The 55,079-nt window shown below is 72.4% G+C and carries 52 protein-coding genes and 1 pseudogene (1 of these 53 running past the window's edge); 24 read left to right on the forward strand and 29 right to left on the reverse strand.

What is annotated here, in order from left to right; genetic code table 11:
* Nucleotides 1-227 precede the first annotated feature (227 nt).
* Nucleotides 228-1,151 carry a patatin family protein gene (locus ACFUJ1_RS26325; RefSeq protein ID WP_378649740.1) on the forward strand — a complete coding sequence of 308 codons (924 nt, stop codon included), beginning with the start codon at nucleotides 228-230 and terminating at the stop codon, nucleotides 1,149-1,151.
* Here ACFUJ1_RS26325 and ACFUJ1_RS26330 read toward each other — a convergent pair whose 3' ends face one another.
* Nucleotides 1,152-3,194, reverse strand: a complete 2,043-nt coding sequence (locus ACFUJ1_RS26330) for a protein kinase (RefSeq protein WP_378649742.1) — start codon at nucleotides 3,192-3,194, stop codon at nucleotides 1,152-1,154.
* 222 nt (nucleotides 3,195-3,416) lie between these two features.
* Between ACFUJ1_RS26330 and ACFUJ1_RS26335 the strand changes: the two genes are divergently transcribed.
* Nucleotides 3,417-3,755 (forward strand): hypothetical protein, encoded by a 339-nt coding sequence (locus tag ACFUJ1_RS26335; protein WP_378649744.1) that lies wholly within the window; start codon nucleotides 3,417-3,419, stop codon nucleotides 3,753-3,755.
* A 101-nt stretch (nucleotides 3,756-3,856) separates the two neighbouring features.
* Here the strand turns inward: ACFUJ1_RS26335 and lat are convergent, their stop codons facing one another.
* A complete protein-coding gene (gene lat, locus ACFUJ1_RS26340; protein WP_378649746.1) occupies nucleotides 3,857-5,170 on the reverse strand; it encodes an L-lysine 6-transaminase in 1,314 nt (437 codons plus the stop codon).
* 64 nt (nucleotides 5,171-5,234) lie between these two features.
* Entirely contained in the window at nucleotides 5,235-5,687 is a 453-nt protein-coding gene (locus ACFUJ1_RS26345; protein ID WP_233016208.1) for an Lrp/AsnC family transcriptional regulator, read from the reverse strand.
* A 126-nt stretch (nucleotides 5,688-5,813) separates the two neighbouring features.
* Between ACFUJ1_RS26345 and ACFUJ1_RS26350 the strand changes: the two genes are divergently transcribed.
* Entirely contained in the window at nucleotides 5,814-7,334 is a 1,521-nt protein-coding gene (locus tag ACFUJ1_RS26350; RefSeq protein ID WP_378649748.1) for an aldehyde dehydrogenase family protein, read from the forward strand.
* Between the two features lie 4 nt (nucleotides 7,335-7,338).
* Here the strand turns inward: ACFUJ1_RS26350 and ACFUJ1_RS26355 are convergent, their stop codons facing one another.
* A complete protein-coding gene (locus ACFUJ1_RS26355) occupies nucleotides 7,339-7,875 on the reverse strand; it encodes a histidine phosphatase family protein (protein WP_378649750.1) in 537 nt (178 codons plus the stop codon).
* Nucleotides 7,876-7,922: 47 nt separating this feature from the next.
* Here ACFUJ1_RS26355 and ACFUJ1_RS26360 point away from each other — a divergent pair, with 47 nt between their 5' ends.
* The 3 genes and pseudogenes from ACFUJ1_RS26360 to hpnE form a co-directional block, all read left to right on the forward strand.
* Nucleotides 7,923-12,512 (forward strand): ATP-dependent helicase, encoded by a 4,590-nt coding sequence (locus tag ACFUJ1_RS26360; RefSeq protein WP_378649751.1) that lies wholly within the window; start codon nucleotides 7,923-7,925, stop codon nucleotides 12,510-12,512.
* A gap of 171 nt (nucleotides 12,513-12,683) precedes the next feature.
* Nucleotides 12,684-13,457 carry a DNA-formamidopyrimidine glycosylase family protein gene (locus tag ACFUJ1_RS26365; RefSeq protein ID WP_378649752.1) on the forward strand — a complete coding sequence of 258 codons (774 nt, stop codon included), beginning with the start codon at nucleotides 12,684-12,686 and terminating at the stop codon, nucleotides 13,455-13,457.
* Between the two features lie 22 nt (nucleotides 13,458-13,479).
* A pseudogene (gene hpnE / locus ACFUJ1_RS26370) lies at nucleotides 13,480-14,877 on the forward strand (hydroxysqualene dehydroxylase HpnE); the annotation flags it as partial.
* A 1-nt stretch (nucleotide 14,878) separates the two neighbouring features.
* Here the strand turns inward: hpnE and ACFUJ1_RS26375 are convergent.
* Nucleotides 14,879-16,612, reverse strand: a complete 1,734-nt coding sequence (locus ACFUJ1_RS26375) for a glycerol-3-phosphate dehydrogenase/oxidase (protein ID WP_378649753.1) — start codon at nucleotides 16,610-16,612, stop codon at nucleotides 14,879-14,881.
* Between the two features lie 330 nt (nucleotides 16,613-16,942).
* Between ACFUJ1_RS26375 and glpK the strand changes: the two genes are divergently transcribed.
* A complete protein-coding gene (glpK, locus tag ACFUJ1_RS26380) occupies nucleotides 16,943-18,442 on the forward strand; it encodes a glycerol kinase GlpK (RefSeq protein ID WP_378649754.1) in 1,500 nt (499 codons plus the stop codon).
* Here the strand turns inward: glpK and ACFUJ1_RS26385 are convergent.
* The 4 genes from ACFUJ1_RS26385 to ACFUJ1_RS26400 all read right to left on the reverse strand — a co-directional run bounded on the left by ACFUJ1_RS26385 (nucleotide 18,424) and on the right by ACFUJ1_RS26400 (nucleotide 23,588).
* A complete protein-coding gene (locus ACFUJ1_RS26385) occupies nucleotides 18,424-19,611 on the reverse strand; it encodes a PLP-dependent aminotransferase family protein (protein ID WP_378649755.1) in 1,188 nt (395 codons plus the stop codon). The two genes, glpK and ACFUJ1_RS26385, sit on opposite strands and share 19 nt — an antisense overlap.
* 77 nt (nucleotides 19,612-19,688) lie before the next feature.
* Nucleotides 19,689-20,768 carry a hypothetical protein gene (locus tag ACFUJ1_RS26390; protein WP_378649756.1) on the reverse strand — a complete coding sequence of 360 codons (1,080 nt, stop codon included), beginning with the start codon at nucleotides 20,766-20,768 and terminating at the stop codon, nucleotides 19,689-19,691.
* A 111-nt stretch (nucleotides 20,769-20,879) separates the two neighbouring features.
* Nucleotides 20,880-21,932: a hypothetical protein gene (locus ACFUJ1_RS26395; RefSeq protein ID WP_378649757.1), complete on the reverse strand. Its 1,053-nt coding sequence runs from the start codon at nucleotides 21,930-21,932 to the stop codon at nucleotides 20,880-20,882.
* A gap of 255 nt (nucleotides 21,933-22,187) precedes the next feature.
* The gene (locus tag ACFUJ1_RS26400; protein ID WP_378649758.1) at nucleotides 22,188-23,588 is read right to left on the reverse strand and encodes an NAD(P)H-quinone dehydrogenase; all 1,401 of its coding nucleotides are present in this window, start codon (nucleotides 23,586-23,588) and stop codon (nucleotides 22,188-22,190) included.
* Between the two features lie 172 nt (nucleotides 23,589-23,760).
* On the opposite strand from ACFUJ1_RS26400, the gene ACFUJ1_RS26405 reads away from it, so the two are divergent.
* Complete coding sequence (locus ACFUJ1_RS26405; protein WP_378649759.1) at nucleotides 23,761-24,240, forward strand: gamma-glutamylcyclotransferase; 480 nt, start codon at nucleotides 23,761-23,763, stop codon at nucleotides 24,238-24,240.
* Here the strand turns inward: ACFUJ1_RS26405 and ACFUJ1_RS26410 are convergent.
* The 3 genes from ACFUJ1_RS26410 to ACFUJ1_RS26420 all read right to left on the reverse strand — a co-directional run bounded on the left by ACFUJ1_RS26410 (nucleotide 24,237) and on the right by ACFUJ1_RS26420 (nucleotide 27,486).
* On the reverse strand, nucleotides 24,237-25,382 hold the full coding sequence (locus ACFUJ1_RS26410; protein ID WP_378649760.1) for a M20 family metallopeptidase: 1,146 nt from the start codon (nucleotides 25,380-25,382) through the stop codon (nucleotides 24,237-24,239). The genes ACFUJ1_RS26405 and ACFUJ1_RS26410 overlap by 4 nt on opposite strands.
* A gap of 35 nt (nucleotides 25,383-25,417) precedes the next feature.
* A complete protein-coding gene (locus ACFUJ1_RS26415; protein WP_378649761.1) occupies nucleotides 25,418-26,623 on the reverse strand; it encodes a M20 family metallopeptidase in 1,206 nt (401 codons plus the stop codon).
* A 155-nt stretch (nucleotides 26,624-26,778) separates the two neighbouring features.
* Nucleotides 26,779-27,486 carry an enoyl-CoA hydratase-related protein gene (locus tag ACFUJ1_RS26420; protein ID WP_378649762.1) on the reverse strand — a complete coding sequence of 236 codons (708 nt, stop codon included), beginning with the start codon at nucleotides 27,484-27,486 and terminating at the stop codon, nucleotides 26,779-26,781.
* A gap of 106 nt (nucleotides 27,487-27,592) precedes the next feature.
* On the opposite strand from ACFUJ1_RS26420, the gene ACFUJ1_RS26425 reads away from it, so the two are divergent.
* Nucleotides 27,593-28,372: a purine-nucleoside phosphorylase gene (locus tag ACFUJ1_RS26425; RefSeq protein ID WP_378649763.1), complete on the forward strand. Its 780-nt coding sequence runs from the start codon at nucleotides 27,593-27,595 to the stop codon at nucleotides 28,370-28,372.
* Nucleotides 28,373-29,875: a phospho-sugar mutase gene (locus ACFUJ1_RS26430; protein WP_378649764.1), complete on the forward strand. Its 1,503-nt coding sequence runs from the start codon at nucleotides 28,373-28,375 to the stop codon at nucleotides 29,873-29,875.
* A 6-nt stretch (nucleotides 29,876-29,881) separates the two neighbouring features.
* Here ACFUJ1_RS26430 and upp read toward each other — a convergent pair whose 3' ends face one another.
* Nucleotides 29,882-30,505 (reverse strand): uracil phosphoribosyltransferase, encoded by a 624-nt coding sequence (upp, locus tag ACFUJ1_RS26435; RefSeq protein ID WP_378649765.1) that lies wholly within the window; start codon nucleotides 30,503-30,505, stop codon nucleotides 29,882-29,884.
* A gap of 120 nt (nucleotides 30,506-30,625) precedes the next feature.
* Here upp and ACFUJ1_RS26440 point away from each other — a divergent pair, with 120 nt between their 5' ends.
* The 5 genes from ACFUJ1_RS26440 to ACFUJ1_RS26460 are packed head-to-tail and all read left to right on the forward strand — an operon-like array spanning nucleotide 30,626 to nucleotide 34,041.
* Nucleotides 30,626-30,943, forward strand: coding sequence for a hypothetical protein (locus ACFUJ1_RS26440; RefSeq protein WP_378649767.1), 318 nt, complete (start codon nucleotides 30,626-30,628; stop codon nucleotides 30,941-30,943).
* A 4-nt stretch (nucleotides 30,944-30,947) separates the two neighbouring features.
* Nucleotides 30,948-32,060: a C40 family peptidase gene (locus tag ACFUJ1_RS26445; RefSeq protein ID WP_378649769.1), complete on the forward strand. Its 1,113-nt coding sequence runs from the start codon at nucleotides 30,948-30,950 to the stop codon at nucleotides 32,058-32,060.
* Complete coding sequence (locus ACFUJ1_RS26450; RefSeq protein WP_378649771.1) at nucleotides 32,057-32,407, forward strand: hypothetical protein; 351 nt, start codon at nucleotides 32,057-32,059, stop codon at nucleotides 32,405-32,407. The genes ACFUJ1_RS26445 and ACFUJ1_RS26450 overlap by 4 nt, the downstream gene beginning before the upstream one ends.
* Nucleotides 32,404-32,745 carry a YbaB/EbfC family nucleoid-associated protein gene (locus ACFUJ1_RS26455; protein ID WP_378649773.1) on the forward strand — a complete coding sequence of 114 codons (342 nt, stop codon included), beginning with the start codon at nucleotides 32,404-32,406 and terminating at the stop codon, nucleotides 32,743-32,745. The genes ACFUJ1_RS26450 and ACFUJ1_RS26455 overlap by 4 nt, the downstream gene beginning before the upstream one ends.
* 33 nt (nucleotides 32,746-32,778) lie before the next feature.
* The gene (locus ACFUJ1_RS26460; protein ID WP_378649775.1) at nucleotides 32,779-34,041 is read left to right on the forward strand and encodes a primosomal protein; all 1,263 of its coding nucleotides are present in this window, start codon (nucleotides 32,779-32,781) and stop codon (nucleotides 34,039-34,041) included.
* Nucleotides 34,042-34,045: 4 nt separating this feature from the next.
* On the opposite strand, the gene ACFUJ1_RS26465 is transcribed toward ACFUJ1_RS26460, so the two are convergent.
* From ACFUJ1_RS26465 to ACFUJ1_RS26475, 3 genes are all read right to left on the reverse strand, one after another.
* Nucleotides 34,046-35,143, reverse strand: coding sequence for an adenosine deaminase (locus ACFUJ1_RS26465; RefSeq protein ID WP_378649777.1), 1,098 nt, complete (start codon nucleotides 35,141-35,143; stop codon nucleotides 34,046-34,048).
* 157 nt (nucleotides 35,144-35,300) lie between these two features.
* The gene (locus ACFUJ1_RS26470; RefSeq protein ID WP_378649779.1) at nucleotides 35,301-36,590 is read right to left on the reverse strand and encodes a thymidine phosphorylase; all 1,290 of its coding nucleotides are present in this window, start codon (nucleotides 36,588-36,590) and stop codon (nucleotides 35,301-35,303) included.
* A gap of 101 nt (nucleotides 36,591-36,691) precedes the next feature.
* A complete protein-coding gene (locus ACFUJ1_RS26475; RefSeq protein WP_378649781.1) occupies nucleotides 36,692-37,093 on the reverse strand; it encodes a cytidine deaminase in 402 nt (133 codons plus the stop codon).
* Nucleotides 37,094-37,585: 492 nt separating this feature from the next.
* On the opposite strand from ACFUJ1_RS26475, the gene sdhC reads away from it, so the two are divergent.
* From sdhC to ACFUJ1_RS26495, 4 genes are read left to right on the forward strand one after another with little or no spacing between them, the layout of a single operon-like run.
* Entirely contained in the window at nucleotides 37,586-37,984 is a 399-nt protein-coding gene (gene sdhC / locus ACFUJ1_RS26480; RefSeq protein ID WP_233016182.1) for a succinate dehydrogenase, cytochrome b556 subunit, read from the forward strand.
* 1 nt (nucleotide 37,985) lies between these two features.
* Nucleotides 37,986-38,417 carry a succinate dehydrogenase hydrophobic membrane anchor subunit gene (locus ACFUJ1_RS26485; RefSeq protein ID WP_378649783.1) on the forward strand — a complete coding sequence of 144 codons (432 nt, stop codon included), beginning with the start codon at nucleotides 37,986-37,988 and terminating at the stop codon, nucleotides 38,415-38,417.
* Between the two features lie 15 nt (nucleotides 38,418-38,432).
* Nucleotides 38,433-40,202, forward strand: coding sequence for a succinate dehydrogenase flavoprotein subunit (gene sdhA, locus ACFUJ1_RS26490; protein WP_378649784.1), 1,770 nt, complete (start codon nucleotides 38,433-38,435; stop codon nucleotides 40,200-40,202).
* The gene (locus tag ACFUJ1_RS26495; protein WP_378649785.1) at nucleotides 40,202-40,975 is read left to right on the forward strand and encodes a succinate dehydrogenase iron-sulfur subunit; all 774 of its coding nucleotides are present in this window, start codon (nucleotides 40,202-40,204) and stop codon (nucleotides 40,973-40,975) included. The genes sdhA and ACFUJ1_RS26495 overlap by 1 nt, the downstream gene beginning before the upstream one ends.
* 59 nt (nucleotides 40,976-41,034) lie before the next feature.
* Here ACFUJ1_RS26495 and ACFUJ1_RS26500 read toward each other — a convergent pair whose 3' ends face one another.
* Entirely contained in the window at nucleotides 41,035-41,712 is a 678-nt protein-coding gene (locus ACFUJ1_RS26500; RefSeq protein WP_378649786.1) for a RadC family protein, read from the reverse strand.
* Nucleotides 41,713-41,772: 60 nt separating this feature from the next.
* Nucleotides 41,773-41,976 (reverse strand): type II toxin-antitoxin system VapB family antitoxin, encoded by a 204-nt coding sequence (locus tag ACFUJ1_RS26505; RefSeq protein WP_378649787.1) that lies wholly within the window; start codon nucleotides 41,974-41,976, stop codon nucleotides 41,773-41,775.
* A 156-nt stretch (nucleotides 41,977-42,132) separates the two neighbouring features.
* Here ACFUJ1_RS26505 and ACFUJ1_RS26510 point away from each other — a divergent pair, with 156 nt between their 5' ends.
* On the forward strand, nucleotides 42,133-43,029 hold the full coding sequence (locus ACFUJ1_RS26510) for a phenylalanine 4-monooxygenase (RefSeq protein WP_378649788.1): 897 nt from the start codon (nucleotides 42,133-42,135) through the stop codon (nucleotides 43,027-43,029).
* On the opposite strand, the gene ACFUJ1_RS26515 is transcribed toward ACFUJ1_RS26510, so the two are convergent.
* Both ACFUJ1_RS26515 and ACFUJ1_RS26520 read right to left on the reverse strand, forming a co-directional pair.
* On the reverse strand, nucleotides 43,018-43,614 hold the full coding sequence (locus ACFUJ1_RS26515) for a TetR family transcriptional regulator (RefSeq protein ID WP_378649789.1): 597 nt from the start codon (nucleotides 43,612-43,614) through the stop codon (nucleotides 43,018-43,020). The two genes, ACFUJ1_RS26510 and ACFUJ1_RS26515, sit on opposite strands and share 12 nt — an antisense overlap.
* Nucleotides 43,604-45,112: a DHA2 family efflux MFS transporter permease subunit gene (locus ACFUJ1_RS26520; RefSeq protein ID WP_378649790.1), complete on the reverse strand. Its 1,509-nt coding sequence runs from the start codon at nucleotides 45,110-45,112 to the stop codon at nucleotides 43,604-43,606. Before ACFUJ1_RS26520 ends, ACFUJ1_RS26515 begins: the two co-directional genes overlap by 11 nt.
* Before the next feature lie 86 nt (nucleotides 45,113-45,198).
* Between ACFUJ1_RS26520 and ACFUJ1_RS26525 the strand changes: the two genes are divergently transcribed.
* Nucleotides 45,199-46,485, forward strand: a complete 1,287-nt coding sequence (locus ACFUJ1_RS26525) for a D-alanyl-D-alanine carboxypeptidase family protein (protein WP_378649791.1) — start codon at nucleotides 45,199-45,201, stop codon at nucleotides 46,483-46,485.
* Between the two features lie 6 nt (nucleotides 46,486-46,491).
* Here the strand turns inward: ACFUJ1_RS26525 and yhjD are convergent, their stop codons facing one another.
* Genes yhjD through ACFUJ1_RS26540 form a run of 3 tightly spaced genes read right to left on the reverse strand, consistent with a single transcriptional unit; the run spans nucleotide 46,492 to nucleotide 49,507 of the window.
* Nucleotides 46,492-47,511 carry an inner membrane protein YhjD gene (yhjD, locus tag ACFUJ1_RS26530; protein ID WP_378649792.1) on the reverse strand — a complete coding sequence of 340 codons (1,020 nt, stop codon included), beginning with the start codon at nucleotides 47,509-47,511 and terminating at the stop codon, nucleotides 46,492-46,494.
* Nucleotides 47,512-47,544: 33 nt separating this feature from the next.
* On the reverse strand, nucleotides 47,545-48,570 hold the full coding sequence (gene trpS, locus ACFUJ1_RS26535; protein WP_378649793.1) for a tryptophan--tRNA ligase: 1,026 nt from the start codon (nucleotides 48,568-48,570) through the stop codon (nucleotides 47,545-47,547).
* Nucleotides 48,571-48,592: 22 nt separating this feature from the next.
* A complete protein-coding gene (locus ACFUJ1_RS26540; protein ID WP_378649794.1) occupies nucleotides 48,593-49,507 on the reverse strand; it encodes an oxygenase MpaB family protein in 915 nt (304 codons plus the stop codon).
* 105 nt (nucleotides 49,508-49,612) lie between these two features.
* On the opposite strand from ACFUJ1_RS26540, the gene ACFUJ1_RS26545 reads away from it, so the two are divergent.
* Entirely contained in the window at nucleotides 49,613-50,251 is a 639-nt protein-coding gene (locus ACFUJ1_RS26545; protein WP_378649795.1) for a TetR/AcrR family transcriptional regulator, read from the forward strand.
* On the opposite strand, the gene ACFUJ1_RS26550 is transcribed toward ACFUJ1_RS26545, so the two are convergent.
* The 5 genes from ACFUJ1_RS26550 to ACFUJ1_RS26570 are packed head-to-tail and all read right to left on the reverse strand — an operon-like array spanning nucleotide 50,241 to nucleotide 53,323.
* Nucleotides 50,241-50,693, reverse strand: coding sequence for a barstar family protein (locus ACFUJ1_RS26550; RefSeq protein ID WP_378649796.1), 453 nt, complete (start codon nucleotides 50,691-50,693; stop codon nucleotides 50,241-50,243). The two genes, ACFUJ1_RS26545 and ACFUJ1_RS26550, sit on opposite strands and share 11 nt — an antisense overlap.
* Nucleotides 50,693-51,184, reverse strand: a complete 492-nt coding sequence (locus tag ACFUJ1_RS26555; RefSeq protein WP_378649797.1) for a ribonuclease domain-containing protein — start codon at nucleotides 51,182-51,184, stop codon at nucleotides 50,693-50,695. The genes ACFUJ1_RS26550 and ACFUJ1_RS26555 overlap by 1 nt, the downstream gene beginning before the upstream one ends.
* Nucleotides 51,185-51,240: 56 nt before the next feature.
* Nucleotides 51,241-51,579, reverse strand: coding sequence for a DUF6879 family protein (locus tag ACFUJ1_RS26560; RefSeq protein WP_378649798.1), 339 nt, complete (start codon nucleotides 51,577-51,579; stop codon nucleotides 51,241-51,243).
* 6 nt (nucleotides 51,580-51,585) lie between these two features.
* Nucleotides 51,586-52,059 (reverse strand): NUDIX hydrolase, encoded by a 474-nt coding sequence (locus tag ACFUJ1_RS26565; RefSeq protein WP_378649799.1) that lies wholly within the window; start codon nucleotides 52,057-52,059, stop codon nucleotides 51,586-51,588.
* A gap of 43 nt (nucleotides 52,060-52,102) precedes the next feature.
* On the reverse strand, nucleotides 52,103-53,323 hold the full coding sequence (locus ACFUJ1_RS26570) for a helix-turn-helix domain-containing protein (RefSeq protein WP_378649800.1): 1,221 nt from the start codon (nucleotides 53,321-53,323) through the stop codon (nucleotides 52,103-52,105).
* Between the two features lie 313 nt (nucleotides 53,324-53,636).
* Between ACFUJ1_RS26570 and ACFUJ1_RS26575 the strand changes: the two genes are divergently transcribed.
* Nucleotides 53,637-53,858, forward strand: coding sequence for a hypothetical protein (locus ACFUJ1_RS26575; RefSeq protein WP_233016165.1), 222 nt, complete (start codon nucleotides 53,637-53,639; stop codon nucleotides 53,856-53,858).
* Here the strand turns inward: ACFUJ1_RS26575 and ACFUJ1_RS26580 are convergent.
* Nucleotides 53,855-54,691: an exodeoxyribonuclease III gene (locus tag ACFUJ1_RS26580; RefSeq protein ID WP_378649801.1), complete on the reverse strand. Its 837-nt coding sequence runs from the start codon at nucleotides 54,689-54,691 to the stop codon at nucleotides 53,855-53,857. The genes ACFUJ1_RS26575 and ACFUJ1_RS26580 overlap by 4 nt on opposite strands.
* Before the next feature lie 174 nt (nucleotides 54,692-54,865).
* Here ACFUJ1_RS26580 and ACFUJ1_RS26585 point away from each other — a divergent pair, with 174 nt between their 5' ends.
* Nucleotides 54,866-55,079, forward strand: the start of a protein-coding gene (locus ACFUJ1_RS26585) for an alpha/beta fold hydrolase (protein WP_378649802.1). The gene runs 953 nt beyond the window's last position; 214 of the gene's 1,167 nt are visible here — the first part of the coding sequence; its start codon is at nucleotides 54,866-54,868; the stop codon falls past the right edge of the window.

Genomic DNA, 55,079 nt, shown 5'->3' on the forward strand with positions numbered 1-55,079 from the left:
TGCGGAGGTTCAGGGGCGCATACGCACTCACCGGCCGTCGGGCGCTGCGGAGGTTCAGGGGCGCATACGCACTCACCGGCCGTCGGGCGCTGCGGAGGTTCAGGGGCGCATACGCACTCACCGGCCGTCGGGCGCTGCGGGGGTTTGGGGGCGCAGCCCCCATATCCCTTCTCCACCGGATGGTGGGCGCGACAGCGCCCACCATCCGCGGGCGTAATCTCGGTCGGATGACCGAACCCCCCACCCTCGCCGAGGTGATCCGAGCCAGGCGCGCGACGGGGTCGCGCGCGGACGGCCACCGGCTGGCACTGGTGATCGAGGGCGGGGGCAGCCGCGGGGTGTACTCCAGCGGCATGGTCAAGGGCCTGGAGGAGCTGGGGCTGGCCGGCGTCTTCGACGCGGTGTACGGGACATCGGCGGGCGCGGTGAACGGCGCCTGGCTCCTGTGCGGCCGCGCGATCCCCGGCATGCGCTCCTGGACCGACCGCACGATCATGAACCGCGTCATCGACCCGAGGCGCCTGTTCCGCGGCGGCGCCGCCTTCGACGTGCACTACCTGGTGCACCGCGTCTACGACGGCCTGGAGCCGATGGACTTCCCCGCCATCCTGAACAACAGCACCACCTTCCACCCCATCGCCACCGACGCCCGCACCGGCAACGCCATCGACCTGCGTCCACACATCGTGGACAAGCCGAGCCTGCTGCTCGCGCTGCGCGCCAGCGCCAATCTGCCGCTCCTGGCCGGCGGCCCGGTGCTCATCGACGGCGTCCCGTACTTCGACGGCGGCATCGCCGAGCCGGTCCCGATCCGCACCGCGCTGCGCTCGAACCCGACGCACCTGCTGGTCCTGCGCACCCGCCGCGCCGACGAACTCCGCCCGCCCACCTCGCGCACCCACCGCGTGATCGGCGGCAACTACCTGCGGCTGCGGGCCCCCGGCGCCTACCGCACCTGGCTCGCGCGCGAGGCGCGGCAGGAGACCGTCGACCCGCTCCTCGCCGGGCTCGGCGCCGCCGCACTGCAGCTGCACCCGCCCGCGGGGGCGCCGGAGGTCGGGAGCAGCGCGCGGGACACCGAACTGCTGGCCGCGGCGCTCGAGCTCGGGCGGCGCGCGGTGCACGCCGCGTTCGCGAGCGTCGACGCCTGATCAGAGCCCGACGGTGACGCCGTCGGAGAAGGCGAAGTCGTGCAGCTCCAGGTACGCGGGGGCGGTGCCGCTCGGCAGGTCGAACACCAGGATGGTCGAGCCCGAGGTGGCGGGGGCCAGTTCGAAGGAGTAGCCGTAGCCCTGCTGGGCGCTGTGCCAGGCGGTGGCGGTGGTGTCCTGGTCGTGCGCCTGCCCGGTGCTGTCGATCAGCTTCTGCCCGAACGGGGTGTACCACTTGGGCTCGTCCGAGATGTTGCGAATGTCCATGCGGACCACGGTGTACGCGCCGGACGCCGTCTCCAGCCCGATCCGCGCGACCCCGGACTCGACCTTCGTGACCAGGAACTCGAACTTGCCGTCCCTGGCCGGGCCCAGCGATTCCTGCACCGTCGGCGGGGTGCGCTCGGCCTCGTCCGGGGTACCGGCCGCGATCAGCGCCAGGCAGCCTGCGGCGACCGCGAACGGGGCGATGACGATCACGATCGTCGCCAGGATCAGGCGGCGCAGCAGCCCGCCCCGCTTGCGCCTGCGTCGTGGCGCCCGGGCCGGGGGTGCCGGGTACGCCGGAGCACTGCCGCCGCGGGACGGCCAGGACGGGCCGTGCGCCGGGCGGCGGGGTTGCACGGCGTTCCAGCCCGCCGGGCGGAACGAGCGGGCGTAGTCCTGAATCGGACGGGCCCAGTTCGCCGGTGGCTGCGCCGGACCGGCCGCGGGGCGGCGCAGGTACCACTTGCGCTCCGGTGCGAGGTTCGCGGCGCCCCGGTTGCCTGCGGGCGCCACCGCGCGGCCGGGCACCGGATACCCGGATGCGGCAGGCCGGGGCGCGATCGCCGGAACGGGTCTCGGCGCGCCGACCACAGCCCGGCCCGCACGCTGCGGCGCCGGATTCGCGGCACCGCGGCTCGACGGGCCGGGACCTGCCACCGAGCCCGGCTGCCCGGGAGTGCCCGATTCGGCACCGTGCCCGGCCCGGCCGACAGCCGCCCCGATCCACGCGGCCACACCGGCCGCCACCCCCGCCGCGCCGACCTGCCCGGCACCGGCAGGCGGCCCAGCCGCACTCGGTGCGACGCCGGCAGGCCGCCCAGCCGCACTCGGTGCGACGCCGGCAGGCGGCCCGGCCGCGCTCGGTGCGGCACCGGCCGCCCCCACCCGCGGCGGTTCGTACCGCGTGGCCACCAGGGTCGGCGTCGGCCCCGGAACCGGCATGGACAGCGTCGGCATCGGCCCGCCCGACCCGGGCAGCAGCCGCACGGCCTCGGCAGCGAACTCCCCGGCGGAGGGGTAGCGATCCCCCGGCTCCTTGGCCAGCCCGCGCGCGATCACCGCGTCGAATGCGGCGGGCACGCCGGGCACCCCGGCGACGCTCGGCGGCACGGTCATGAGGTGCCCGTGCATCTGCCGCGCCGGATCGGTGTCGCCGAACGGCCGCTTCCCGGTGAGGCATTCGTAGAAGACGCAGGCCAGCGAGTACACGTCCGCGCGGGCGTCGGCGCTGCCGGAGAACCGCTCGGGCGCCATGTATGCCCAGGTGCCGATCGCCATTCCGGCGGTGGTCATCTGCGTGTGCCCGACCCCGTGCGCGATACCGAAGTCGATGAGCACGGCGAACCCGTCCGGGCGGACGACGATATTGGACGGCTTGACGTCGCGGTGCACGAGCCCGGCCGCGTGCGCGCAGTCAAGCGCCCGCGCCACCTGCGTGATCACCGCGACGGCGACTCCGGCGGGCAGCGGCCCGCCGGACGCGAGCCGGGCCCCGAGATCGGTGCCGTCGACGTAGGCCATCTCGATGTAGAGCCGCCCGTCGACGGCCCCGTGCGAGTGGATGGGCACGATATGCGGGCTGTCCAGCCCGGCGATGACCCGCGCCTCGCGCTCGAAGCGGCGGCGGTAGGTCTCGTCGGCCGTGAGCGCGGCGGAGAGCAGCTTGAGCGCGACCCGCCTGCCCGCCTCGGTGTCGTGCGCGAGCCAGACCTGGCCCATCCCGCCGCTGCCGAGCAGCCGGTCAAGCCGGTAGCGGCCGAAGCGCGCGGCCGCCATCAGCGCTGCCCGCCGGGCAGCCGGTCCAAGCCCGCTCGAACGGACCCCATCACGTACCTCCCGTCGCCGTCGAGTGGCCGGCATCGGAGCTCGGGATTCCGATCCCCACCCCCGAACGCAGCGTAACCCCGGACCGTCGCGCCGCCCAGTGCCGATTCCTGTGACCCGGCCGACCCCCTACCCTTGCCCCATGCGAACCCCGCCGCGGACGGCCGCGCGCTGATGGAACCGGTTGAGATCAACGCGGGCTCCTGGTACCTGCGCGCGCTCCGCGCCGACGAGCGGATCGACGACCGCCCCGCCCTGCGCGCGGGCGGCATCACCGACCCCGATCACGTGCGCGACCGCACCGCGCGGTGGGCCGACGGCACGCACCTCTCCTGGGCGGTCTGCGAACCGACGACCGCCGAGCTGGTCGCCGAGATCGGCGTCACGCCCGGCGCGGACGGGACGGCCACCGTCACCGGCTGGGCGCGGGACGGTTTCGAGGCGGCGCTCGACGCCGCCCGCGGCGCGGTGGTCCGCTTCAGCGAGGGTGCGCTCGGCCTCCGGGTCGGCTGACGAGCCCGCACGGGTGTCAAGCAGGCCCGGACCCGCGGCCGCGGGGCGCCGACGGCCGCCGCACCCGGGTCAGGTTTCGGGCCTGCGCCGAACCAGGCGCCTCAGCCCAGCTCCACCAGCACCCGCCCCAGCGCGTCGACCGCCTCGTCCAGCTCCGCCACGGTCACCGTGAGCGGCGCACGGAACCGAATCCCCCGCTCCCCGGTTCCGAGCACGAGCACGTGCTCCCGCTCGCGCAGGACCCGCACCACCTCGTCCCGAAAATCACCGGAGCGCAGGTCGACGGCGCAGAACAGCCCGCGCCCGCGCGGATCACGCACCAGCGGGACGAGCCCGCGCAGCCGCTCGAGCAGATGCGCCCCGAGCACCCCGGCCCGCTCGACCAGCCCGTCGGCCTCGATCACCTCGAGAATCCGCCGCGCCCGCACCATGTCGCCGAGATTCCCGCCCCAGGTGGAGTTCAGCCGCGAGCCGACGTGGAACACGTTGTCGGGCACCTCGGCCACCCGCCCACCGGCCATGATCCCGCAGACCTGGGTCTTCTTCCCGAACGCCACCACATCCGGCGCCAACCCGAATTGCTGGTACGCCCAGGTGCTTCCGGTGATCCCCACGCCGGTCTGCACCTCGTCGAGCACGAACAGCGCGTCGTGCTCGAGACACAACTCCTGCACGGCCGCCAGGAACTCCCCGCGGAAGTGCCGGTCCCCGCCCTCGCCCTGGATGGGCTCGGCGAGGAAGCAGGCGATGTCGTGCGGGTGCTCGGCGAAGGCGCGGCGCGCGGCGGCGAGCGCCCGCTCCTCGGCGGCGCGCACGTCGCGGCCCGCGCGCAGGTACGGCGCCTCGATGCGCGGCCAGTCGAACTTGGGGAAGCGGTCGGTCTTCACCGGATCGGTGTTGGTGAGCGAGAGCGTGTAACCGGAGCGGCCGTGGAACGCGCCGGTCAGGTGCAGCACCCGGGAGCCGTCCGCCGGGCGCCCGCGTGCCTGGTTGTGCCTGCTCTTCCAGTCGAAGGCGGTCTTCAGCGCGTTCTCCACGGCCAAGGCGCCACCGTCGACGAAGAACAGGTGCGGGAGCCGCGGGTCGCCGAGCACCCGGACGAAGGTCTGCACGAAGCGGGCCATGGCGACGGTGTAGATGTCGGAGTTGCTCGGCTTGTGCAGCGCCGCCTCCAGCAGCTCGGCGCGGAAGGCCGGGTCGGCGGCGAGCGCGGGGTGGTTCATGCCGAGCGCGTTGGAGGCGAAGAAGCCGAACATGTCGAGGTAGGCGGTGCCGTCCCGTTCGTCGACGAGCCGCCTGCCCGCGGAGCGCCGCAGGTCGAGCACCAGGTCGAAGCCGTCGGCGAGGATGCTGCCCGCGAGGAGCTCGCGGACATCGGCCGGGGCGATCCCGGGACGTTCGAGTTCGAGGGTCACACCCTCAATCGTAAGGAAAATTTGCGGAATCTCTACTTGTATCCGTATAAATTACTGCGCAAGGCTACTTGTCATAGAATGTCTGCAGGATGATGGTGCTGCGGGTGCGGACGTTGGCGGTCGCCCGGATCTCCTGCAGCAGCTGCTCCAGGTGCCGCGGCGAGGCCACCCGGACGGTGAGGACGTAACTCTCGTCGCCGGCAACCGAGTGGCACGCCTCGATTCCGGCGATGCCTTGCAGCAGCGCGGGCGCCTCGTCGGGCTGCGACGGATCGAGAGGGGTGATGGCGACGAATGCGGAGAGCAGCTGCCCGAGTGCCTCCGGGTCGACCTTGGCGGTGTACCCGCGGATCACGCCGCGCGCCTCCAGCCTGCGCACCCGCGACTGCACCGCCGACACCGAGAGGCTCGCCTTCTCCGCGAGGTTCGACAGCGTCGCCCGTCCGTCGGCCATCAGCTCCCGGATCAGCAGACGATCGATGTCGTCGAGAACGGGTCGTGCAGGTGAATCCGCCATCACCGAAGGCTAACCCAGCGGAACCGCGCAGGTGCGGGAAGTTCGGCTGGTTCACATCCGCTCCGCCGATCGTGCTGCGTTCGGACCCAACGATGTTCGCGTTTCCGCGCTCTCCAGGAGGACCCCGTGACCGATACCGGCACCACCGATCCGATCGCCGCCCGCGCGCTCGGCCTGCTCGCTGCGCTCGGCGTCCCGGCGCCGGAGCCCGGCGAGCTCGGCGCCCGCACCCCGATCACCGGCGCCGTGCTCTTCCCGATCCGCACCGACTCACCCGCCGACACCGAGTCCGCGATCGAGCGCGCCGCGCACGCATTCCGGGGCTGGCGCACGGTGCCCGCGCCGGTGCGCGCGGCCGTGGTGCGCAGGCTCGGCGAACTCCTGGTGACCCATCGGGAGGAGCTGGGCGGGCTGGTCACGCTGGAGGCGGGGAAGATTCCGGCGGAGGCGGTCGGCGAGGTGCAGGAGATGGTCGACGTCTGCGAGTTCGCGGTCGGGCTCTCCCGGCAGCTGTACGGGCACACCATGCCGTCCGAGCGGCCGGGGCACCGGCTGCTGGAGACCTGGCATCCGCTCGGGGTGGTCGGGGTGATCTCGGCGTTCAACTTCCCGGTCGCGGTGTGGGCGTGGAACACCGCGATCGCGCTGGTCTGCGGGGACACCGTGGTCTGGAAGCCGTCCGAGCTGACGCCGCTCACCGCGCTGGCCTGCCACACCCTGCTGCGCCGGGCAGCGCTGGACGTCGGCGCGGATCCCGAGGTGCACCAGCTGGTGCTCGGCGGCGCGGAGAACGGTGCGGCGCTGGTGGACGATCCGCGGGTCGCGCTGCTCAGCGCCACCGGGTCGGTGCCGATGGGGCGCGCCGTTGCGCCGCGGGTGGCCGCGCGGTTCGGCCGCTGCCTGCTGGAACTGGGCGGCAACAATGCCGCCGTCGTCACCCCGTCGGCCGATCTGGAGCTCGCGGTGCGCGGCATCGTCTTCGCGGCGGCGGGGACCGCCGGGCAGCGCTGCACCTCGCTGCGCAGGTTGATCGTGCACCGCTCGATCGCGGACGAGCTGGCAGGCAGGCTGGCGGCCGCCTACGGGCAGCTGCGGGTCGGCGACCCCACCGAGCCGGGCGTGCTGGTCGGGCCGCTGATCCACGAGCGCGGGTACCGCGCCATGACGGCGGCGCTGGAGCGCGCGGTGGCGGACGGCGGCGAGATCGTCGCCGGTGGCACCAGGGTGGACGGCTTCGGGCCGGATGCCTACTACGTGCGGCCCGCGCTGGTGCGGATGCCCGCGCAGACCGCGATCGTCCGGGAGGAGACCTTCGCGCCGATCCTCTACCTGCTCACCTACGACGACCTGGACACCGCCATCGAGCTGCACAACGCCGTGCCGCAGGGGCTGTCGTCGGCGATCTTCACCCTGGATCAGCGCGAGGCGGAGCGGTTCCTCGCCGCCGACGGGTCGGACTGCGGGATCGCCAATGTGAATATCGGCACGTCGGGGGCGGAGATCGGCGGGGCCTTCGGCGGCGAGAAGCAGACCGGGGGCGGGCGGGAGTCGGGGTCGGACTCCTGGAAGGCGTACATGCGGCGGGCCACCAACACGGTGAACTACTCGACGGAGTTGCCGCTGGCTCAGGGCATTCGGTTCGAGTAGGGGTTCAGGCCGGGAGCCGCAGGGTCCAGGCGCCGCGGAAGTGCAGCCGGGTGCGGGAGCCGGGTGGGACATCCACCCGCCAGAACGCGCTCGGCGGCGCGTCCAGCGCGGTGACGACGGCGGCGCGCACCACCGCCGGGTGCGTCACGGCCAGGACCGCCGCCTCGCGGGCGGCGACCTCGGCCAGCCACGCCCCGACCCGGGCGACCACGGCCACCACCGACTCGCCCCCGTGCCCGGCGAACGCCGGGTCGGTCAGCCATGCGTGCAACTGCTCCGGTGGCAGCTCGGCCAGGCCGAGACCACGCCACCGCCCGGCGTCCAGATCCCGCAGCGCCGGATCGACCTCGGCGCGCACCCCGAGCACCGCCGCGGTCCGCACCGCCCGCTGCTCCGGCCCGGTCAACACCACCGCGGGCGGCCGCGCGACCGGCGCGGCGGCCCAGGTGTCGAGCAGCGGCTCGTCGTCCGGGAACCGCCCGGCCCGCAACGCCCCGGTAATCCCGTGGCTCACCAGATCGAGCCGCACCATCCCCGCCATACCGGCAGGTTAACCGTGCTGTCGGTACCCCGGTGCACACTGGGGCCATGGACCGGTTCTCCCCAGCGACCAGGCAGTGGTTCGACGGCGCCTTCCCGGCGCCGACGTCCGCGCAGCTCGGCGCCTGGGAGGCGATCGCCGAGGGCGCGCACACCCTGGTCATCGCGCCGACCGGCTCGGGCAAGACGCTCTCCGCGTTCCTATGGGCCATCGACCGGCTGGCCACCCGCGACCCGGCGACGAAGGTCCGCAAGCGCGGCGAGCCGCAGGCGGGCACCTCGGTGCTCTACGTCTCCCCGCTCAAGGCGCTGGCGGTGGATGTCGAGCGCAACCTGCGCGCCCCGCTCGCCGGGGTCGCGCGCACCGCGGCGAAGCTGGGGCTGGAGCCGCCGGAGATCACCGTCGGCGTGCGCTCCGGCGACACCCCGGCGGGCGAGCGCAGAGCAATGCAGCGCACCCCGCCGGACATCCTGATCACCACCCCGGAGTCGCTGTTCCTCATGCTCACCTCGGCGGCTCGGGAGACGCTGCGCGAGGTGCACACCGTGATCGTCGACGAGGTGCACGCCATCGCGGGCGGCAAGCGCGGCGCGCACCTCGCGCTCTCGCTGGCCCGGCTGGACGCGCTGGCCGAGCGCCCGGCCCAGCGCATCGGGCTCTCCGCCACCGTGCGCCCGCCGGAGGAGGTGGGGCGCTTCCTGGTCGGTCCGGCGCCGATCACCATCGTGGCGCCGCCCGCGGCGAAGACCTTCGACCTCTCGGTGCGGGTCCCGGTGGCGGATATGACCGAGCCGGATTCCGGCGGCGAGTCCGACCAGCCCGGCTCGATCTGGCCGCACGTCGACGCGGCCATCGTCGACCTGGTGATGGAGCACCGCAGCTCCATCGTCTTCGCCAATTCGCGGCGGCTGGCCGAGCGGCTCACCGCCCGGCTGAACGAGACCTACGCCGAGCGGATGGGCGAGCCCGTCGACACCGCGCACGGCCCGCCCGCCCAGATCGGCGCCTCGACCGAGGTGGTGCACGGTGCCGGACAGCTGCTGGCACGGGCGCACCACGGCTCGGTGAGCAAGGAGCAGCGCGCGCTCATCGAGGACGACCTCAAGAGCGGGCGGCTGCGCTGCGTGGTCGCCACCAGCAGCCTGGAACTCGGCATCGACATGGGCGCGGTCGACCTCGTCGTCCAGGTGGAGGCGCCGCCGTCGGTGGCGAGCGGGCTGCAGCGGGTCGGGCGGGCCGGGCACCAGGTCGGCGAGATCTCGCGCGGCGTGCTCTTCCCCAAGCACCGCACCGACGTGGTGCACACCGCGGTCACCGCGCACCGGATGCTCTCCGGGCAGATCGAGGCGCTGCGCATGCCCGCGCACCCGCTGGACATCCTGGCCCAGCAGACGGTCGCCGCCTGCGCGCTGGAGCCCATCGACGTGGACGGCTGGTTCGAGCTGGTGCGCGGCACCGGCAGCTACAGCGGGCTGCCGCGCTCCGCCTACGAGGCGGTGCTCGACCTGCTGGCCGGGCGCTATCCGTCGGACGAGTTCGCCGAGCTGCGGCCGCGGCTGGTCTGGGACCGGGACGCGGGCACGCTCACCGGCCGCCCCGGCGCGCAGCGGCTCGCGGTGACCTCCGGCGGCGCGATCCCGGACCGCGGCATGTTCGCGGTGTACATGGTCGGCGAGAAGGCCTCCCGGGTGGGTGAACTGGACGAGGAGATGGTCTACGAGTCCCGGGTGGGCGATGTCTTCGCGCTCGGCGCCACCAGCTGGCGGATCGAGGAGATCACCTACGACCGGGTGCTGGTCACGCCCGCCTTCGGCCAGCCGGGCAGGCTGCCGTTCTGGCACGGCGACGGGCTCGGCCGCCCCGCCGAGCTGGGCGAGGCGGTCGGCGAGTTCGTGCGCAACGCGGGCAGGCACCTGGACGACGGCGCGATCGAGAAGCTCACCGCCGCGGCCGGGCTGGACGACTTCGCCAGGGACAACCTGACCGCGCTGCTCACCGAGCAGCGCACCGCAACCGGCCGCCTCCCCACCGACAAGACGCTGGTGGTGGAGCGCTTCCGGGACGAGCTGGGCGACTGGCGGCTGGTGCTGCACTCGCCGTACGGCACGCCGGTGCACGCGGCCTGGGCGCTTGCCATCGGGGCGCGGCTGCGCGAGCGGTTCGAGGTGGACGCCGCGCCGACCGCCTCGGACGACGGCATCGTGGTCCGGCTGCCGGACACCACCGACGAGCCGCCCGGCAGCGAGCTCTTCGTCTTCGAGCCGGACGAGATCGACCAGATCGTCACCGAGCAGGTCGGCACCTCGGCGCTCTTCGCCTCCCGCTTCCGCGAGTGCGCGGCCCGCGCGCTGCTGCTTCCGCGCCGCGATCCGGGCAAGCGCGCGCCGCTCTGGCAGCAGCGCCAGCGCTCGGCGCAGCTGCTGGACGTGGCGCGGAAGTTCCCGGACTTCCCGATCCTGCTGGAGACCGCGCGGGAGTGCCTGCGCGACGTCTACGACCTGCCCGCGCTCACCGAGCTGCTCGGCCGGGTGGCGCGCAGACAGGTCCGGCTGGTCGAGGTGGAGACGCCGACCCCGTCGCCGTTCGCCAACGCGCTGCTCTTCGACTACATCGGCCAGTTCATGTACGAGGGCGACAACCCGCTGGCCGAGCGAAGAGCCGCCGCGCTCTCGCTGGACTCCGGGTTGCTCGCCGAGCTGCTCGGCCGGGTCGAGCTGCGCGAGCTGCTGGACGCCGCGGTGCTGGAGCAGACCGAGCTGGAGCTGCAGCGGCTCACCCCCGAGCGGCACGCGCGGGATATGGAGGGGCTGGCCGACCTGCTGCGGCTGCTCGGGCCGCTCACCGCCGAGGAGGCGGCCGCGCGCTGCACCGCCGACCCCGTCGACTGGTTCGCCGAGCTGCGGGTGGCGCGGCGGGCGCTGGAGGTCAGCTTCGCCGGGCGCTCCTGGTGGGTCGCGGTGGAGGACGCGGCGCGGCTGCGCGACGCGCTCGGCGTGCCGCTGCCGATCGGGACCCCCGCCGCCTTCGTGGAGCCGGTGCCGGACCCGCTCGGCGATCTGGTCGGCCGCTTCGCCCGCACGCACGGCCCCTTCGACACCGCGGCGGTGGCGGCCAGGTTCGGCCTCGGCACCGCGGTGGCCGCCGCCGCGCTGCACCGCCTCGGCACCGAGAAGCGGGTGGTTGAGGGCGAGTTCACGCCGACGGCGTCCGGCTCGGAATGGTGTGACACCCAGGTGCTGCGGCGCATCCGGCGGCGCTCGCTGGCCGCCGCGCGGCACGAGGTGGAGCCGGTGCCGACCGCCGCCTTCGGCCGCTTCCTGCCCGCCTGGCAGCACGTGCGCACCCGCACGCTGCGCGGCGTCGACGGCGTCGCCACCGTGGTGGAGCAGCTCGCGGGGGTGCCGATTCCGGCGTCGGCGTGGGAATCGCTGGTCCTGCCCGCGCGGGTGCGCGACTACTCGCCCGCCATGCTGGACGAGCTCACCGCCACCGGCGAGGTGCTGTGGTCCGGGCACGGCTCGATCACGGGCAAGGACGGCTGGATCGCGCTGCACCTGGCCGAGCAGGCGCCGCTCACCCTGCCCCCCGCCGACGAACCGGAGTTCACCGAGACCCACCTGCGGCTGCTCACCGCACTCGGCGCGGTGGACGGCGCGCTGCCGCAGAGCGGCGGCGCCTACTTCTTCCGGCAGCTCTCCGATGCCACCGGGCTGCTGGACGACACCGCCGTTGCCGCCGCGCTCTGGGACCTGGTCTGGGCCGGGCTGATCTCCGGCGACACCTTCGCCCCGGTCCGCGCCCTGCTCGGCGGCAGCACCCGCGCCACCACCGCGCACCGCAGCCCGCGCCGGGCCCCGCGGGCCCGCGCCTACCTGCCGCGGCCCGCGCTGCCGACCCGCAGCGGCCCGCCCGCGGTGGCCGGGCGCTGGTCGCTGCTGCCCGAACGCGCCGCCGACAACACCGTGCGCGCGCACGCCACCGCCGATCAGCTGCTGGAGCGGTACGGCGTGCTCACCCGCGGCTCGGTGCAGAACGAGGGCGTGCCAGGCGGTTTCGCGCTCATGTACCGGGTGCTCACCGAGTTCGAGGACCGCGGGCGCTGCCGCCGCGGCTACTTCGTGGACTCGCTGGGCGGCGCGCAGTTCTCCACCACCGACGTGGTCGACCGGCTGCGCGCGCACGAACCGCACGACGGGCAGCGGAGCACCGCCACCGCGCTCGCGCTCGCCGCCACCGACCCGGCCAATCCGTACGGCGCGGCGCTGCCCTGGCCCAAGGGCGAGGTGGATGGCGGGCACCGGCCCGGCCGCAAGGCGGGCGCCATGGTGGTGCTGCTCGACGGCGAGCTGGTGGCCTACCTGGAGCGCGGCGGGAAGACGCTGCTCACCTTCACCGAGGACCCCGACGCCAGGCAGGCGGCGGCGAACGCGCTGGCCGAGCTGGTGCACGAGGGCGGGGTGGAGTCGCTGGTGATCGACCGGGTCGACGGCGAGACCGTGCACGGCCACACCTTCGCAGGCTTCCTCACCGCCGCCGGCTTCTCCGCCACCCCGCGCGGGGTGCGGCTGCGCCGCGGCGCGGTACGCAAGGAGGAGCGCCCCCAGCGCGCCGTGCGCCGCCCCGAGTTCGGCCGGTGACGGTGGTGCCGAGGTGCCGCAACCGGAAACCGGCGGTTCGGGCGGTCGGAGCACGCGCGCTCCCGACCCCGACGTCGCGCGGCAGCCAGACCGCCGTGGCCCGGATGCGCGCCGGCTCCGCTTCGCCCGCCGGAACGCGGGTATCCCGGCTCCCGCGGAAGGAGCGCTGCTGTGCCGGAAGGTGACACCGTCTATCGCGCGGCCGCACGGCTGCGCACGGCGCTCGCGGGAAAGATCCTGACCCGCAGCGATTTCCGCGTCCCGCGGTACGCCACCGTCGACCTGCGCGGCCAGCAGGTGGAGAGCGTCGGCTCCTACGGCAAGCACCTGTTCGTGCGCACCCCGACCGCCTCCATCCACACCCACCTCAAGATGGAGGGGCTGTGGCGCACCTACCGCTGCGGCCAGCGCTGGACCCAGCCGCGCGCCACCGCCAGGCTGGTCCTCGGCACCGAGGACGTGGAGGCCGTCGGGTTCTCGCTCGGCAAGGTCGAGGTGTTCCCGCTCGCCGACGAGCACACCGTGATCGACCACCTCGGCCCCGACCTGCTCGGCCCGAACTGGGACCCCGCCGAGGCGGTGCGCAGGCTGGAGCAGTACCCCGAGCAGACCATCGGCGTCGCCCTGCTCGACCAGCGCAATCTCGCCGGCATCGGCAACATCTACCGCAGCGAGGTCTGCTACCTGCGCAGGGTGCACCCGGCGACCCCGGTGCGTGAGGCGGGCGATCTGCTCGCCCTGGTGAACGAAGCCCAGCGCATCCTGAGCAAAGCCGCGCACGACCGCTACGTGCCGCTCGCCTACATGCGGCACAACTGGGGCTGCCGCCGCTGCGGCACCCGCATCGTGCGCCGGGTGCTCGGCGACACCGGCCCGGAGAACGACCGAATCACCCAGCGCGAGCGCGGCATCTGGTTCTGCCCGCGCTGCCAGCCCGAGCCTTGACGAATTCCGCCGCCCCACCTTTACTGGCAGTCTGTCAATAAGCGTGGAGAGGGCGGCGACCGTGGGCGATCCCCGGAGGTACGTGGTGATCGGCGGCGGCCTGGCCGGTCTCGCCGGCGCGGTCTGGCTGGCCGAGGCGGGCAAGCAGGTCACGCTGCTGGAGCGCCGGGGCAGGCTCGGCGGCCGCACGCACGCCATGCGGGTCGACGCCGTCGACGACCTGCCGGACAACGGCCAGCACGTGATCGCCAGCGGCTACGAGCACCTCTTCCGGTACCTGCGCACCATCGGCACCCGCGAGTACGTCGCCTTCCCGAAGCGCGGCACGCTGCGCTGGCCGGACGGGCGCAGCGTCGACATGTACACCCGCGGCGTCCGCGCGCTCGGCACGCTCTTCGGCGGCCACCCGGACGCGAGCCCGCTGGAACGGGCGCGCGCGGCGGTCGCTACCGCACGGCTCGGCCGGCAGGCGCTGCACCAGCCAGCCGACCTCGCCGACCTCACCACCGCGCAGTGGTTCGACCGGGTCGGCATGCCCGCCAAGGCGCGCGAGGCCATCTGGGACTGGCTGGCGCTCGGCATCGCCGCCGAGCCGGTGCACCAGGAGTCGGCGGCGGTCTTCGCCCGGGTGCTCGCGACCGGCATCAGACACAGCATCGCGCACCGGCAGGCCGTCACCATCGGCTACCCGACCACCGACCTGGACACGCTCTACATCACCGGGGCGGAGAAGTACTTCCGCGAGCACGGCGTCGAGGTGCGGCACCGGGCGGTCGCGCGGCGGATCGTCATCGAGGACGGCACGGTCACCGGCGTCACGCTGGCCGACGGCAGCACCGTCCCCGCCGACGCCGTGATCTGCGCGGTACCGAACGGCAATATCGGCGGCCTCCTCGACGACCTGCCCGAGCACGCCGACATCTACGCCCGCGCGGACAAACTCGGCTACACCCCCATCGTCAGCACCAACCTGTACCTGGACCGCCCGCTCGGCACCCGCTCCGAATTCGAGGCGCTGATCGGCGGCACCGGCGTGATCGACGAGGTCTTCGACCGCCAGCTCATGACCGGCCGCAGCACCGACAAAGCCTGGCTCTACTGCCTCACCACCAGTGGCGCCTACGAGCAGATCCACAAGACCAACGAGGAGATCGTCGCCGAGCAGCTGGAGCTGCTGCGCCGCTACTACCCCGCCGCCCGCGCCGCGAAGGTGGTCCAGGGCCACGTGGTGCGCATGCCGAAGGCCACCTTCTCCCAGGTCCTCGGTACCCACGACCTGCGCCCCGCCCAGCGCACCTCGATCCCCGGCCTGGTCCTGGCCGGTGACTGGACCGCCACCGACTGGTCGGCCACCATGGAGAGCGCCGTCCAGAGCGCCGCCATCGCCGTCGATCTGCTGCTGGCGCGGGACGAGCGGTAGCTCACCCCTCGCTGGGTACCGGCTCCAGAATCTCCCCGCGCGGCTCGGGGGCGGCGGCGCGCAGGGCGTCGGCGGAGCCGTCGTCGGGCTGGGTCTGGGAGCGGATCTCGGCGTCGACGCGAGCCTGGTAGGTGCTGATCTCCCGGTCGATGTCGGCCTCGTCCCAGCCGAGGATCGGGGCGACCAGGCGGGCGACCTGTTCGGCGCAGGCGGCGCCGCGGTGCGGGTACTCGATGGAGATGCGGGTGCGGCGGGCCAGGATGTCGTCGAGGTGCAGGGCGCCCTCGGCGGCCACCGCGTAGACCGCCTCGACCTGGAGGTAGGCGGGGGCGTCGGTGATCGGCTGCAGCAGCTCGGGTTTGCCGTCGGCGAGCGCGAGCACCTCGTCGATGAGCGAGCCGTAGCGGTCGAGCAGGTGCTTGACCCGGTACGGGTGCACGCCGTACGCCTCTGCCAGCTGCACGGTCTGGTTGACCAGCGCGAAGTAGCCGTCGGCGCCGAGCAGCGGCACCTTCTCGGTGATCGACGGCGAGACCCGGGCCGGGATGTCCGCCGCCGCCTCGTCGACGGCGTCGGCGGCCATCACCCGGTAGGTGGTGTACTTGCCGCCCGCGATGCCGACCAGCCCGGGCGCCGTGCGGGCCACCGCGTGCTCGCGGGAGAGCTTGGAGGTCTCGTCGCTCTCGCCTGCCAGCAGCGGGCGCAGCCCGGCGTAGACGCCGTCGATGTCGGCGTGCGTGAGCTCGGTGACCAGCACCTCGTTCACCCGCGCCAGCAGGTAGTCGATATCGGCCTTGGTCGCCGACGGGTGCGCGAGGTCGAGGTTCCAGTCGGAGTCGGTGGTGCCGACGATCCAGTGCGCGCCCCACGGGATGACGAAGAGCACCGAGGTGGCGGTGCGCAGGATGATCGCGGCGTCGCTGACGATCCGGTCCCGCGGCACCACGATGTGCACGCCCTTGGAGGCCCGCACGTGGAACCGGCCGCGGTTGCGGGAGAGCGCCTGCACCTCGTCGGTCCACACCCCGGTCGCGTTGATCACCACGTGCGCGTGGATCTCGGCGGTGCGGCCGTCCTCGGTGTCGCGCACCCGCACCCCGACCACCCGGTCGGCCTCGCGCAGGAAGCCGACCACCTGGGTTGAGGTGCGGAGCACGGCGCCGTAGTGCGCGGCGGTGCGGGCGACGGTCATGGTGTGCCTGGCGTCGTCGACCACGGTGTCGTAGTAGCTGACCCCGCCGATCAGCGAGGAGCGGCGCAGCCCCGGCGCCAGCCGCAGCGCCCCGGCGCGGGTCAGGTGCCGCTGCCCGGGAACGGATTTCGCGCCACCCATGGAGTCGTAGAGCAGGAGCCCCGCGGCCACGTACGGCCGCTCCCAGCCGCGGTTGGTGAGCGGGTAGAGGAAGCGCAGCGGCTTGACCAGGTGCGGGGCCAGGGTGGCTAGCGAGAGCTCACGCTCCCGCAGCGCCTCGCGCACCAGCCCGAACTCCAGCTGCTCCAGGTAGCGCAGCCCGCCGTGGAACATCTTGGAGGAGCGGCTCGAGGTGCCGGAGGCCAGGTCGCGCGCCTCCACCAGCGCCACCCGCAGCCCGCGGGTCGCGGCGTCGAGCGCGATGCCCGCGCCGACGATGCCGCCGCCGATCACGACGATGTCGAAGTGGTCCTTACCCAGCCGCTCCCAGGCGTCCCGGCGCTGGTCCGGGCCGAGGAACTGCGAATCCGGGGTGATGGTCATGCTCGACTCCTTCGGCCGGCGTCGTCCCGCGGGCGTGTTACCCGCTGCCTGCGGGTTCAGGCTATGCGAGCGCGGCCGATCCTTCGCGGCGGCCCGGGCGGTGTCGCGCGGCGCGGCTCACCCGGCCACGCGGCTCACCCGCCGCCGGGCGACTCGACCGCACTGGGCGACCCGACCGGCCACGAGCCCGCAGCGCCCACGCACGACGTTCGCCCGCCACCGTTCCGAAGCTTCGACTGCTACCCGCCGGTAACAAGACCCACCCTAGCCATCTCCGCCGCCCCCCGCGATGTGATGCACGGCGCGCCGGGCATCCAGTAGCCTGCGGGGATGCGTCGCTACGTGGCCGCCATCGATCAGGGAACGACGTCGAGCCGGTGCATCGTCTTCGACCGCGGCGGCGCGGTGATCGGCGTTGCCCAGCGCGAGCACGAGCAGATCTTCCCGCGGCCGGGCTGGGTCGAGCACGACGCCGAAACCCTGTGGCGCAATACCGAAGCCGTGGTCACCGAGGTGCTGCGCGACCTGGAGCTCGGCCCGGACGACCTGGCCGCCGTCGGCATCACCAACCAGCGCGAGACCACCGTCGTCTGGGAGCGCGCCACCGGGAAGCCGATCCACAACGCCATCGTCTGGCAGGACACCCGCACCGACAAGCTCTGCGTCGAGCTCGGCGGCAAGGAGGGGCCGAACCGCTACCAGGAACGCACCGGGCTGCCGCTCTCCACCTACTTCGCCGGCCCCAAGCTGCGCTGGATCCTGGACCACGTCGAGGGCGCGCGGGCCCGCGCCGAGGCGGGCGAGCTCTGCTTCGGCACCATCGACAGCTGGGTGCTGTGGAAGCTGACCGGCGAGCACATCACCGACGTCACCAATGCCTCGCGCACCATGCTCATGGACCTGCGCACGCTGGACTGGGATCCGGAGATCTGCGCCGACTTCGGCATCCCGACCGCCGTGCTGCCCGCCATCCGCAGCTCGTCCGAGGTGTACGCGGTGCCGGAGTCCGGCCCGCTGGCCGGGGTGCCGATCGCCGGCATCCTCGGCGACCAGCAGGCGGCCACCTTCGGCCAGGCCTGCCTGGAGCCCGGCGAGGCCAAGAACACCTACGGCACCGGCAATTTCATGCTGCTGAACACCGGGACCACCCCGGTGGTGAGCAGCCACGGGCTGCTCACCACGGTCTGCTACCGGCTCGGCGAGCAGGACGCGGTGTACGCGCTGGAGGGGTCGATCGCGGTCACCGGCTCGCTGGTGCAGTGGTTCCGGGACAACCTCGGCATCATCGCCTCCGCCGACGAGATCGAGCCGCTGGCGCGCAGCGTCGCCGACAACGGCGGCGCCTACATCGTGCCCGCCTTCTCCGGGCTCTTCGCGCCGCGCTGGCGGCCGGACGCGCGCGGCGTGATCGCCGGGCTCACCCGCTTCGTGAATCGGGCGCACCTGGCGCGGGCGGTGCTGGAGTCCACCGCCTTCCAGACCAGGGAGGTGGTCGACGCCATGCGCGCCGACGCCGAATCACAACGGCTCGGGCTGGAGCTCACCACGCTGAAGGTGGACGGCGGCATGGTGCGCAACGACCTGCTCATGCAGTTCCAGTCCGACATTCTCGGCGTGCCGGTGGTGCGCCCGGTGGTGAACGAGACCACCGCGCTCGGCGCCGCCTACGCGGCCGGGCTCGCGGTCGGGTACTGGTCCGGCACCGACGAGATCAGGGCGAACTGGTCCGCCGACACCACCTGGCACCCGGAGATGGGCGAAGCCGAGCGGGCCGGGCACCTGACCGCCTGGAACAAGGCGGTCGAGCGCACCTACAGCTGGGTCGACTGAGCCGCGCGGCCGAGCCGGGCGACGGCCTCGGTGAGCGCCGCCGCGTCCGAGGTGGTGAAGCACATGCGCAACGCGGAGCGGTACCCCGCCTCGACCGCGAAGGCCGCGCCGGGCACGAAGGCCACGCCCTGCTCGACCGCGGCGGGCAGCAGCGCCGCGGTGTCGGTGCCGTCGGTGAACTCGCCCCAGACGAACATCCCGCCCGCCGCGTCGGTGCAGCGCAGCCGGGCGCCGAACTCCGCGCGGACCGCCCCGACCAGCGCCTTCGCCCGCTGCCCGTAGGCCGCGCGCACCCGGTCGACGTGCCCGGCCAGCCACGGCTCGTCGGCGAGCAGCTCGGCAGCGACCTGCTGGGTGAGCGCCGAACCGCAGAGGTCGGCGCCCTGCTTGAGCAGCTCCACCGCGCGGGCCACCCGGACCGGGGCCACCATCCAGCCAACCCGCAGCGCGGGCGCGAGGATCTTGGAGGCGCTGGAGAGCCGGATGACGTTCCCCCCGTGCGCGGCCACCGGCGCCGGCGGCGGGCCGTCGAACCAGAGCTCGCCGTACGGGTCGTCCTCGATCACCCAGAAGCCGTGTGCGGTGGCGAGTTCCGCGAGCTCGGCGCGGCGCGCGGCGCTCAGGGTGACCCCGCCGGGGTTGTGGAAGGTGCTCACCGTGTGCACCAGGGCCGGGCGCTCGCCGCGGGCCAGCAGCTCGGTGAGCAGGTCGAGCCGCATGCCCTGGTCGTCCAGCGGGATCGCCGCGATCCTGGCACCGGCCGCGCGGAACACCTGTAGCGCCCCGACGTAGGCCGGGTCCTCGACCACGACCAGCGCGCCGGGGTCGAGCAGGACATCGGCCAGCAGCGCGAGCGCCTGCTGCGAGCCGTGCGTCACGAAGACCTCGGCCGTCGGCACCGCGCGCCCCAGCTTGGCCGACTCGCGCGCGGCGAGCACCTCGCGCAGCGGGCCCCAGCCCGGCGAGCCGGTGTACTGCAGGCTGCGCGCGTCGGTGAGCGCCGCCTCGGTCGCGGCCGCGATCCGCTCCCTCGGCATCAGCGCGGCGTCCGGCAGCCCGCCCGCCAGGCTGAGCACATCCGGCCGCTCGGTGAGTTCCAGCAGGTCACGAATGGCGGAGCTGCGCAGCCCGGCGAGCTTCCCGGCCAGCGGCGGAGCGGTTGGCGACATGGCGATACCTCCGTGCGATGTGTTGCCACTGTCGCACGGATTACCAGGATATGAAACCGCGTCTCAGATAGCGGGAATCAGGGCCGGTTGTCGATGGAGTGCACCAGATGTCTGCCCTCCTTGACGACGGTGGTGACGGTCTGCTGGTAGACGGTGGTCGCGCCGTCCGGGCGGTGCTCGGTGAGGTCGACCTCGAAGGTGTCGGTGGCGAGCTCGGTGACGCGCAGGCAGTGCGTGGTGCCGACCGGGATCTGCTCGTCGATGGCGCTCTGGATGACCTGCGCGGAGGAGATGTTGGCCGCGTCCGGGTCGACGTACCTGCGGGCCCGCTCACCGTTGCGCTCCACGTAGAAGGCGTACTGGAAGCCGAGCACAGCGCCCGCGCCGGACTCGGTGGTTCCGGTGCCGTTGCCGACCGTCACCGTGCCGTCCTCGGCGGCCGGGCAGCTCAGCGCGGCGGTGCTCGGCACCGGGGCGGCCACCGCCGGATCGGAGTCGCCGCCGCCGCGCACCGTCATCACGATCACGACCACCGCGACCAGCAGCGCCAGCGCGGCCGCGAGCGCGCCGTACAGGGTGCCGCGGTTGGCGGTCGGCGCCCGCTCGACCACGGCCGAGCCGCCGGGCGCGAGCCTGCGCGCGATGGGGTCGTCGGACCAGGCCAGGCCGTCCGCGGCGACCGGCGGCGGCTTGGGCACGCCGCCCGCCTCGTCCGACCGGTTCCACCACTGCGGCGGCTCGGCATCCGGCTGCGCGGCGGGGGCGGGGGCCACCTGGTGCCGCACGGTCGGGGCCGCCGGGTCGTCCCCGTCGGCACCGGCGCCGAACGGCGCGGACGGGCCCGCGGGCCGATCCCCGGCGCCGGTGACGCCCTCGCCGAACGGCGTGGACGGGGCCGCGGGCCGCGGGGTGCTCCCGGTGCTGCCGCCCGCGGGCAGCAGGCCGCCCGCGGGGCGCCAGCCGACCTCCGGCCGCGACCCGGCGGGCGGCTGCCAGCCCGGGATGTGCCCCGGCCCGATCGGCGCGCCGAAGGCGCTGCCCGACCTGGTGGTCGGCTCGTCCTGGCCGCCGTCCACCGGAGGCCCGAAACCGGAAGCGCCGGAGCCCTTCTCGTCGGCGCCCTCGCTCCCGTGCACCGGCGGTCCGAAGCCGGGCACACGGCCGGACTCGTTGCCTCTGGCATCACCCTCGGAGCCCACACCAATCCTCTCGAACGCACGAAATGGGGCGGCCGCGAACGACCGCCCCACCCCGTCAATCGGTACGTGTCAGTACTGGAGTGAACCACCCCACTGCGTGGTGACGCCACCCACGTTGACCGTCGTCGGCGCGGTGTCGCCCGGCGGCACGATGGGCGGAAGCTTAACCTGCGCGGCCGCATCGAGCGCGGCGGCGCCGCCCGGCTGGGCCTTGATCCAGTCCTCGACCGCCGCCTTGGCCAGGTTGACCTGCGTGGTGTCGAGGACGACGCTGGATTTCGCGTCCGCGAGACCCTCCCCACCGGTGAAACTGGAGACGTGGATCGTGTTGCTGTCGACGAACTCCACCGACACACCCGCCTCGCCGGAGCCGGTGGGGGTGTTGTAGCCGACGGTGCCGACGTAGCCGGCCTCGTTGCTGAAGTGGTGGGTGTTGGCCACGTAGCCGGGGAGCAGCGCGCCGCCGTCGACCGCGGCGCCGATCTCGGCGTGCGGGCCGGTCATCTCGACCACCGGCGCGGCCGGGGCGGCGTCCACCCGCGGCGCCTCCCAGCGCGGCTGCACCAGGGTCTGCGAGGGCGCGGAGTCGGCCTGGGTGTCGCTCTGCGGCGCCTGGCTCTGCGGGGCGGTGCCCGGGCTCGCCTGCGGCGCCGCGCCCGGTGCGGACGGGGTGCCCGCGGGCTGATCCTGCGCGCCTGGCGCCTGATCCGGCGCGACCGCGCCGGGCGCGGTCTGCCCCGGCGCGGGCTGGCCCTCCTGGCCGGGCACCGGCAGCGGCGCCACGCGCGGCGTCGTCACGCCGGGCTGGGTCGGCCGGTTGAGCTTGGGATCGGTCTTGTCCGGCAGCGCCTGATCCTGCTCGGGCGTGGTCACACCCGGCTGGCTCGGCGTCGGCTTGCTCTCCGGCGTCTGCGGCTGCTGGCTCTGCGGGCCGGTGCCCGGCTGGGTGGGGCCCTGCTGCTGCGTCTGCGGCTGCTGCTCGGGCGTCGCGTTGGTGCCCGGCTGGACCGGTGCGGGCGTCGCGGGCGTAGTCGGCTGATCGTTCGGCACTGCCCCCGCCGGCGCCGCGAAGAAGGTGGCCACGGCTGCCGCTGTCGCCAACGGCAGCGAGGTGCTCGCCATCGCTCGCTGCGCCCGGCTCGGCTTACGATGTTTCACTTTTCGCTTATCCCTTTCCGTGCGGGAGGCACACGGCCGTTCCCGGAGGAAACCCCCCAAACCCCGAAACGCCGCGACCAACCCGCCGATCACGTCTCCGCAACGGAGTGAACCACAGTTGTCCGACAGGGGCAATGTGGAGAGTACCGCCCGCGCCAGGTCAACCGCGCTGCCGCGCAACAGTGTTCACGCAGGTGACACCTGCTTTTCGCGGGACGCTCAGTCCAGATCGTCGTGCCGCATGAGCTGTCGCGCGGCCTCGATGACCGAGCCGGTGAGCGAGGGATAGACCGAGAAGGTCTGGGCCAGGTCGTTCACGGTCAGGTTGTTCTGCACCGCGAGCGCGATCGGCAGGATCAGCTCGGAGGCGATCGGCGCCACCACGACGCCGCCGATCACCACGCCGGTGGCCGGGCGGCAGAAGATCTTCACGAAACCGCGGCGCAGCCCGGACATCTTGGCGCGCGGGTTGGTGTTCAGCGGCAGCATGACGGTGCGCGCGGGCGTCTCGCCGTTGTCGATCGCGGTCTGGCTGACGCCGACGGTGGCGATCTCCGGCCTGGTGAAGACCGCGGAGGAGACCGTCTTCAACCGGATCGGGCTGACGCCCTCGCCGAGCGCGTGGTACATCGCGATCCGCCCCTGCATGGCGGCGACCGAGGCCAGCGGAAGCAGCCCGGTGCAGTCGCCCGCCGCGTAGATCCCGGTGACCGGCGTGCGGGAGACCCGGTCCACCCGCAGATAGCCGGCGCGGTCCAGCTCGATCCCGACCTTCTCCAGCCCGAGCCCCTCGGTGTTCGGGGTGGAGCCGACGGTCATCAGCGCGTGCGACCCGGTGACCGTGCGCCCGTCCGAGAGCGTGACCACGATGCCGTCGGCGGTGCGCTCGACGGCGTCCGCCCGCGCGTGCTTGACCAGCTCGACCCCGCGCTCGGCCAGCGCGTCCTCCAGGACCAGCGCGGCATCCGCGTCCTCGCCGGGCAGCACCCGGTCGCGGCTGGAGACCAGCTTCACCTGGACGCCGAGTTCGGTGTAGGCGGAGACGAATTCGGCGCCGGTGACGCCGGAGCCGACCACGACCAGGGTCTCCGGCAGCTCGGCCAGGTCGTAGAGCTGCCGCCAGGTCAGGATGCGCTCGCCGTCCGGCTCCGCGCCGGGCAGCACCCGCGGGCTCGCGCCGGTGGCGATCAGCACCACCTCGGCGTCGACCGTCTGCTCGGCGCCGTCGCCGTCACGCACCAGCACCCGGTGCTCGGCCCGGCCGACCGGCTCCTGCAGCGAGCCGTACCCGGGCAGCAGGGTGACCCCGGCGGCCCGCAGCTTGGAGCGGATGTCCGACGACTGCGCCAGCGCCAGCGCCTTGACGCGCTGGTTCACCTCGGGCAACCGCACCCCGGCCTGCTTCGGGTCGAGGGTGATGCCGAGATCGCGGGCCCGGCGCAGATCGGTGCGGATGCCGGTGGAGGCGATGAAGGTCTTCGACGGAACGCAGTCCCAGAGCACGCAGGCGCCGCCGATGCCGTCCGAGTCGATCAGCGTCACCGCCGCGCCGTGCTGCGCCGCCACCAACGCGGCCTCGTAGCCGGCCGGGCCGCCGCCGATGATCGCGATGCGGGTCATGGGTCACCTCTCGCTGCTGCTGGTCCCGGGATCTCCGGAGCTCCGTGGACAACCGTAATCGGCCGAGCTCGGACCGGCTCGCCAGCCCGCGCGGCGACCCCGCCGCGCCGGATGTCGAGCCGGTCCGCCGGGACCCGGTGGCCCCGGCGGCGACATTGGATACGCTCTCCGGGTGCCGATATACGCCGCCTACGGATCCAACATGGACTCCACACAGATGCAAGAGCGCTGTCCGCACTCCCCGCTGTCGGGAACGGGCTGGTTGGAGGGGTGGCGGCTGACCTTCGCCGGTGACGACATCGGCTGGGAGGGCCCGCTGGCAACCGTCGTCGAGGAGCCGGGTTCGCGGGTCTTCGTCGTGCTCTACGACGTCTCCCCGGAGGACGAGGAGCGGCTGGACCGCTGGGAGGGCTCGGACTTCGGCATCCACCGGAAGATCCGGCTGCGCGTCACCCCGAGCACCGGCAGCGGCTCCGAGCCGGTGCTGGCCTGGCTCTACGTACTCGACGCGTACGAGGGCGGCCTGCCTTCCGCGCGCTACATCGGCGTGATGGCCGATGCGGCGGAGAAGGCGGGCGCCCCCGCCGACTACGTGCACGCGCTGCGGACGAGGAACAGCCGCAACGTCGGGCCGGGCAACTTCTCGGTCTAGCGCCCGGCCTGCAGCACGATATTGGTGAGCACGCGCACGCCGACGGCGAGCGCGCGCTCGTCGATGTCGAAGGTGGGCTGGTGCAGGTCGAGCGGGTCGCCCCGGCCGGACCAGACACCGAGCCGCGCCATCGCGCCCGGCACCTCCTCCAGGTACCAGGAGAAGTCCTCGCCGCCGCCGGACTGCATGGTGTCGGCGAGCGCGCCCGGCCCGAGGTCGTTGATCGCGGCCTCGAACATCCGGGTGGAGCGCTCGTCGTTCACCACCGGCGGCACGCCGCGCCGGTAGTTGAGCTGGTAGCGCACGCCGGTCGGGGCGAGCAGCGCGTCGACGATCTCGCGCACCAGCGGCTCCAGCAGCTCCCAGGTGGCGTGGTCGCCGGTGCGCACCGTGCCGGTGAGCATGCCGGTCTGCGGGATGGCGTTCGGCGCCTTGCCCGCGCTCACCGCACCCCAGACCATGACGGTGCTGGTGCGCGGGTCGATCCGGCGGCTGAGCAGCCCGGGCAGCCCGGTGATGACGGTGCCGATGGCATAGACCAGGTCGCTGGTCAGGTGCGGGCGCGAGGTGTGCCCGCCGGGCGAGTCGAGCACCAGCTCGACGGTGTCGGCGGCCGAGGTGATCGCCCCGACCCTGACCCCGACCCGGCCCGCCTCCAGCCGCGGATCGCAGTGCAGCGCGAAGATCCGCTCGACACCCTGCATGGCCCCGGTGGCGACGACATCGATCGCGCCGCCCGGCATGACCTCCTCGGCGGGCTGGAAGACGAACCGCACGCCGACCGGCAGCTCGGCCTCGGCCAGCGCCAGCGCGGTGCCGAGCAGGATGCTGGTGTGCGCGTCGTGCCCGCAGGCGTGCGAGACGCCGGGCACGGTGGAGGAGAACGGGAGCCCGGTGAACTCCTGCAGCGGGAGCGCGTCCATGTCGGCGCGCAGCCCGATCCGCGGGCCGTCCGGGCCGATGTCGCAGAGCAGGCCGGTGCCGCCGGGTAGGACGCGCGGCGCCAGCCCCGCCTTGGTCAGCCACGTGGCGACGAACTCCGTCGTCGCGAACTCGGTCCTCGATAGCTCCGGGTTCGCGTGGATGTGCCTGCGCCACTGGACCAGGTCCACCTGATGCTCGGCCAGCCACGTGTCAACCACGTTCCGGCCCGATCGCACCAGATGACCGCTCGTGCTCACCGAATGTCCTCCTGTCGTCGAACGAGTCGTTGCAACAGACTGCTCCTGTGTTGCTCATCGCGGGCAACGGCCACGGCGGTACAGGCCAGCGCGACCGCTCCGTCGCGCACCGCGAGATCGGCGGAGGCGGTGACGCTCGCCGCGGCGAACTCCGGCTGGTGCGTCACGGCGCCACCCGCCTCGATGCCGATCACCGGGTGGATGCCGGGGACGATGTTGGTGACGTTGCCCATGTCGGTGCTGCCGAGTGGCCGCTGCGCCTCGAACTCCGGTGGAAGCGGCGTACGGCCCAGGCCGGTGATCTGCTCGCGGTACACGGCGAGCAGGGCCGGATCGGGCGTGAGCTCGGTGTAGGTCGGCGCGAGCGTCCGGATCTCGTGGGTGCAGCCGGTGGCGAGGGCGCCCGCCGCGAAGCAATCCGAGGCCCGGCGCGTCAGATCGTCGAGGGACGCGGAATCGGCCGCGCGGAGGTAGTAGAGCAATTCCGCACGTCCGGGCACGATATTGGGGGCCACGCCACCGTCGCTGACTATACCGTGCAGTTGCTGGCCGGGGCCGAGGTGCTGGCGCAGCAGACCGAGCGCCACCTGGGCGACGGTGGCGGCGTCGCCTGCGTTGCGGCCGCGCTCCGGCGCCGCGCTGGCGTGCGCCGTGCGGCCGTGGAAGAGCACCGAGATGTCGCTGAGCGCCAGCGAGCGCGCGCCGACCACGTCGAACGGGCCCGGGTGCACCATCATGACCAGCGCCAGGTCGTCGAAGAGGCCGTGGTCGAGCATGATCACCTTGCCGCCGCCGCTCTCCTCGGCCGGGGTGCCGAGCACGACGACGGTGAGCCCGAGTTCGTCGGCGACGTCGGCGAGCGCGAGCGCGGCGCCGACCGAGGCGGCCGCGATGACGTTGTGCCCGCAGGCGTGGCCGATCTCAGGCAGCGCGTCGTACTCCGCGCACAGCCCGACGGTCAGCTCGCCGCTGCCGTAGACCGCGCGGAAGGCGGTGGGCAGCCCGGCGACCCCGGTGCGCACCGCGAAGCCGCGCTCGCGCAGCGGTTCGATCGTCCGCGCGGTGCTGCGCACCTCGTCGAAGGCGAGTTCCGGATCGGCGTGCAGCGCATGCGAGAGCCCGACCAGCCGGTCCTTCGCGGCCTCGACCGAAGCAGTTACCCGCGCGACGGAACCGTCGATCGGTGCATCGGTGGAAGGCATGCCGACCAGTCTGGCACTACCCGGGTGGTTACCGCCCGTTCAACCCAGCGTGAGCGGAACGGTTGCGCGCCCGGCTCGCGTCCGAGCGGTCGAAGCGCATGCGCCGCAGGCGCGAGTCTCGACCGCTCGGACGTGAGCCCCCGAAGGCGCGACAATCAAACACCGAAAGCGAGGTTCTCGGGGGTGGTGGGGGTGGCGAGGTCCGCCAGGACGGCGCCGTGCAGGGCACGCTTGATGACGGCCAGGTTCGGCTTACGGTTGGCGGCGAGCCCAGCGGCCTGCTCGACCGCGATGTCGAGCACGCTGTCCGCCCCGGCCTTGGTGTCCACGATCCCCGCCGAGATCGCCTCGTCGGCGCCGAAGCGGTGCCCGGTGGTCATCGCCTTGACCGCGACCTGGTTGGTGAGCCGGTGCGTGAGCAGCGCGTTCATCGCGACGGTGAAGGGCATGCCGAGGTGGATCTCCGGCAGTGACCAGTAGCCGCGGTCGGCGCGCATGACCCGGAAGTCGTGCGACGTGGCGAGCATGGCGCCCGCGCCGAAGGCGTGGCCGTTCACGGCGGCGACGGTGGGCAGCGGGAAGGTGAGCAGCCGCGTGTAGAGCGCGTGCACGCTGTCCAGGTAGCCGTGCATCTCGCCGGGGTTGGCGAAGAGCCAGTCGGTGTGCAGGCCGTTGCTGAAGAACTTGCCGGTGGCGGTGGTGACGAGCGCCGCGGGCCCCGCGGAGCCCTCGACCTCGTCGAGCAGCGCGTTCAGCCGGGCGAGCACGTCCGGGTGGAAGCGGTTCTCCTCGTCCGCCGCGTTCTGCTCCTCCGATCCCAGGTACAGCACGAACACGTCACCCCGGCGCTCCAGATACGGCATGCGGGCAGCGTAACCGGGGGACCTTACCGACGGGTAGCCGAGGCAGGGCGGTGACCGGCGCCACACCGGAGCCGATCCGCGCACCGCCCCCGACTATCGTGACCCCATGCTTGCCGAAGAGGCCGCCGCGGCGATCGCCGAGCGGACAGGGGTAGCGCGCCACCGCGTCGCGGTGGTGCTCGGGTCGGGCTGGCAGGACGCGGCCGCGGAGATCGGAACGCCGACCGCGTCGGTGCCGATGCCGGAGCTACCCGGCTTCGGCATGCCGACCGCGCAGGGCCACGTCGGCACCGTGCACTCGGTGCGGGTCGGCGGCACCGACGTGCTGCTGCTGATGGGCCGCCAGCACCTGTACGAGGGGTACTCCCCCGCCGAGGTGGTCGTCCCGCTGACCGCCGCCGTGGCGGCGGGCGCGGAGACCGTGCTGCTCACCAATGCCGCGGGCGGGATCAGGGACGGCATGGCCGTCGGCGAGCCGGTGCTCATCGCCGACCACCTCAACCTCACCGCCCGCACCCCGCTCACCGGCCCCACCTTCGTCGACCTGGTGAACGCCTGGGATCCGGAGCTGCGCGCGCTGGCCCGCGAGGTCGATCCGAGCCTCGCCGACGGGGTGTACGCCGGGCTGATCGGCCCGCAGTACGAGACGCCGGCCGAGATCAGGATGCTGCGCACCATCGGCGCCGACCTGGTCGGCATGTCGACCGTGCTCGAGGCCATCGCGGCGCGCGCGCTCGGCGTCCGGCTGCTCGGGATCTCGCTGGTCACCAACCTGGCCGCCGGGGTGACCGGGGCCAACCTCTCGCACGCCGAGGTGCTGGCCGAGGGCAATGCCGCCGCGCCGCGGCTCGGCAAGCTGCTGCGCGGCATCCTGGAGCGGCTCTAGATGCTGCGCTTCGGCACCGCCGGGCTGCGCGGCCCGCTGCGGGACGGGCCGGACGGCATGAACGCGGTGACCGTCGCGCGCGCCACCGCCGGGCTGGCCGCCTGGCTGCGCGAGCGCTGCCTCGGCGGCGGGCGCGTCGTCGTCGGCCGGGACGCCAGGCACGGGTCGGCGGAGTTCGCCACGGTGACCGCGGAGATCCTCGCCGCGGCCGGATTCCCGGTGACGCTGCTGCCTGAGCCGCTGCCGACCCCGGTGCTCGCGCACGCGGTGCGCGCCACCGGCGCGGTGGCCGGAGTGCAGATCACCGCCTCGCACAACCCGCCCGCGGACAACGGTTACAAGGTCTACCTGGAGGGCGGCGCCCAACTGGTCGCCCCGGCCGACACCGAGATCGAGCGCGCCATCCTGGCCGTCACCGAGCCGATCCCGCGGACCGCGGTGGCCCCCGCCGACGGCGGTGCGCTCGCCGCGTACCTGGATCGGGTGGCCGGGATCCCGCGGCGGATCGGCGGGCCCGGCGAGCGCGCGCCGGTGCGGATCGCGCTCACCCCGCTGCACGGCGTCGGCGGCGCGGTGGCGCTGCGCGCACTTGCCGCGGCAGGCTTCGACGACGTGCACGTGGTGCCCGAGCAGTTCGAGCCGGACCCGGACTTCCCCACCGTCGCCTTCCCCAACCCGGAGGAGCCGGGCGCGGCCGACCTGTTGCTCGCGCTGGCCGAGCGGGTCGGGGCTGACCTGGCGATCGCGCTCGACCCGGATGCCGACCGCTGCGCCGTCGGCCTGCCCGGCCCGGACGGCTGGCGCATGCTGCGCGGCGACGAGACCGGCGTGCTGCTCGGCGCCGACGTGCTGCGCACCGCCCCGGCGAACGCCCTGGTCGCGACCACCCTGGTCTCCTCCCGGCTGCTCGGCCGGGTCGCCGCCGCGCGCGGCGCCCGCTACGCCGAGACGCTCACCGGCTTCAAGTGGCTGGCCAGGGCCGGGGACGGGCTGGTCTACGCCTACGAGGAGGCCATCGGGCACTGCGTCGACCCGGCCGCCGTCCGGGACAAGGACGGCGTCTCCGCGGCCGTGCTCGCCGCCGACCTGGTGGCGAGGCGCCGCGCCGCGGGCAGCACCCTGCTCGCCGACCTGGATCGCTACGCCGTCGAGTTCGGCGTGCACGCGGGCGACCAGGTCTCGCTCCGGCTCGCCGATCAGGACGCCGCGGCGGCCGTCGTCGCCGCGCTGCGCACCGCCCCGCCGGAGCGGGTCGCGGGCGCGCCGGTGCGCTACACCGACCTGGCCGCCACCCGCGGCCCGCTGCGCACCGACGCCCTCGTCCTCGAGGGCGACGGCGACCGGATCGTGGTGCGCCCCTCCGGCACCGAGCCCAAGCTCAAGTGCTACCTCGAGGTCGTCCGCCCGGTCCCCGACGCCACCGCCCTTCCCGACGTCAGGAAGGCCGCCGCCGAACGCCTGGCCGCCCTGCGCGAATTCTGCACCGCCCTGCAACCCCGCTGAACGGGATCAGCGCGGCCCGAACTGGCGGTCGCCCGCGTCGCCGAGGCCGGGGACGATGAAGGCGTCGGCGTTCAGGCCGGTGTCGATGGCGGCGGTCACCAGCCGCACCGGCAACCCCGAGTCGCCGAGCGTGGCGATGCCCTCCGGCGCGGCGACCACGCAGAGCGCGGTGATGTCCCGCGCCTTCCGCGCCACCAGCAGTTCCAGCGTGTGCCGCATGGAGCCGCCGGTCGCGAGCATCGGGTCGAGCACGAAGACCGGCACGTCGGAGAGGTCCTCTGGCAGCGACTCCATGTAGGGCACCGGCTCGTGCGTCACCTCGTCGCGCGCCATGCCGACGAAGCCGATCCTGGCGTCCGGCACGAACCCCGCGGCGGCGTGCACCATGCCGAGCCCGGCGCGCAGCACCGGGACCAGCAGCGGCGGCGCGGCGAGCCGGGTGCCCTCGGCGATCGAGACCGGGGTGGTGACGTCGAACCGGGTGACCGGGGCGTCGCGCAGCGCCTCGTAGACGAGGATCCCGGTGAGATCGCGCAGCGCGGAGCGGAACTCGGCGTTCACGGTGCGCGCGTCGCGCAGCGTGGTGAGCAGGGCGGCGGCCAGCGGATGGTCCACGGTGTGGGTGCGCATGATGGAACGATAAGGTCGCCGCGGGGAAATTCGGCGCCGAGCCAGGGAACCGGCGGCCGAGCGGGCGCGTCGAAGAGAGTGAATGACGTACTCTGCCTGGGAAACGGATGGGGGGCTGTTATGGACAAGACGTCGGCGGATACCGATGGCATCGTCGCCTACGGTGCGTCCGCGCAAGTCATGGCCGGGGAGATGGCCGCGGCGGGCACGTCGGCGGCGGGGGCCGGGCCCGCGCTGCTCGGCCCGATCATGGGGTTGATCGGCGGTGACTTCATGGCCGCGTACGCCGCGGCGCACGCGGGCCAGGTCGCCGCCATCGGCCAGCTCTCCGCGGTACTGACCAGCATGGGCGGGGCGGCCACGGCCGCGGCGGGCGCCATCGTGGACACCGAGCTCGGCAGCGCGGCCGCCATCGCGCCCGTCGATCCGAACGGGTGAGCGCGTGATCGACATCGACGCACTGGCGAAACCGCTGGTCGACCTGCTGAATTCATTCGGCTCCGGCGTGCTGCCCGCGGGCGGCCCTGCCGACGCGCTACGCGCCACCTCCGCCGCGGTCGACCGGATCCACGAGCTCGGCCGCACCAGCATCAACCAGGTGAACACCGCGTGGGACGGCACCGCCGCCGACGCCACCACCGCCAAGGCGCTCCGGGTGCAGACCTCGGCCGCGACGATCTCGGACAGCAACACCGAGATGGCGACCGTGGTGAACCAGGCCGCCGCCGAGGTGGAGAGCGGGCAGAAGGATCTCAGCGGCATCCTGCAGTCCTTCGTCTCCACCGCCACCGCGCTCGGCCCGGCCATCGCCACCCCGCCCGGGATCACCGCGGTGATCGGCTCCGCCATCGACCACATCAACCAGGCGGTCGGTGTGGTCGGGCGGGTACAGGGCGAGCTGGACACGCACACCGCGAGCATGAGCGGGCTCACGCCGCCGCCATCCACCTCGCTCGCCTCCACCCTCGCCTCGTCCGGGATCCCGCAGCAGCTGCTCTCCGGGGCCAGCGGGCTGGCGAGCAGCGCCGGGTCACTGCTCAGCACCGTGATGAACAACCCGCTGGTCACCGAGGCGTCGAAGGCGGCGACGCCGTCGGCCACCACGCCGTCGCCGAGCACCACGCAGCCGGACACCGGCGCCGCGGCGCCGACCCGCGACGGCGTGGAGATCACGCTGCCGGACGGCAGCAAGGTCGAGGCGCCGAACGAGCAGGCCGCCACCGCGGTGCAGGCCGCGCTCGGCACGGTCGGCACCCCGTACGTCTGGGGCGGCAACTCCCCCGGCGCCGGGCTCGACTGCAGCGGGCTCACCAAGTACGCCTACGGCGAGGCCGGGGTCGAGCTGCCCCGGCTCGCGGCCGAGCAGGGCAGCGGCGCCACCCAGATCTCGGCGGGCGACCTCATGCCGGGCGACCTGGCGATCTGGGACGGGCACGTCGCGATGGTGATCGGCAACGGCCAGTTCGTCGAGGCCGGTGACCCGGTCCAGATCAGTTCGGTGCGAACGGAGAATTCGGGGATGGACTTCTACGGCTTCTACAGGCCGACCACATGAGCGAGCAGCGGGAGCCCGGCGTCCCGCCGGTCACCGTGGCGGCCAGCAGCAATCGCGCGGGCACCATCACGGTGCGCGCCACCGACCAGGGCATGCCGGTGGAGATCGGCTTCGAGCGCAGCGAGTACCGGTACGGCGCGCAGGCGCTCGCCGACGAGATCCTGCGGCTCACCAAGCGCTCAACCATCGCGGCAAAGGCCAAGCGGCGCGAGGCGCTGACCGAGGCGGGCATGCCCGCCGACATCCTGGACCGGCTCGGCCTGCCCACCCGCAACCAGGCGGTGGACGAACTCGACCGGATGGACGACGCGGACACCGGCCCGACGAGCTGGATGAGGCCGGTATGAGCGCGGAGATGGACGCGCTGGTCGCGAAGGCGACCAGCAAGCTGGAGGCGCTGGAGGCGGCGCTGCACGGGCTGAAGCAGGTGCGCGGCCGGTTCGCCACCGAGGACGGCGCGGTCGAGGTCGAGGTGGACAGCGACGGCGCGCTCACCGCGCTGCGGCTCTCCGAGGCCGTCACCGCGCTCTCCCCCGCCGAGGTGGGCAGGCTCATCGTCTGGGCGTGCAGGCAGGCCGCCGAGGAGGCGGGCGGGCAGCGCTCGAAGGTCGTTGCGACACTGAACGAGTCGTTCGCCCCCGAGCCGGCTCCCGGTGCCGCGGCCGGGCCGGGGCAGGCGGGATAGTGCCTGAGCCGGAAGGTCGATAGGCTTCCGCCCATGGCTTCTGGAGACATCGTCCCGATCGAGCTCGGTCTGACCGATGGCGATCTCGTCACCCTCTGGGCACCGCGCTGGCGGGACGGTGACGACGAGTGGGAGGCGTTCCTCGGGCACGAGGACAGCCTGTACGGATTCGAGTCCGTCGCGGAGCTCGCCGCGTTCATCCGCACCGACTCCGACAACGATCTCGTCGAGCATCCGGCCTGGAAGGTCGTGGCCGCGCTGTCCGCGGCGGAGCTGGAGCCGGAGGAGGAGCACAGCTTCGACCTGGTCGGGGTTCCCGAGCTGGCCGCGGCCGACCCGGATTCCGACACCGTCGCCGAGCTGGAAGACACGCTCGAGATGGTGCGCAATATCGGCGAGGTCTGCGAGCTGGACACCGTCACCAAGTTCTTCGGCGGGAACCCGGTGCTCGGCGCGCTGCCCGGCGGGCCGAACGCCTTCACCGGGCGCGACGGCGAGGAGCTCTGGGACCAGATCGGCGCCGCCATCGCCAAGGGCTGGGACAACGTGCTCGACGCCATCGACAGCGTGGTGAAGTCGCCCGAGGTGGATGCCGACGCGGTCGCGGTGGCCGAGGCCGAGCTGCTCGCCGCCGAGGAGAACGTGGTCGACGCCGACGACGCCGCGGACAGCGAGGAGTTCGAGGCCGTCGATCTGACCAAGGCCGACGACGAGGACGCCGACGACAGCGACGACGACGAGGACGAGTCGTTCTGGGCCGAGGTCGGCATCGACCCGGTCAAGATCATCACCGCCGACGGCACCTGGTTCACCCTGCGCTGCTACCTCGACGACGAGCCGATCTTCCTCGGCCGCGGCGGCTCCATCGCGGTCTTCGACTCGGAGCGGGCGCTGGCCAGGCACCTCGCCGACGACCACGAGCACGACCTGGCCCGGGTGAGCACCTACGACGAGGTGCAGACCGCGGCCACCGACGGCTCGCTGGAGGTCGAGGTCACCGACGAGAACGTCTACGTGCTCCCCGGTCTCGGCGACGACCTCGGCGAGGGCCCGCTCACCGTCGACGTCGACCAGCTCGACCTCGCCGTCGAGCTCTTCACCGACGCCGCCGACTACGCCGAGGACGACGCGGTGGAGAAGGCGCTCGCCCCCTCCACCCCGCTCGGCTGGTACGTCTCCTACCTGCTCAACCCGGACCCGACCCGGCTGGCCCCGAGCCCGCCGTTCCAGGCCGAGGCCACCGCGTGGCGCGAGCTGGAGACCTGGTTCGAGACCAAGCTCGACCAGCGGAAGTGAGCCGCTAGCCGAGCATCACCGCGTAGCCCGGCTTGATCACGTCGTCGATGATCTTCAGCCGGTCCGGGAACGGGATGAACGCCGACTTCATCGCGTTGATGGTGAAGCGCTCCAGATCGCTCCAGCCGTAGCCGAAGGTCTGCACCAGCTTGAGCATCTCCTTGCTCATGGTGGTGTCGCTCATCAGCCGGTTGTCGGTGTTCACCGTGACCCGGAAGCGGAGCCGGGCGAGCAGGTCGAACGGGTGCTTGTCCAGCGAGGGGACGGCGCCGGTCTGCACATTGGACGAGGGACAGAGCTCCAACGGGATCCTGGTGTCCCGCACGTACTTCGCCACCAGCCCCAGCTCGGCGTCGGCGACCGAGCCGGGCACGGAGATGTCGTCGGTGATCCGCACCCCGTGGCCGAGCCGGTCGCAGCCGCAGTAGGCCAGCGCCTCGTGGATCGATGGCAGGCCGAATGCCTCGCCCGCGTGGATGGTGAAGTGCGCGCTGTTGGCCCGCATGTACTCGAAGGCGTCCAGGTGCCGGGTGGGCGGGTACCCCACCTCGGCGCCGGCGATGTCGAAGCCGCCGACGCCGCGATCCCGGAAGCGCACGGTGAGCTCGGCGATCTCGCGCGAGCGGGCCGCGTGCCGCATGGCGGTGAGCAGGCAGACCACGGTGATCCGGCCGCCGGCCGCCGCGACCAGCTCCTCGCCCTCGCGGAAGCCGGCCAGGGTGTGCTCGACCACCTCGTCCAGGGTGAGGCCGCGGGCCAGGTGCTGCTCCGGCGCGAAGCGCACCTCGGCGTAGACCACGCCGTCCGCGGCGAGGTCCTCGACGCACTCGCGGGCGACCCGGCGCAGCCCCTCCGGGGTCTGCATGACGGCGACGGTGTGCGCGAAGGTCTCCAGGTAGCGCTCCAGCGAACCGCTGTCGGCGGCATCGCGGAACCAGGTGGCGAGGCTCGCCGCGTCGGCGGCCGGTAGCTCGTCGTAGCCACACTCGCCTGCCAGTTCGAGCACCGTGCCGGGGCGCAGGCCACCGTCCAGGTGGTCGTGCAGCAGCGCCTTCGGCGCGCGGCGGATCGAGGCGAGGGTGAGCGGCATCGGTCCTGTCATGACCCAACGTTAGCCGCCGACCGCGCCCGCGTACGGCTGGTTACCGGCTGTGGCAGTGCTGGTTCACCGGGCGCTCGCCCCCGGGCCGGTTCCGGTTGGCCGCGGCGTCACCGCGCACAGACGCGCTCCGGCCACGCCCGGGTGGCGGCGGGCGGTGTCAGCCGATCCGGTCGAGGATCAGGGGGCCCGCGGGGGTGTCGCCCGCTTCGGGGTCGATGGTGGTGGCGCCGTCCAGTGCGGCGCGGGCGCGGGCGAAGGCTTCGGGGGTGTCGGTGTGCAGGGTGAAGAGGGGGGCGCCCGCGCGGACCCGCTCGCCCGGCTTGGCGTGCATGACAACGCCCGCGCCCGCCTGCACCGGATCGCCCTGGCGGGCCCGGCCCGCGCCCAAACGCCAGGCGGCGTCGCCGACCGCGCGGGCGTCGAGCCGGGTGAGCACGCCATCGGCGGCGGCGGTGACGGTCTCGGTGTGCGCCGCGCGCGGCAGCGCGGCGTCCGGGTCACCGCCCTGGGCGGCGATCATGGCCCGCCAGTGATCCATGGCGCGCCCGGAGGCCAGGACCTCGGCCGGGTCGGCGTCCAGCCCGGCGGCGGCGACCATCTCGCGGGCGAGCGCGAGGGTCAGCGCGACCACGTCCGCCGGGCCACCGCCCGCGAGCACCTCGACCGATTCGGCGACCTCGAGCGCATTGCCCGCGGTGCGGCCGAGCGGGGCGTCCATGTCGGTGAGCAGGGCGGTGGTGCGCACCCCGGCGTCGGTGCCGAGCTCGACCATGGTGCGGGCGAGTACCCGCGCGTCGGCCAGGTCGGGCAGGAAGGCGCCCGCCCCGACCTTGACGTCGAGTACCAGCGCGGCGGTGCCCTCGGCGATCTTCTTGCTCATGATCGAGCTGGCGAGCAGCGGCACCGACTCCACCGTCCCGGTGACGTCGCGCAGCGCGTACAGCTTGCGGTCCGCCGGGGCGAGGCCGGCGCCCGCCGCGCAGATCACCGCGCCGACCGCGGGGTCGGCCAGCAGCTCGCGCATCCGGGTGACCGGGATGTCGGCCTGCCAGCCCGGGATCGCCTCCAGCTTGTCCAGCGTGCCGCCGGTGTGTCCGAGCCCGCGCCCGGAGAGCTGGGGCACCGCCGCGCCGCAGGCCGCGACCAGCGGCGTGAGCGGGAGCGTGATCTTGTCCCCGACCCCGCCGGTGGAGTGCTTGTCCACGGTCGGCCGGGGCAGGTCGGTGAAGTCCATCCGCTGCCCGGAGGCGATCATGGCCGCGGTCCAGCGCGCCGTCTCCCTGCGGTCCAGCCCGCGCCAGACGATCGCCATGGCCAGCGCGGCCATCTGCTCGTCGGCCACCGCGCCGCGGGTGTAGGCGTCGACGACCCAGTCGATCTGCTCGTCGGCGAGCTCGCCGCCGTCGCGCTTGGCCGTGATGATCGAAACCGCGTCGAGTGCCCTCACGCGGCCGAGTGTGGCACAGGGGCGCCGCCCGTGCCGGGCCGCGAAAGCCGCCGTATGGGCGGCGGCTCGCCACCGCGCGCCACGTCGCGTGGGGCGGAGGCTCAGCGCTCCTGCTCGCCGGCGGCGAGATCGTCCGGTCCGAAGGCGTCGGGCAGCAGCTCGCCGAGACGCTTCGGCCCGGACGGGTGGTCGACGAGCAGCTCCGCGCCGCCGTGCTCGAAGAGCACCTGCCTGCAGCGGCCGCACGGCATCAGGATCGCGCCCCTGGAGTCGCAGACCGACACCGCGCGCAGCCGCCCGCCGCCGGTGGCGACGGCATTGCCCACCAGCACGCACTCCGCGCACAGCCCGAGGCCGTAGGACACGTTCTCCACGTTGCAGCCGGTGACCACCCGATCACCGGCCAGCGCCGCCGCGCCGACCGGGAAGCGCGAATAGGGCGCGTAGGCTCGTTCCATGGCGTCGCGCGCACTCGCGCGCAGGGCCGTCCAGTCGATCGTCATCCGCACCCACTTTCGATTTCTCCATTACCGCCGAGTAGCTTTCCGGCCGAACGCGGCAACGCGGTGAGACATTTTCCACATTGCGCCAGTCCGCAATACCGAGCAGCGCATCACCACCCCGCTACCGGAACGGAATGCGGAGAACTCGGGGAACGATCCCGGTTTACTCTCATTTTTCCCTGCGGTACAGGGGATTTGGACCCCGGAACGGGGGCGGGAGCACCCACTCGGGCGGGCCGGAAGCGGGCGTGCGGAGGCCGCACGACAACCCTTTCCGCTGCGACAAAGGTAAGCCTAACTCGAACGGGTGTCGCGCAACGCACGGCACGCCGAATTAGTTCCGGCAAACCCGGAGGATTAGAGTCGATCGCAGAACGGTTCAGTTTCCCGGCGGCGGGCCGGAGCGCAGCCACCTGGGCATTCGCCCCCTCCACGCAGCCGGCGTCGGATCTGTGACCGGGTCCATCAACGACGTTGGAGGCACCGCACGCTATGACCACGATCGAAGCTCCGGCTCAGCCGAAGCGGAAGACGCTGTACCGAGGCGACCCCGGAATGTGGTCCTGGGCGCTGCATCGGATCACCGGCGTCACGCTGTTCTTCTTCCTTTTCGTCCACGTGCTGGACACGGCCCTCGTCCGGGTGAGCCCCGAGGCCTACAACGACACGATCGAGACCTACAAGAACCCGCTCGTCGCCCTCATGGAGATGGGGCTCGTCGTCTGCGTGCTCTTCCACGCGCTGAACGGCGTGCGGGTCATCCTGGTCGACTTCTGGTCACAGGGGCCGCGCTACCAGAAGCTGATGCTCTGGATCATCCTCGGCGTCACCGCGGTGCTGGCCGGCGGCGCCATCGGCCGGATGTTCTTCTACCTCTTCACGGAGCACTGAGATGTCTGCACCCGTCCTCGGCAAGTCCTACGACCGCCCGGCGAGCCTCGATCTGCCGCGCTCGCCGCGCGGCCGGTCCAGCAACAACTTCGAGAAGTACGCCTGGCTGTTCATGCGCTTCTCCGGGCTGCTGCTGATCGTGCTCGTGATCGGCCACATGTCGATCATGCTGCTGCTCGACGGCGGCGTGAAGCGGCTCAACTTCGCCTTCGTGGCCGGCCGCTGGTCCAGCCCGTTCTGGCAGGTCTGGGACCTGTCGATGCTCTGGCTCGCCCAGCTGCACGGCGGCAACGGGCTGCGCACCGTGATCGCGGACTACTCCCGCAAGGACTCGACCCGGTTCTGGCTGAACTCGCTGCTCGCGATCTCGATCATCCTGATCGTCAGCGTCGGCACGTACGTCATCTTCACCTTCGACCCCAACATCAGTTAGGAACAGGCACCCTCGATGACAGACATTCGTCCTGTTCAAGAGCACCGCTACGACGTTCTGATAGTCGGTGCGGGCGGCGCGGGCATGCGCGCGGCGATCGAGGCGGGGCCGCGCGCCAGGACCGCGGTCCTGACCAAGCTGTACCCGACCCGCAGCCACACCGGCGCGGCCCAGGGCGGCATGTGCGCGGCGCTGGCCAACGTCGAAGAAGACAACTGGGAGTGGCACACCTTCGACACCGTCAAGGGTGGCGACTACATCGTCGACCAGGACGCCGCCGAGATCATGGCCAAGGAGGCCATCGACGCGGTGCTCGACCTGGAGAAGATGGGGCTTCCGTTCAACCGGACCCCCGAGGGCCGGATCGACCAGCGCCGCTTCGGCGGGCACACCCGCGACCACGGCAAGGCGCCGGTGCGCCGCGCCTGTTACGCCGCGGACCGCACCGGCCACATGATCCTGCAGACGCTGTACCAGAACTGCGTCAAGCACGACGTGGAGTTCTTCAACGAGTTCTACGCGCTCGACCTGGTGCTCACCGAGACCGACCACGGCCCGGTCGCCACCGGCATCGTCGCCTACGAGCTGGCCACCGGTGAGCTGCACGTCTTCCACGCGAAGTCGATCATCTTCGCCACCGGCGGCTCCGGCCGGATGTACAAGACCACCTCGAACGCGCATACCCTGACCGGCGACGGCATGGCCATCGTGTTCCGCAAGGGGCTGCCGCTGGAGGACATGGAGTTCCACCAGTTCCATCCCACGGGGCTGGCCGGGCTCGGCATCCTGATCTCCGAGGCGGTCCGCGGCGAGGGCGGCATCCTGCGCAACGCCGAGGGCGAGCGCTTCATGGAGCGCTACGCCCCCACCATCAAGGACCTCGCGCCGCGCGACATCGTCGCCCGCTCGATGGTGCTCGAGGTGCTGGAGGGCCGCGGCGCGGGCCCGAACAAGGACTACGTCTACATCGACGTGACCCACCTCGGCGCGGACGTGCTCGAGGAGAAGCTGCCGGACATCACCGAGTTCTCCCGCACCTACCTCGGGGTGGACCCGGTGAAGGAGCTGGTCCCGGTCTTCCCGACCTGTCACTACGTGATGGGCGGCATCCCGACCCGGATCCGCGGCGAGGTGCTGCGCGACAACGAGAACGTGGTGCCCGGGCTGTACGCCGCGGGCGAGTGCGCCTGCGTCTCGGTGCACGGCGCCAACCGGCTCGGCACCAACTCGCTGCTCGACATCAACGTCTTCGGCAGGCGCGCGGGCATCGCCGCCGCCGAGTACGCGGAGCGCTCCGAGTTCGTCGAGCTGCCGGAGAACCCGGCGGCCATGGTGCAGGAGTGGCTCGCGCTGATCCTCTCCGACCACGGCAACGAGCGGGTGGCCGACATCCGCACCGAGCTGCAGCGGTCGATGGACAACAACGCGTCGGTGTTCCGCACCGAGGACACGCTGAAGCAGGCGCTGACCGACATCCACTCGCTCAAGGAGCGCTACGCGCGGATCACCGTGCAGGACAAGGGCAAGCGGTACAACAGCGACCTGCTCGAGGCGGTCGAGCTCGGCTTCCTGCTGGAGCTGGCCGAGGTCACCGTCGTCGGCGCGCTGAACCGCAAGGAGTCGCGCGGCGGGCACGCCCGCGAGGACTACCCGGACCGGGACGACGTCAACTTCATGCGGCACACGATGGCGTACAAGGAGGGCGCGGAGCTGCTCTCCGACATCCGCCTCGACTTCAAGCCGGTCGTGCAGACCCGCTACGAGCCGATGGAGCGTAAGTACTGATGACTGCCGTACTGGACAAGTCGACCCCGGCCGCCGCGCCCCCGGTGCCCGAGGGCTCGACCATGATCACCGTCAAGGTGGCGCGGTTCAACCCGGAGGACGACCTCGGCGCGCACTGGGAGTCGTTCCAGGTGCCGGTGCTCACCACCGACCGGTTCCTGAACGTGCTGACCTACATCAAGTCCTACCTGGACGGCACGCTCACCTTCCGCCGCTCCTGCGCGCACGGGGTCTGCGGCTCCGACGCCATGCGGATCAACGGGGTGAACCGGCTGGCCTGCAAGGTCCTGATGAAGGACATGCTGCCCAAGGACGGCAAGAACATCACCGTCTCCGTCGAGCCGATCCGCGGCCTGCCGGTGGAGAAGGACCTCATCGTGAACATGGAGCCGTTCTTCGACGCGTTCCGCGCGGTGAAGCCCTACCTGATGACCTCGGGCAACGAGCCGACCCGCGAGCGGATCCAGAGCCAGGCCGACCGGGCCAGGTTCGACGACACCACCAAGTGCATCCTCTGCGCCTGCTGCACCACCTCGTGCCCGGTGTACTGGCACGACGGCAGCTACTTCGGCCCGGCCGCGATCGTGAACGCGCACCGCTTCATCTTCGACAGCAGGGACGAGGGCGCGCGCGAGCGGCTCGACATCCTGAACGATGTCGAGGGCGTGTGGCGCTGCCGCACCACCTTCAACTGCACCGACGCGTGCCCCCGCGGCATCGAGGTGACCAAGGCGATCCAGGAGGTCAAGCGGGCCCTGCTCTTCGCCCGCTGAGCCACTCGGTTCCGCGGCGACGGCCGCTCTCGCTCCGCGCGAGGGCGGCCGTCGCCGTCTCACCAGCCGTCCGGCAGCGGGTCCGCGCGCGACCAGCGCTCGCCTGCGAGCACGACGTGGCCGAGGAAGCGGAGCCCGACGGTGCCTGCGGCGGCGCCGAGCACGGTGCTGGCGCGCCGGTCGTCGTAGCTGGGCGAGGGGTCGCCGGACGGGTGGTTGTGCACGACGGCGAAGGCGCGGCCGTCGTGCCTGAGCACGGTGTTCAGGATCTCCCGCACCGGGACGGCGACCTCGTCCAGCGCGCCCTGCGCGACGAAGACCCGGTGCCGCAGCCGGTGCCTGGCATCGCAGACCAGGACCAGCAGCAACTCCACCCGCGCGCCGGTGAACAGCGGAGACGCCACCGCCGCGACATCGGCGGCGCCGGCGAGCACCCGCCCGGGGGCGGCGCCGCGGGCCCGCGCGGCCAGATGGAAGGCGGCGACCACCGTCGACGCCTTGGCGACGCCCATCCCGGTGCGCCCGGCGAGCTCCTCCGGCCGCGCCGCCGCCAGCCCTGCGGGCCCGCCGTACTCGGCGAGCAGGGCGTGCGCGAGATCGATGACACCGATGCCGCGATTCCCCTCGCGCAGCAACAGGGCGAGCAGCTCACCGTCGGTGAGCGCGTGCGCTCCGAGCGCGAGCAGCCGCTCCCGCGGACGCTGATCGCCGGGTAGACCGGCCAACGGTACCGACATCGAACCCCCTCCATGCACGGTGCAGGGTTGCCATGGTGCCAGGGGGTACCGACAGACCGGTCAGCCGTCGAGCACGACCGGTTCGCGCGGAGGAGGCGCGGCGAGCGAATCCGCGGCCAGCCGCTCCAGGTGCAGCAGCGTGCGCTCGTGCACCACGATCCGGCGCAGCGCCTCGTTGACCGTTGCGTTGCTGTTCGACGTGCCCAGGATGGCGGCGGCAGCGGCCAGCAGCCGCTGGTCGAGATCGATCCGCACTGTACGCATGCGTCCTCCTTGTTACATTCGCCATCTTGCGTCATGAGCGCCGCCAGCGCGAGGGCTTCGGTCCGAATCACACACCGCGGCGCGCCCAGCTGAGCAGTGTGTACAGCTGCGGCGGGGCGCGTTGCCGCGCCGGGCCCGCGGTGCTTGCATCGGGACATGTTCACCGAAGCGCAGCTCTACTCGCCGGTGACCCGCGGCGGCGACGGCGCGGTCCGGGTCCGGCTGAGCGCGGAGCACCCGGGCGCGCAGGACCAGGAGTACCGGGCCCGCCGCGACGCCATCGCGGCGCTGGCGCTGGCGCACACCCGGGGCGAGCCCGCCCCCCGGGTGGCCTACACCGAGCGCGAGCACACCGTCTGGCGCACCGTCTCGGCCGAGCTCGCGCGCAAGCACCGCACCTACGCCTGCGCGGAGATCCGGCTCGCGGCGCGGGAATTCGGGCTGCCGACCGACCACGTGCCGCAGCTGGACCAGGTCTCCGCCGCGCTGGCGCCGCTGAGCGGGTTCCGCTACGCGCCCGCCGCCGGGCTGGTGCCGCTGCGGGAGTTCTTCGGCGCGTTCGCGGACCGGGTCTTCCACGCCACCCAGTACCTGCGGCACCACAGCGCGCCGCTCTACACCCCGGAGCCGGACGCGGTGCACGAGATCGTCGGGCACGGCACCCAGCTGGCCAGCGCCAGGCTGGCCGCGCTCTACGTCGCGGTCGGCGCGGCGGCGCGGCGGCTGCACACCGACGCCGCGCTGAAGTTCCTGGCCGACGTCTTCTGGTTCTCGCTGGAGTTCGGGGTGCTCCGGGAGCGCGGCGAGGTCCGCTGCTACGGGGCCGGGCTGCTCTCCTCGTACGGCGAGATCGAGGAGTTCCGCGCGGCCCTGCTGCGCCCGCTGGACGTGGCCGCCATGGGCACCGCGGTCTACGACATCACGCATTACCAGCCGGTGCTCTACTGCGCCCGCTCGTTCACCGAGGTCGAAGAGGTTCTCGGCGCCTTCTTCACCGGCATGGACGACGACACCCCCGCCCGCTGCGCCAGGGACGGACGGCTACCCCTCTGACCGGCCCAGCGGCAGCCCGTCCTCCAGCAGCGCGAGCGCCCGGTCCAGCGCGGTCCAGTCCAGCGGCCTGCCGAGCGCGGTGACGAGCAGCGCCCCGGTGAACGCGCCCGCCGTCACCCTGACCTCCTCGTCGTCCGGGTCGCGGCCGAGCCGCTCGGCGAAGAGCCCGCTCAGCATGTCGATCCCGCGCTCGAGCTCCAGCGCGATGGCCGAGCGCAGCTCCGGGGTCCGGTAGAGCAGGTCCTGGCGCTCCCGCTCGAAGGCGAGGTCCTCCGGCGGCACCGAGCCGATGACCGTCGCCATGGCCGCCCGGAACGCCGCGAACAGGCTCAGCCCCTGCGGCTGCGCCCGGTACTCGGCGATCAGCGGGGCATCCAGGTCGTCGGCCAGGATGAGCTGCTCCTTGGCCGGGAAGTAGCGGAAGAAGGTGCTCGGCGAGACGTCGGCGGCGGCCGCGATCTGCTCGACGGTCGTCTCCGCGTAGCCCTGCTCGCGGAACAGCCGGAAGGCCTGCTCGCGAAGGGTGCGGCGGGTGCGTTCCTTCTTGCGTTCGCGCAGTCCGCGCACCGCGATGTCATCGGCCATGCCCCGATTCTGACGGATCGGCGAGCCGCGGCGCGGCGCGCCCGGGCAGCACCCGCAGCGCCACCGGCGCCGCGACCAGGCAGAGCAGCGCGCAGAGCGCGAGCATGACGCCCATCCCGGCGACGAAGGCGGCCTGGACCCGCTCCAGCAGCGCGGCGTCCCCGAGCTGCCGCGCCACCGCTACCCCGGTATTCACGCTCTCGTCGACCGGCGGCCGGTTCGCGGCGCCGAGCTCCGACCGGTAGACCGCGGCGAGCACCGCGCCGAGGAAGGCGACCGCGATCGTCCCCGCGGCCTGGCGCAGCGCCTGGATCAGCGCGGAGCCCGCGCCCGCGCGATCGCCTGCGAGGTCGTCCAGCGCCGCCGCCATGGCCGCGGGCAACGCGGTGCCCATGCCCGCGCCGGTCAGCGCCACCCACAGCGCCACGAAGCCGAACCCGCTCGCCACCGAGGTGCAGGCGCCGAGCCCGAGTCCGAGCCCGAGCAGCCCGAGGCCGAGCCCGACCGTGCGCGCGGTGCCGAACCGGACCCGAAGCGCATCGCCCGCCCGCGACCCTGCCAGCAACCCGGCGATCAGCGGCAGCAGCCGCAGCCCGCTGCCGAGCGCGTCCACCTCCAGCACCGCGCGGTAGTACTGCGGCAGCGTGAAGAACAGCCCGAACAGCCCGAAGGTGATGACCACCGCGAACACCGAGCCCCAGCGGAAACCGCTGCGCCGGAACAACTCCAGATCGGCCAGCGGGTACGCGGCCCGCCGCTGGTGGTACACCAGCGCCACCAGCAGGGCGGCACCGGCGACCGTGCCCAGCCAGCCGAGCGGGTCGGCGAGGCCGTCCTCGCCGAGCCGGATAAGACCGTAGGTGAGCGCGAGCATCCCGGCGACGGAGAGACCGGTTCCCGGCAGATCGATCGGGCGCCGCCCCGGATCCCGCGACTCCGGGACCAGCGCCGCCACCGCGGCCATGCCGATCAGCACCACCGGCACGTTGATCAGGAACACCGAGCCCCACCAGAAGGTGGTCAGCAGCCAGCCGCCGAGGATCGGGCCGAGCGGCAGCCCGATCGCGGTGGCGGTCACCCAGATGGACATGGCCCGCGCGCGCTCGGCCGGATCGGCGAAGAGCACGGTCACGGTGGCCATGGTCATCGGGATCATGGCGGCCGCGGCGATCCCGAGCACCGTGCGGGCGGCGATCAGCTGACCGGGCGAGTCCGCGTAGGCGCAGGCCACCGAGGCGAGCCCGAAGAGGAGCAGCGCGCCGAGCAGCAGCGAGCGCCTGCCGTACCGGTCACCGAGCGCGCCCGCGGGGAGCAGGACGGCGGCCAGCGCGAGCGTGTAGGCGGTGGAGAACCACTGCAGTGCAGCGCTTCCCGCGCCGAGGTCGATGGCGAGCGTCGGCAGCGCGACGGTCAGCACCGTCATGTCCAGGCCGATCACGGTCATGGCCAGCGCCATCGCGCCGAGCGCGGACCAGCGGTGGGCAGCGGAGCGGGGCACAGCGTCTCCAAAAGTGGCAGTTACTATTTTTTGACAGTCTCTACCAGTTTTTTCGAGCTGTCCAGACCTCGATACGCTGCTCCCTGATGAACACTCGCGACCCGTGGCGCGCGGTCGCCGCGGTGCTGGCCACCGCTGCCGTGCTCGCCGGCGCCGTGGCCGCGCCGGCCATCGCCCAGCCCCCCGCACCGCCGACCACCACCCCGTTCAGCACGCCGGACACCGGCGACTGCGCGCAGCGGACCAAGCCGCCCGCCCCGATCGACGCCTCCGAGGTGCCCGCGCCGGGCGAGCGCGCGCCCGAGCCGCTGCCGGTGCCTTCGCCTGCCATCGGCGGTAAACGGATGGCGGAATGCGGTGTCGTACTGCCCGATTCGGCCGGATCCGTGCCCGCCGAGATCTCCGCCACCGCCTGGGTGGTCGCCGACCTCGACACCGGCGAGGTGCTCGCGGCCAAGGACCCGCACGGCCGCTACCGGCCCGCGAGCACCATCAAGGTACTGCTCGCCACGGTCGCGCTGCGCGCGCTGAAGCTCGACACCGTTGTCACCGGCACCGCCGCCGACGCCGACGTGGAGGGAACGCGGGTCGGCATCGGCCCCGGCGGGCGCTACACCAACCGGCAGCTGCTGCAGGCGCTGGTGATGGCCTCCGGCAACGACGCCGCGCACGCGCTCTCCGCTCAGCTCGGCGGCGACCAGGTCGCGGTCGCGAAGATGAACGACCTGGCCCGCTCGCTGCGGGCGCTGGACACCAGGGCCGCGACGCCGTCCGGGCTGGACGGGCCAGGCATGAGCACCTCCGCCTACGACCTGGCGGCGCTCTTCCGCGAGGCCATGACCGAGCCGCGATTCGCCGAGTTCATCCGCACCGAGCAGATCGACTTCCCCGGCTTCCCGCCGGACCCGCGCATCCCCGGCGACCCCGACCACCCCGGCTTCGTGATCGGCAACGACAACCACCTGCTCTACAACTACGAGGGCGCGCTCGGCGGCAAGACCGGGTTCACCGACGACGCCAGGCAGACCTTCGTGGCAGGCGCCGAGCGCGGCGGCCGCAGGCTGGTGGTGACGCTGCTCAAGGCGGATGTCCTGCCGCTGCGGCCTTGGGAGCAGGCGGCTCGCCTGCTCGACTACGGGTTCGCCGTGCAGCGGGGGGCGGGGGTCGGCGCCCTGCCGGACGCGTCCGCCGCGCCGTCGAGCGGGGGTCCGACGCTGGCCGCGCCGCCTGCGGGCGCCCCCGGCGATCGCGACATGCCCCGCACCGGCAGCGATGCCCGCGACCGCGCCCGGATCTTCTTCATCGCCGCGGGCGTCTTCGTAGTGCTGGCCCTGCTCGTCGCAGCCCGCAGCGTCAACCGCCGCAGGCGCTGAGCGACCTCAGCGCCTGCGCAACAGCCAAACCCCGAGCGCGGCAAGCGCTCCCGCGCCGAACCAGGCAGCCCCTGCCGCGGCCGTGGTCCCTGCGGGCCCGACCCGCGGCTCGATGACGGCGGGCGCGGGCGCCGCAATCACCACCTCGCGCTCGTTCTCCCGAGCGGTCGCCGCCCACGCCGTCGCGAAGAGCACGATCCGATAGGTGATGTAGCTGAACACCATCAGGCCGATGATCGACCCGAAGGTCGCCCCGGCCGGACTGCTCAGCACGGTCTGCAGGTAGAGCGAGGCCACCAGCTTGAACACCTCGAACACCACCGCCGCGATCGCCGCCGCCTTGGCCGCGCTCTTCAGCGTCACCGGCTCGCGCGGCAGCCGGGCGATGATCCAGCAGAACACCGCCCAGGAGGCGAGCGAGCCGAGCACGATGCCGATCAGCACCAGCAGGAACCGCGCCCCCGGCAGCTCGGAGAGCTTGAGAAACCGCAGCAACCACTCGCCGAGCCCGCTGGAGGCCAGCCCGGAGAGCCCGAGCGAGACCGCCATGGCCAGCCCGAGCCCGAGCAGCGCGACGAAGTCGGAGAGCTTGGTGGTGAACCAGTTCCCCTCCTCGGTCTTCTGGTCCCACTGCTCGGTCAGCGCCGCGCGCAGGTTCGCCATCCAGCCGAGCCCGGTGTAGACGCCGGTGAGCAGCCCGAGCACACCGACCGTGCTCCGGGACCGGATGGCCTGGTCGATCAGGTCGTTGAGCTGGTCGCCCATCGAGCCGGGGACGTTCTCGATGACCTTCTCCTGCACCTGCCCGAGCAGGTCGGGGTTGCCCGCGAGCACGAACCCGGCGACCGCGAAGGCCACCATGAGCAGCGGGAAGAGCGAGAGCACGGTGAAGTAGGTGATCCCGGCGGCGTAGTAGTCACCGCGCTGCCGCTGGTAGCGGCCGCCGGCCCGGACCAGGTGGTCCAGCCACGGCCTGGCCTGGACGCGCCGCTCGATCCCGGCCTTGGTGTCGTCGATCACCTGCATGGTCTCGCCCCTCGGCTCGGCCCCCGCGCTTACTCACCGAGTGAGCAGCCCCACCCGATCGTAAACCTGTGCGAGCGTGTTGCCGGCGATCTCGCGCGCCCGCGCGGCACCGGCGGCCAGGATGCGGTCGAGTTCGCCCTGATCACTCAGGTACTCGTCGACCCGGGCGCGGAACGGGGTGACGAACTCGACAAGGGCCGCGGCGACGTCGGCTTTCAGGTCGCCGTAACCCTTACCCTCGTAATCCTTCTCGAGGGTGTCGATCGGGGTGCCGGTGACCGAACTCAGGATCACCAGCAGGTTGCTGACGCCCGGCTTTGCCGCCTGGTCGAAGCGGATCTCGCGCTCGGTGTCGGTGACCGCGGAGCGGATCTTCTTGGCCGTCACCTTCGGGTCGTCCAGCAGGTTGATCAGCCCGGCGTCGGTCGAGGCCGACTTGCTCATCTTGGCGGTCGGGTCCTGCAGGTCGTAGATCTTGGCGGTGCCCTTCACGATGTGCGCCTCCGGCACGACGAAGGTCTTCTTGAAGCGGGTGTTGAAGCGCTGCGCGAGATTCCGGGTCAGCTCCAGGTGCTGGCGCTGGTCCTCGCCGACCGGCACCTGGTGCGGGCGGTAGAGCAGGATGTCGGCGGCCATGAGCACCGGGTAGGTGAAGAGCCCGACGGTGGTGTTGTCCGCGCCCTGCTTGAGCGACTTGTCCTTGAACTGGGTCATCCGGCTCGCCTCGCCGAAGCCGGTGATGCAGCTCAGTACCCAGGCGAGCTCGGCGTGCTCGGGCACCTGGCTCTGCACGAAGAGCGTCGACTTCTCCGGGTCGATGCCGATGGCGAGCAGCTGCGCGGCGGCGCCGCGGGTGCGGGCGCGCAGCAGCTTCGGGTCCTGGGGGACGGTGATGGCGTGCAGGTCGGGGATGAAGTACAGGGCGTCGTACTCGTCCTGCATGGTGACCCAGTACTGCAGCGCGCCCAGGTAGTTGCCGAGGTGGAACGAGGAACTGGTCGGCTGGATCCCGGAGAGCACGCGCTGTTTGCGCTCACCGGGCTGCGCGGGACTGGACATGCCCCGATCTTCGCACGCGGCATCAAGCCGAATTCCGGGTGTCCACCCCCGGCATGCTCGGCCTTCCGGTGCGCACCAGCTCCTGCTCGCGCTTCGAGACCAGCCTGTACATCGGCGCGCTCGGCCCGGCCAGCGTGGAGCGCAGCACCGGCGGCAGCAGCGGCGGGCGCAGGTGCGCGGCGCGCGCCGCCCGCACCAGCGCGCGGTACCCGGCCTCCTCGCGCAGCCCCCAGCGCATCCCGTACAGCTCCCTGATGCGCGGCGGCAGGCTGCCCTGGACCAGCAGGAAGAAGCCGGAGGTGACCTGCTGCAGCGGCGGCCGCTGCGGGTACGGCACCTTCTGCCCGGCCAGGTAGGAGCCGACCAGCTTCGCCTCCTCGGTGAGGAACAGCTCGTCCGAGGCGAGGTAGCCGTCGAAGTACGCGCGGAAGCCGCGGTAGCTCGCGGGGGCCGCGCCGCGCGGCATGCCGAAGAGCTCGCCCCAGCGCACATAGTCCTGGTAGAGCCCCTCGCGCTCACCCTCGGTGAGCCGGTGCACCAGCAGGTCGTACATGACCTCGGCGGAGTCGAAGGTGAAGGCCATGGTCAGGAACATCAGGTGCGGGTCGTTCGCGGAGTACGCGGTGCCCGCCGGGTGGTGTGCGCCCGCGTCCTCGGGCAGCGCGCCGCGCACCGGGGCGTGCCTGCGCGCGGTGTAGGCACGGGCCCGGTCGGCCTCGTCCTTCGTGCCGAGGAAGACCGCCTCGAAGAGCCTGCCGGTGAGCGCGAGCCGGGTGTACGGGGTGGCCCGGTGCGCGGTGTTCTCCGCCGTGCCGACGTAGAGCAGCGGGTTCACCGCGCCGACGACGAGGGCGCGCTGCCCGTACGTCAGGCCGACGATGCGCTTGCTCATGACCCGCCTGGCCATGGAGCTGTCCGCGAAGTATCCGGTGCTCATCGGGGGTGCCGCCTTCCGTTCGTGGCATCTGGCAAGATGATCCCCCAGATTATGGTCCGGGGCAAGCGCGCGGAGCCGGAACACGGCCGTGTCAGAATCGAGACTGTGACAGCCCAGCGGACCTACGGCGGCGTCTCCGCCGACGAGCGGCGGGCGCAGCGGCGATCGGCCCTGCTCACGGCGGCGCTGGAGATCATCGGCACGCACGGCCTCGGCAAGCTCACCGTCTCCGGGCTGTGCACCGCGGCCGGATTGAACGAGCGGTACTACTACGAAAGCTTCGACAGCAGGGACGCGGTGCTCACCGCGCTGATCGACGGCATCGCCGAGGAGCTCGCCACCGCCATCCTGACCGCGCTGCGCACCGCCCCCGACGAGCCAGGCGCCAAGGCGCACGCCGCCATCGCCGCAGGCATCCACCTGCTCACCGACGACCCGCGCAAGGCCGAGGTCGCGCTGATCGCCGGCATGGCGACCCCCGAGCTGCGGGCCCGCACCAACGCCACCGTCCGCGCCTTCGCCCGCCTGGTGGCGGCCCAGGGCGGCGACTTCTACGGCGTCACCGACCCCACCTCGGACCCGCTCATCGACTTCCGCGCCACCTATCTGGTCGGCGGCCTAGTGCAGACCCTGACGGTCTGGCTACAGGGCGATCTGACCATGTCGAAGGAGCAGCTGATCGAGCACACCACCGAGGTGTTCGTGCTGCTCGGCGAAGATCTGGCGCGCCGCTTCAGAGCGTGAGCGGCACCGCGCGCACCGGGGCGGGCTCGCCCTGCAGCACCACTCGGAACTGCACGTCTTTTCGCACCCAGTACTCGGCGCCGTCCCGCATGGCTTCAGCGAACCACGCGCGCTCGGTGGGCTGCTCGGCCAGCAGTTCCGCCGAATCCCTGATCACCGCCAGGTACCCCTTCGCCGCACCGAGCGTTTCGTCGAGGTCGCGCAGGCACTCGTCGAAGGCATCCTTGTTCGCGCCGAAGTAGTACGGAAACTGGAAGGCGGCGGCGAACTCGTCGAACACCCCTTTGATCGTGCGCATCCGGCTGCCACGCAGTTCGCGCACCACGAAACCGGCCGGGGCGCGGTGCCTGACCTCGCTGAACTCGGCCGGGTCGACCGCCAGCGAACCGAGCGGGGGGTGTTCCTGCGTCAAGAAGCGGGCCAGCGAGATGGGCCTGGTCATCAGCGCATCCTCGTGAAGGTGGCGTAGTGGTCGCCGGTGTACCAGGCGGTGCCGTCGCTGCCGGTGACTATTCTTTCGGCATCGCGGGTCCGGTTGCGCTGCTTGGGGTTGACGTCCCACTCCTGGTAGGTGACAGGTTTGCCGTCGGTGCCGGTGCGCGGCAGGGTGCCCTCGCGGTTCTGCCAGCGGTCGCCGCCCTTGGTGCCGGGGGCGTTGGCGGAGTCGGGCCAGCGGCCCGAGTCTATTTCTCTGAGGGTGTCGTAGGCGTGGGCCGGGACGTCCGGGGCCTGGGCGGTGACCGGGGCGTTCCGTTCGCCGGTCGCTGTCGTGGATTTCGCCGGTTGCGTCGTTGTCGCTGCCACCGAGGGCGAGGCGCTGCCCTGGTCGTCGCCACCGCGCGCGAACAGTCCGACCAGGACGATCACGACCAACCCGCCGAGCGCGATCAGCACCTTGGTCAGGGGGCTTCTGCCCTTCTGCGCCTCGCTCATCGGTGCTGCTCAGCGCTGCGGCTTTTCGTCATGACACAGGAATCTACGTCACCCGGTCACCGGCTGATGTACTCGCGATAGGGGATGGCCAGCCCCGCCGGTTTCCCGTCTGCACCGACCAGGTTGTAGACGACCCGTTCATTGTCGATGAGCCACCAATCATCGGGTGGCACCTCTCCGGCCAGATGCCGCGGCAGATATCGAATGACCTCACCCGCCGCAGTGTTCGAATCGGTAACCGACAGCAGCCAGCGGTGATAGTCGGTGTGCGGGACGGTGACAACCCGTTCGGTGGGCACGGCATAGGCGTTCCGGACCTCGAGGTGGAACGCCTCCGCCCGGCATTCGCCCAAAAGGGCGGTCCAATCCGGCGGCTCAGGCTGTAGATCACGCACCGAACCTCACCCCAGATAAGGGCTCGGTCGCTGCTCGGCGTGATGCCGCAGTCGAATCCGGACAGTATCGTGCACAGGCAGCGCTTCCAGCTCTTCGAGACCGAGGAACTTCACTTCCGTCGACTCGTCGGATACCGAGATCTCCCCGCCGATCACCTGGCCGTAGTACACCACCGCGAACTCTTGCCTGACCTCGCCATCCGCGTGTGCGATCACGTGCGCGGGGTCGGTATAGATGCCGAGCAGCCCGGTGATCGTTATTTCGAGCCCGGTTTCTTCGCGGGTCTCCCGGACCGCGCACTCTCCGAGTGTCTCGCCCACTTCCATGATCCCGCCGGGAAGCGACCAGTTGCCCGAGTCACCGCGGCGCTGCATCAGCACGCGTCCGCACTCATCGGTGACCAGTGCCGCAGCCCCCGGCTTCAGCGAATTCGGAAGTGGCGCGTCCGGGTCTCGGTAGTGATCACGCCGTGCGCCCACTCGCGAATCCTTCGTCGATGTGACACTGCCGCGCACTGCCCGACTACGCCGCGATACCGACTTCATCGCACAGTCGCCGAATATCGGTGCGCAACCCCGATGGCGGATTCTTCCGCAACCCGTGCAACATCTCCCGCGCGAAACCGTTGTACCGAATCGTCTCGGGCGCGGTTTGTGCCGCCTTGTCCAGCAGCGCGAATGCGACCACGTGTTCAGCACGCTGCGTGTGTGCTCGCGCCACCTCGATGAAGTGGCGGGATCGTCGCGGCACCGACGCGATGCCGCCGGCGTCGAAGCTGTTCGCTGCCCGCACCGCTTCTCCGGATCGTCGCAATTCCACGCCGAGGGTCGTGGCGTGTGCTGCCATGACCGGCATCGAGAACGAGGTCTGGACGTGCCGATAGTCAGCGCCGAGCGCACTGGCCACCCGATCGGCCCTCTCCCAGTACGCCCATGCTTCACCATGCCGACCGCGGCGAGCGTGAACGTAGGCGAGTTCGGCGTCCAGCGCCCCGGCGATGCCGCGCCAATCGTTCAGCGTGTTGTCGCGATCGAGATAGGGAGCGATTCGTTCACCCGCTGTCCGGGCGAGGCCGATCGCTTCCTCCCAACGCCCCGAATCCCGCAGCGCCTGGACCATCGCCCAGGCGCCACAGGCGATGACGTAGGGGTCGTCGGATTCGTACCCCTCGTTCAATGCCCGGTCGGCGACGAGCCAGACCAGCTCAGGGGCGGGTTGATAGGCGACGTAGAAATCCGCCAGTTGATAGACGCCCGCAAGTACCCGGCGTGCGGATCGGCGGTTCGGTCCGCCGGCTCGTACCGCGCCCTGCGCGTCCCGGATAAGACCGGGTAACAGGGCACCCAGTTGTGTTCTGTGATCCGGGCTGGAATGGCGAATCGTCCAAGCCTGATTCAGGCGCACCGCCAGGTGCCCCACCGATTCCGGTCGTGACGCATTGTGCATTCGGTAATCGGTGAGCGCCTGTTGCACGTCGGTCAGTGCCGCATGTCGTTCGCCGGCGAATACGCCGACGGGGACCGCGTAACCGTCTCCGGTCAGCTCAGCCAGGTCTTTGATTTCGAGCGCCCGGGCAATGCGGAGCAGCATCGGTAGCGCCGGGGTCTTGATACGGCCGTTCTCCACGGCCTTGACCCACTCGGCGGACCGGCCGAGAAGTCCGGCCAGCACCGGCCTCGACATGCCCCTCCGTGTCCGGAGCCGTTTGATTCGCATCCCGATCGGGAGTTCGTCGATTGTCATTGTGGGACCACCTTCCCGCCTGGCGTCACCTCGCATCAAGGGTATCGGCTCCGTGGGGGGTAGGAAATGTACCCCGCGCAGGTGCCCGGACTTCCTACCGTCTTTCCCCAGCGCTCGGCACCGGTGTCCGTTCCTGGTGTCGAGCGCGAACCAGGCAGCGAAGGGGGAGCTGATGAGAAGGTCATTGCCGCAACGTGTTCCGTTTCCTCGGATACGGGGGCAACACCGCGCTGTCTCAGCGGAGACGTTGGAAGCCGTCGCAGTCGCGCTCCGCAACTGGGAGGGGCCGACTCCCGGCGGGCGAGAACGTCCCATGCTGCCGATGCCCGCCTCTCCGGCGCCCGACGAGCCGGATGTGCACCTGAGCATCCGGCTCGGCGGAATACCGCTGGACTACATCGCCTGCCTGACGGCGGCGCTGATCTTCGTGCAGGAGCACGCGGAACGCCGGTATGTGGATGCGGTGCGGGTGGACAGCGACTGCGCTCCGCAGTTTCGCCGTCTGCCGAACGAACGGCTGTACCTGATCACCTAGGAGGTGCGGCTTCCCGCCAGGGCCGTGCCGGTCCGGGTGCCGGGGATCCCCGGAAGCTCGCTGAATCCGACCGTGACCGGGGCATGATCGGACCACCGCTCGGCGTAGGTCGCCGCCCGCTCCACGCGCGCGGACTCCGCGAAGTGCGCGACATCAGGGGTCGCGAAGACCGCGTCGATGCGCCAGCCGGTGTCGTTGTCGTAGGCGCGGCCGCGGTAGGACCACCAGGAGTACGGGCCGTCACCCTCGGGGTGCAGGGCGCGGACGACGTCCACCCACCCGTCGGCGAGGAGTCCGTCGATCCAGGCCCGCTCCTCGGGGAGGAACCCGGACGACTTGCGATTGGCTTTCCAAGCCTTCAAATCCTGCTCGGTGTGCGCGATATTCCAGTCGCCCGCCACGACAGCGGCACCGCCGCGAGCCGCCAGGTGTGCGCCGAACTCGGCGAGGAAGCGGAACTTCTCGTCCTGGCGCGGGGTGCCGACGTCGCCGGACGGGACGTAGACGCTGGCGACGGTGAGCCCGTCGAAGTCCGCCTCGACATACCGGCCGGAGCCGTCGAATTCCGCACTGCCGAAGCCGATCCGAACCGCGTCCGGCGCGCGCCGGGAGAGGATCGCGACGCCGGCGCGGCCCTTCGCACCGGGCTCGGCGTTCGCCAGGTGCCACATCCCGAGCGCGGGGGCGAGCGCGGCGCGGGTCTGGGCGTCGGTGGCTCTGGTCTCCTGCAGGCAGACGACGTCGGCCTCGGTCGCGGCCAACCACTCCAGCAGCCCCTTGCCGGTGGCCGCGCGGACGCCGTTGACGTTCACCGTTGTGATGATTCCTGGCACCCGAAAACCGTACAATGCTGGTCACACGTACGTTCCCGGCGCCACACCCGGCACCGGGCGTCCGCGGGAGCCTGCCGCACCGGCGGGCTCCGCAACCCCGGAGCCGACCGGCCCCGGCGAACGACCCCCGGGCGTCGCGACACCGCCGTCACCGCCCAGGAAGGGGTGCCGACGATGTCGTCCGACACCGGATCTTTCCGCCGCACTTTTCCGCGCGCCACCTTCGTCCGCCGCCGCAGGGTCCCGCTCGACGCGGTCGTTCCGGACACCGCGGTGCTTGCCCCCGCCGCCGGCGATCCGCTCCCGGCTCCCGCTGGGACTACCCCACCCGGCGCGAGCACCGTCCACGCCGACGTGCGGCAGGTCGCACTGCGCACCACGGCTCCGG

It is taken from the genome of Nocardia sp. NPDC057227 (assembly GCF_042669725.1).
In the GTDB taxonomy this organism is placed as follows: Bacteria; Actinomycetota; Actinomycetes; order Mycobacteriales; family Mycobacteriaceae; genus Nocardia; species Nocardia asteroides_A.

Bases quoted from the DNA above. Each gene is read 5' to 3' on its own strand.
- ACFUJ1_RS26325 (WP_378649740.1), top strand. From the start codon at position 228: ATGACCGAACCCCCCACCCTCGCCGAGGTGATCCGAGCCAGGCGCGCG.
- ACFUJ1_RS26330 (WP_378649742.1), bottom strand. From the start codon at position 3,194: ATGGCGGCCGCGCGCTTCGGCCGCTACCGGCTTGACCGGCTGCTCGGC.
- ACFUJ1_RS26335 (WP_378649744.1), top strand. From the start codon at position 3,417: ATGGAACCGGTTGAGATCAACGCGGGCTCCTGGTACCTGCGCGCGCTC.
- ACFUJ1_RS26345 (WP_233016208.1), bottom strand. From the start codon at position 5,687: ATGGCGGATTCACCTGCACGACCCGTTCTCGACGACATCGATCGTCTG.
- ACFUJ1_RS26355 (WP_378649750.1), bottom strand. From the start codon at position 7,875: ATGGCGGGGATGGTGCGGCTCGATCTGGTGAGCCACGGGATTACCGGG.
- ACFUJ1_RS26360 (WP_378649751.1), top strand. From the start codon at position 7,923: ATGGACCGGTTCTCCCCAGCGACCAGGCAGTGGTTCGACGGCGCCTTC.
- ACFUJ1_RS26375 (WP_378649753.1), bottom strand. From the start codon at position 16,612: ATGACCATCACCCCGGATTCGCAGTTCCTCGGCCCGGACCAGCGCCGG.
- glpK (WP_378649754.1), top strand. From the start codon at position 16,943: ATGCGTCGCTACGTGGCCGCCATCGATCAGGGAACGACGTCGAGCCGG.
- ACFUJ1_RS26385 (WP_378649755.1), bottom strand. From the start codon at position 19,611: ATGTCGCCAACCGCTCCGCCGCTGGCCGGGAAGCTCGCCGGGCTGCGC.
- ACFUJ1_RS26395 (WP_378649757.1), bottom strand. From the start codon at position 21,932: ATGGCGAGCACCTCGCTGCCGTTGGCGACAGCGGCAGCCGTGGCCACC.
- ACFUJ1_RS26400 (WP_378649758.1), bottom strand. From the start codon at position 23,588: ATGACCCGCATCGCGATCATCGGCGGCGGCCCGGCCGGCTACGAGGCC.
- ACFUJ1_RS26415 (WP_378649761.1), bottom strand. From the start codon at position 26,623: ATGCCTTCCACCGATGCACCGATCGACGGTTCCGTCGCGCGGGTAACT.
- ACFUJ1_RS26420 (WP_378649762.1), bottom strand. From the start codon at position 27,486: ATGCCGTATCTGGAGCGCCGGGGTGACGTGTTCGTGCTGTACCTGGGA.
- ACFUJ1_RS26425 (WP_378649763.1), top strand. From the start codon at position 27,593: ATGCTTGCCGAAGAGGCCGCCGCGGCGATCGCCGAGCGGACAGGGGTA.
- ACFUJ1_RS26430 (WP_378649764.1), top strand. From the start codon at position 28,373: ATGCTGCGCTTCGGCACCGCCGGGCTGCGCGGCCCGCTGCGGGACGGG.
- upp (WP_378649765.1), bottom strand. From the start codon at position 30,505: ATGCGCACCCACACCGTGGACCATCCGCTGGCCGCCGCCCTGCTCACC.
- ACFUJ1_RS26440 (WP_378649767.1), top strand. From the start codon at position 30,626: ATGGACAAGACGTCGGCGGATACCGATGGCATCGTCGCCTACGGTGCG.
- ACFUJ1_RS26450 (WP_378649771.1), top strand. From the start codon at position 32,057: ATGAGCGAGCAGCGGGAGCCCGGCGTCCCGCCGGTCACCGTGGCGGCC.
- ACFUJ1_RS26455 (WP_378649773.1), top strand. From the start codon at position 32,404: ATGAGCGCGGAGATGGACGCGCTGGTCGCGAAGGCGACCAGCAAGCTG.
- ACFUJ1_RS26460 (WP_378649775.1), top strand. From the start codon at position 32,779: ATGGCTTCTGGAGACATCGTCCCGATCGAGCTCGGTCTGACCGATGGC.
- ACFUJ1_RS26465 (WP_378649777.1), bottom strand. From the start codon at position 35,143: ATGACAGGACCGATGCCGCTCACCCTCGCCTCGATCCGCCGCGCGCCG.
- ACFUJ1_RS26475 (WP_378649781.1), bottom strand. From the start codon at position 37,093: ATGACGATCGACTGGACGGCCCTGCGCGCGAGTGCGCGCGACGCCATG.
- sdhC (WP_233016182.1), top strand. From the start codon at position 37,586: ATGACCACGATCGAAGCTCCGGCTCAGCCGAAGCGGAAGACGCTGTAC.
- ACFUJ1_RS26485 (WP_378649783.1), top strand. From the start codon at position 37,986: ATGTCTGCACCCGTCCTCGGCAAGTCCTACGACCGCCCGGCGAGCCTC.
- sdhA (WP_378649784.1), top strand. From the start codon at position 38,433: ATGACAGACATTCGTCCTGTTCAAGAGCACCGCTACGACGTTCTGATA.
- ACFUJ1_RS26495 (WP_378649785.1), top strand. From the start codon at position 40,202: ATGACTGCCGTACTGGACAAGTCGACCCCGGCCGCCGCGCCCCCGGTG.
- ACFUJ1_RS26500 (WP_378649786.1), bottom strand. From the start codon at position 41,712: ATGTCGGTACCGTTGGCCGGTCTACCCGGCGATCAGCGTCCGCGGGAG.
- ACFUJ1_RS26505 (WP_378649787.1), bottom strand. From the start codon at position 41,976: ATGCGTACAGTGCGGATCGATCTCGACCAGCGGCTGCTGGCCGCTGCC.
- ACFUJ1_RS26510 (WP_378649788.1), top strand. From the start codon at position 42,133: ATGTTCACCGAAGCGCAGCTCTACTCGCCGGTGACCCGCGGCGGCGAC.
- ACFUJ1_RS26515 (WP_378649789.1), bottom strand. From the start codon at position 43,614: ATGGCCGATGACATCGCGGTGCGCGGACTGCGCGAACGCAAGAAGGAA.
- ACFUJ1_RS26525 (WP_378649791.1), top strand. From the start codon at position 45,199: ATGAACACTCGCGACCCGTGGCGCGCGGTCGCCGCGGTGCTGGCCACC.
- yhjD (WP_378649792.1), bottom strand. From the start codon at position 47,511: ATGCAGGTGATCGACGACACCAAGGCCGGGATCGAGCGGCGCGTCCAG.
- trpS (WP_378649793.1), bottom strand. From the start codon at position 48,570: ATGTCCAGTCCCGCGCAGCCCGGTGAGCGCAAACAGCGCGTGCTCTCC.
- ACFUJ1_RS26540 (WP_378649794.1), bottom strand. From the start codon at position 49,507: ATGAGCACCGGATACTTCGCGGACAGCTCCATGGCCAGGCGGGTCATG.
- ACFUJ1_RS26550 (WP_378649796.1), bottom strand. From the start codon at position 50,693: ATGACCAGGCCCATCTCGCTGGCCCGCTTCTTGACGCAGGAACACCCC.
- ACFUJ1_RS26555 (WP_378649797.1), bottom strand. From the start codon at position 51,184: ATGAGCGAGGCGCAGAAGGGCAGAAGCCCCCTGACCAAGGTGCTGATC.
- ACFUJ1_RS26570 (WP_378649800.1), bottom strand. From the start codon at position 53,323: ATGACAATCGACGAACTCCCGATCGGGATGCGAATCAAACGGCTCCGG.
- ACFUJ1_RS26575 (WP_233016165.1), top strand. From the start codon at position 53,637: ATGCTGCCGATGCCCGCCTCTCCGGCGCCCGACGAGCCGGATGTGCAC.